General features: G+C 64.4%; 54 protein-coding genes (2 of these 54 cut by a window edge). 23 read left to right on the top strand and 31 right to left on the bottom strand.

The features are described from left to right. The 26 genes from CK226_RS18700 to CK226_RS18825 form a co-directional block, all read right to left on the bottom strand. Window positions 1–310: the start of a flagellar hook-associated family protein gene (locus tag CK226_RS18700; RefSeq protein WP_095792690.1), read on the bottom strand. The gene continues 734 nt to the left of window position 1, outside the view; 310 of the gene's 1,044 nt are visible here — the first part of the coding sequence; the start codon lies at window positions 308–310; its stop codon lies off the left edge, out of view. 3 nt (window positions 311–313) lie between these two features. Then, on the bottom strand, window positions 314–1,768 hold the full coding sequence (gene flgK / locus CK226_RS18705; protein WP_095792691.1) for a flagellar hook-associated protein FlgK: 1,455 nt from the start codon (window positions 1,766–1,768) through the stop codon (window positions 314–316). A gap of 27 nt (window positions 1,769–1,795) precedes the next feature. After that, entirely contained in the window at window positions 1,796–3,052 is a 1,257-nt protein-coding gene (locus CK226_RS18710) for a flagellar hook protein FlgE (RefSeq protein WP_095772657.1), read from the bottom strand. Between the two features lie 79 nt (window positions 3,053–3,131). Then, entirely contained in the window at window positions 3,132–3,800 is a 669-nt protein-coding gene (locus CK226_RS18715) for a response regulator transcription factor (RefSeq protein ID WP_010911291.1), read from the bottom strand. Window positions 3,801–4,023: 223 nt separating this feature from the next. Continuing rightward, entirely contained in the window at window positions 4,024–4,611 is a 588-nt protein-coding gene (locus tag CK226_RS18720; RefSeq protein WP_179301078.1) for a transglycosylase SLT domain-containing protein, read from the bottom strand. Further along, the gene (locus tag CK226_RS18725) at window positions 4,541–5,920 is read right to left on the bottom strand and encodes a flagellar hook-length control protein FliK (RefSeq protein WP_095792692.1); all 1,380 of its coding nucleotides are present in this window, start codon (window positions 5,918–5,920) and stop codon (window positions 4,541–4,543) included. Before CK226_RS18725 ends, CK226_RS18720 begins: the two co-directional genes overlap by 71 nt. Further along, on the bottom strand, window positions 5,917–7,296 hold the full coding sequence (locus CK226_RS18730) for a chemotaxis protein MotC (protein ID WP_095772659.1): 1,380 nt from the start codon (window positions 7,294–7,296) through the stop codon (window positions 5,917–5,919). Before CK226_RS18730 ends, CK226_RS18725 begins: the two co-directional genes overlap by 4 nt. Next, window positions 7,293–8,687: a MotB family protein gene (locus CK226_RS18735; protein ID WP_095772660.1), complete on the bottom strand. Its 1,395-nt coding sequence runs from the start codon at window positions 8,685–8,687 to the stop codon at window positions 7,293–7,295. Before CK226_RS18735 ends, CK226_RS18730 begins: the two co-directional genes overlap by 4 nt. Further along, entirely contained in the window at window positions 8,684–9,304 is a 621-nt protein-coding gene (locus tag CK226_RS18740) for a hypothetical protein (RefSeq protein WP_095792693.1), read from the bottom strand. Before CK226_RS18740 ends, CK226_RS18735 begins: the two co-directional genes overlap by 4 nt. A gap of 3 nt (window positions 9,305–9,307) precedes the next feature. Next, on the bottom strand, window positions 9,308–10,957 hold the full coding sequence (gene fliF / locus CK226_RS18745) for a flagellar basal-body MS-ring/collar protein FliF (RefSeq protein WP_095772662.1): 1,650 nt from the start codon (window positions 10,955–10,957) through the stop codon (window positions 9,308–9,310). A 131-nt stretch (window positions 10,958–11,088) separates the two neighbouring features. Then, window positions 11,089–12,159 carry a flagellin gene (locus CK226_RS18750; protein ID WP_095772663.1) on the bottom strand — a complete coding sequence of 357 codons (1,071 nt, stop codon included), beginning with the start codon at window positions 12,157–12,159 and terminating at the stop codon, window positions 11,089–11,091. A gap of 276 nt (window positions 12,160–12,435) precedes the next feature. Beyond that, window positions 12,436–13,422 carry a flagellin gene (locus CK226_RS18755; protein WP_032931520.1) on the bottom strand — a complete coding sequence of 329 codons (987 nt, stop codon included), beginning with the start codon at window positions 13,420–13,422 and terminating at the stop codon, window positions 12,436–12,438. A 244-nt stretch (window positions 13,423–13,666) separates the two neighbouring features. After that, a complete protein-coding gene (fliP, locus tag CK226_RS18760; protein WP_019860957.1) occupies window positions 13,667–14,398 on the bottom strand; it encodes a flagellar type III secretion system pore protein FliP in 732 nt (243 codons plus the stop codon). Further along, window positions 14,395–14,889: a flagellar basal body-associated FliL family protein gene (locus CK226_RS18765; protein ID WP_095792694.1), complete on the bottom strand. Its 495-nt coding sequence runs from the start codon at window positions 14,887–14,889 to the stop codon at window positions 14,395–14,397. The genes fliP and CK226_RS18765 overlap by 4 nt, the downstream gene beginning before the upstream one ends. Before the next feature lie 20 nt (window positions 14,890–14,909). Then, on the bottom strand, window positions 14,910–15,617 hold the full coding sequence (gene flgH / locus CK226_RS18770; RefSeq protein WP_095786944.1) for a flagellar basal body L-ring protein FlgH: 708 nt from the start codon (window positions 15,615–15,617) through the stop codon (window positions 14,910–14,912). Continuing rightward, on the bottom strand, window positions 15,614–16,201 hold the full coding sequence (locus CK226_RS18775) for a MotE family protein (RefSeq protein ID WP_179296415.1): 588 nt from the start codon (window positions 16,199–16,201) through the stop codon (window positions 15,614–15,616). The genes flgH and CK226_RS18775 overlap by 4 nt, the downstream gene beginning before the upstream one ends. A gap of 3 nt (window positions 16,202–16,204) precedes the next feature. Continuing rightward, on the bottom strand, window positions 16,205–17,293 hold the full coding sequence (locus CK226_RS18780; protein WP_245318115.1) for a flagellar basal body P-ring protein FlgI: 1,089 nt from the start codon (window positions 17,291–17,293) through the stop codon (window positions 16,205–16,207). A 149-nt stretch (window positions 17,294–17,442) separates the two neighbouring features. Next, window positions 17,443–17,979, bottom strand: coding sequence for a flagellar basal body P-ring formation chaperone FlgA (gene flgA / locus CK226_RS18785; protein ID WP_179295800.1), 537 nt, complete (start codon window positions 17,977–17,979; stop codon window positions 17,443–17,445). A gap of 6 nt (window positions 17,980–17,985) precedes the next feature. Continuing rightward, entirely contained in the window at window positions 17,986–18,774 is a 789-nt protein-coding gene (flgG, locus tag CK226_RS18790; protein WP_019860950.1) for a flagellar basal-body rod protein FlgG, read from the bottom strand. A gap of 10 nt (window positions 18,775–18,784) precedes the next feature. Then, on the bottom strand, window positions 18,785–19,108 hold the full coding sequence (locus CK226_RS18795) for a flagellar hook-basal body complex protein FliE (protein WP_019860949.1): 324 nt from the start codon (window positions 19,106–19,108) through the stop codon (window positions 18,785–18,787). After that, the gene (flgC, locus tag CK226_RS18800) at window positions 19,105–19,521 is read right to left on the bottom strand and encodes a flagellar basal body rod protein FlgC (RefSeq protein WP_095772668.1); all 417 of its coding nucleotides are present in this window, start codon (window positions 19,519–19,521) and stop codon (window positions 19,105–19,107) included. Before flgC ends, CK226_RS18795 begins: the two co-directional genes overlap by 4 nt. A 1-nt stretch (window position 19,522) precedes the next feature. After that, window positions 19,523–19,903: a flagellar basal body rod protein FlgB gene (gene flgB / locus CK226_RS18805; protein ID WP_019860948.1), complete on the bottom strand. Its 381-nt coding sequence runs from the start codon at window positions 19,901–19,903 to the stop codon at window positions 19,523–19,525. Between the two features lie 65 nt (window positions 19,904–19,968). Next, window positions 19,969–20,793, bottom strand: a complete 825-nt coding sequence (locus tag CK226_RS18810) for a hypothetical protein (RefSeq protein WP_095792695.1) — start codon at window positions 20,791–20,793, stop codon at window positions 19,969–19,971. Continuing rightward, complete coding sequence (gene fliI / locus CK226_RS18815; RefSeq protein WP_095772670.1) at window positions 20,774–22,174, bottom strand: flagellar protein export ATPase FliI; 1,401 nt, start codon at window positions 22,172–22,174, stop codon at window positions 20,774–20,776. Before fliI ends, CK226_RS18810 begins: the two co-directional genes overlap by 20 nt. Window position 22,175: 1 nt before the next feature. Beyond that, window positions 22,176–22,901 carry a flagellar basal-body rod protein FlgF gene (gene flgF / locus CK226_RS18820; protein WP_019860945.1) on the bottom strand — a complete coding sequence of 242 codons (726 nt, stop codon included), beginning with the start codon at window positions 22,899–22,901 and terminating at the stop codon, window positions 22,176–22,178. A 2-nt stretch (window positions 22,902–22,903) separates the two neighbouring features. Next, on the bottom strand, window positions 22,904–24,025 hold the full coding sequence (locus CK226_RS18825; RefSeq protein WP_095772744.1) for a DUF1217 domain-containing protein: 1,122 nt from the start codon (window positions 24,023–24,025) through the stop codon (window positions 22,904–22,906). A gap of 162 nt (window positions 24,026–24,187) precedes the next feature. On the opposite strand from CK226_RS18825, the gene motA reads away from it, so the two are divergent. Genes motA through CK226_RS18855 form a run of 6 tightly spaced genes read left to right on the top strand, consistent with a single transcriptional unit; the run spans window position 24,188 to window position 29,021 of the window. After that, entirely contained in the window at window positions 24,188–25,063 is an 876-nt protein-coding gene (motA, locus tag CK226_RS18830) for a flagellar motor stator protein MotA (RefSeq protein WP_095772671.1), read from the top strand. A gap of 32 nt (window positions 25,064–25,095) precedes the next feature. Then, complete coding sequence (locus tag CK226_RS18835) at window positions 25,096–26,043, top strand: FliM/FliN family flagellar motor switch protein (protein ID WP_095787124.1); 948 nt, start codon at window positions 25,096–25,098, stop codon at window positions 26,041–26,043. A 17-nt stretch (window positions 26,044–26,060) separates the two neighbouring features. Next, on the top strand, window positions 26,061–26,447 hold the full coding sequence (gene fliN / locus CK226_RS18840) for a flagellar motor switch protein FliN (RefSeq protein ID WP_019860938.1): 387 nt from the start codon (window positions 26,061–26,063) through the stop codon (window positions 26,445–26,447). Between the two features lie 46 nt (window positions 26,448–26,493). Then, on the top strand, window positions 26,494–27,504 hold the full coding sequence (locus CK226_RS18845; protein ID WP_095772672.1) for a flagellar motor switch protein FliG: 1,011 nt from the start codon (window positions 26,494–26,496) through the stop codon (window positions 27,502–27,504). A gap of 3 nt (window positions 27,505–27,507) precedes the next feature. Next, window positions 27,508–28,590, top strand: coding sequence for a flagellar biosynthesis protein FlhB (gene flhB / locus CK226_RS18850; protein ID WP_095792696.1), 1,083 nt, complete (start codon window positions 27,508–27,510; stop codon window positions 28,588–28,590). Then, the gene (locus CK226_RS18855) at window positions 28,587–29,021 is read left to right on the top strand and encodes a hypothetical protein (RefSeq protein WP_095772673.1); all 435 of its coding nucleotides are present in this window, start codon (window positions 28,587–28,589) and stop codon (window positions 29,019–29,021) included. Before flhB ends, CK226_RS18855 begins: the two co-directional genes overlap by 4 nt. Before the next feature lie 159 nt (window positions 29,022–29,180). On the opposite strand, the gene CK226_RS18860 is transcribed toward CK226_RS18855, so the two are convergent. Beyond that, window positions 29,181–29,951, bottom strand: coding sequence for a helix-turn-helix transcriptional regulator (locus tag CK226_RS18860; RefSeq protein WP_095792697.1), 771 nt, complete (start codon window positions 29,949–29,951; stop codon window positions 29,181–29,183). Continuing rightward, complete coding sequence (locus CK226_RS18865; protein WP_095772675.1) at window positions 29,948–30,658, bottom strand: helix-turn-helix transcriptional regulator; 711 nt, start codon at window positions 30,656–30,658, stop codon at window positions 29,948–29,950. Before CK226_RS18865 ends, CK226_RS18860 begins: the two co-directional genes overlap by 4 nt. Window positions 30,659–31,162: 504 nt before the next feature. Here CK226_RS18865 and CK226_RS18870 point away from each other — a divergent pair. After that, window positions 31,163–32,356, top strand: a complete 1,194-nt coding sequence (locus tag CK226_RS18870; RefSeq protein ID WP_179301079.1) for a TMEM43 family protein — start codon at window positions 31,163–31,165, stop codon at window positions 32,354–32,356. A 72-nt stretch (window positions 32,357–32,428) separates the two neighbouring features. Here CK226_RS18870 and CK226_RS18875 read toward each other — a convergent pair whose 3' ends face one another. Both CK226_RS18875 and CK226_RS18880 read right to left on the bottom strand, forming a co-directional pair. Further along, the gene (locus tag CK226_RS18875) at window positions 32,429–33,460 is read right to left on the bottom strand and encodes a histone deacetylase family protein (RefSeq protein ID WP_095792699.1); all 1,032 of its coding nucleotides are present in this window, start codon (window positions 33,458–33,460) and stop codon (window positions 32,429–32,431) included. Window positions 33,461–33,483: 23 nt separating this feature from the next. Next, window positions 33,484–34,137, bottom strand: a complete 654-nt coding sequence (locus tag CK226_RS18880) for a TetR/AcrR family transcriptional regulator (protein ID WP_095772678.1) — start codon at window positions 34,135–34,137, stop codon at window positions 33,484–33,486. A 260-nt stretch (window positions 34,138–34,397) separates the two neighbouring features. Between CK226_RS18880 and CK226_RS18885 the strand changes: the two genes are divergently transcribed. The 8 genes from CK226_RS18885 (at window position 34,398) to CK226_RS18920 (ending at window position 45,010) form a co-directional block, all read left to right on the top strand. Continuing rightward, window positions 34,398–36,077, top strand: coding sequence for an amidohydrolase (locus tag CK226_RS18885; protein ID WP_095792700.1), 1,680 nt, complete (start codon window positions 34,398–34,400; stop codon window positions 36,075–36,077). A 139-nt stretch (window positions 36,078–36,216) separates the two neighbouring features. Then, window positions 36,217–37,311 carry an ABC transporter ATP-binding protein gene (locus CK226_RS18890; protein ID WP_095792701.1) on the top strand — a complete coding sequence of 365 codons (1,095 nt, stop codon included), beginning with the start codon at window positions 36,217–36,219 and terminating at the stop codon, window positions 37,309–37,311. Beyond that, the gene (locus CK226_RS18895; protein WP_095772681.1) at window positions 37,311–38,231 is read left to right on the top strand and encodes an ABC transporter permease; all 921 of its coding nucleotides are present in this window, start codon (window positions 37,311–37,313) and stop codon (window positions 38,229–38,231) included. Before CK226_RS18890 ends, CK226_RS18895 begins: the two co-directional genes overlap by 1 nt. Next, window positions 38,224–39,024: an ABC transporter permease gene (locus tag CK226_RS18900; RefSeq protein ID WP_095772682.1), complete on the top strand. Its 801-nt coding sequence runs from the start codon at window positions 38,224–38,226 to the stop codon at window positions 39,022–39,024. The genes CK226_RS18895 and CK226_RS18900 overlap by 8 nt, the downstream gene beginning before the upstream one ends. 23 nt (window positions 39,025–39,047) lie before the next feature. After that, window positions 39,048–40,082 carry an extracellular solute-binding protein gene (locus tag CK226_RS18905; protein WP_095772683.1) on the top strand — a complete coding sequence of 345 codons (1,035 nt, stop codon included), beginning with the start codon at window positions 39,048–39,050 and terminating at the stop codon, window positions 40,080–40,082. 63 nt (window positions 40,083–40,145) lie between these two features. Continuing rightward, complete coding sequence (locus CK226_RS18910; RefSeq protein ID WP_095792739.1) at window positions 40,146–41,342, top strand: serine hydrolase; 1,197 nt, start codon at window positions 40,146–40,148, stop codon at window positions 41,340–41,342. Window positions 41,343–41,375: 33 nt separating this feature from the next. Beyond that, on the top strand, window positions 41,376–42,557 hold the full coding sequence (locus CK226_RS18915) for a serine hydrolase (protein WP_095792702.1): 1,182 nt from the start codon (window positions 41,376–41,378) through the stop codon (window positions 42,555–42,557). A gap of 128 nt (window positions 42,558–42,685) precedes the next feature. Next, on the top strand, window positions 42,686–45,010 hold the full coding sequence (locus tag CK226_RS18920) for a Tex family protein (RefSeq protein WP_095792740.1): 2,325 nt from the start codon (window positions 42,686–42,688) through the stop codon (window positions 45,008–45,010). Here CK226_RS18920 and CK226_RS18925 read toward each other — a convergent pair whose 3' ends face one another. Then, a complete protein-coding gene (locus CK226_RS18925; RefSeq protein WP_095792703.1) occupies window positions 45,011–45,922 on the bottom strand; it encodes a LysR family transcriptional regulator in 912 nt (303 codons plus the stop codon). 102 nt (window positions 45,923–46,024) lie between these two features. On the opposite strand from CK226_RS18925, the gene CK226_RS18930 reads away from it, so the two are divergent. From CK226_RS18930 to CK226_RS18965, 8 genes are all read left to right on the top strand, one after another. Continuing rightward, window positions 46,025–47,221, top strand: a complete 1,197-nt coding sequence (locus CK226_RS18930) for an acyl-CoA dehydrogenase (protein ID WP_095786933.1) — start codon at window positions 46,025–46,027, stop codon at window positions 47,219–47,221. 123 nt (window positions 47,222–47,344) lie between these two features. Continuing rightward, window positions 47,345–50,704, top strand: coding sequence for a transglutaminase family protein (locus CK226_RS18935; RefSeq protein WP_095792704.1), 3,360 nt, complete (start codon window positions 47,345–47,347; stop codon window positions 50,702–50,704). A gap of 6 nt (window positions 50,705–50,710) precedes the next feature. Next, on the top strand, window positions 50,711–53,122 hold the full coding sequence (locus CK226_RS18940; RefSeq protein WP_095772688.1) for a circularly permuted type 2 ATP-grasp protein: 2,412 nt from the start codon (window positions 50,711–50,713) through the stop codon (window positions 53,120–53,122). Between the two features lie 3 nt (window positions 53,123–53,125). Continuing rightward, window positions 53,126–54,010: a transglutaminase family protein gene (locus tag CK226_RS18945; RefSeq protein ID WP_095772689.1), complete on the top strand. Its 885-nt coding sequence runs from the start codon at window positions 53,126–53,128 to the stop codon at window positions 54,008–54,010. 149 nt (window positions 54,011–54,159) lie between these two features. Continuing rightward, window positions 54,160–55,098, top strand: coding sequence for a glycosyltransferase family A protein (locus tag CK226_RS18950; RefSeq protein ID WP_095786931.1), 939 nt, complete (start codon window positions 54,160–54,162; stop codon window positions 55,096–55,098). A 100-nt stretch (window positions 55,099–55,198) separates the two neighbouring features. Continuing rightward, window positions 55,199–56,290 (top strand): DNA topoisomerase IB, encoded by a 1,092-nt coding sequence (locus CK226_RS18955; RefSeq protein ID WP_095786930.1) that lies wholly within the window; start codon window positions 55,199–55,201, stop codon window positions 56,288–56,290. 98 nt (window positions 56,291–56,388) lie between these two features. After that, window positions 56,389–56,763 carry a YciI family protein gene (locus CK226_RS18960; RefSeq protein ID WP_095772692.1) on the top strand — a complete coding sequence of 125 codons (375 nt, stop codon included), beginning with the start codon at window positions 56,389–56,391 and terminating at the stop codon, window positions 56,761–56,763. Continuing rightward, window positions 56,760–57,119, top strand: the beginning of a protein-coding gene (locus CK226_RS18965; protein WP_095772693.1) for an RNA polymerase sigma factor. Its footprint extends 915 nt past the window's final position; 360 of the gene's 1,275 nt are visible here — the first part of the coding sequence; the start codon lies at window positions 56,760–56,762; the stop codon falls past the right edge of the window. The genes CK226_RS18960 and CK226_RS18965 overlap by 4 nt, the downstream gene beginning before the upstream one ends.

The raw sequence follows: 57,119 nt of genomic DNA on the forward strand, positions 1-57,119 counted from the left end.
AGTTGTCGCCGGACGACGCGGTGGTCAGGGCGGACAGGAAGGTCTGCGCCACGCCGGAGAGCTGGGCGAGGGACGTCTGCGTCGACGCAAGCCTTGCGGTGACCAGCCCGTTGGAATCGACGATCACGTTCAGCCGGTCGAGGTCGCGCGAGAAAGTGACGGACTGGGCGGTGCGTCCGCCCAGTGCCAGGCCGACATCGGCGACCCTGCCGGTCGACGATTCTTTCGTGGCTTTGACGAGGTCGGCCTGCATGCGCATCTGTTGATAGCGCATGGCGTTGGTGAGGGCGGCCGAAGAGACTGAGGTCATGGATTATCCCACCGCGTTCAACAGGGCCGTCATCATGTCGTCGACGGTCTTCATCATCCGCGCCGATGCCTGATAGGTATGTTCGAGGTCGAGCATCAGCGACATTTCCTGGTCGACATTGACGCCGGTCGCATTGGATAGCGCCTCGGAGCTGCGCTGTGCCAGCGCTTCCTTCGCATCGGCTGCGGTCGAAGCCTGCTGGCGCATGCCCTGCAGCCAGCCGATCGAATTGGCAGCGTAGTCGGAAACGCTTGATGTTGCCGAAATGCCAGCGGCGGGGTCGAACGTCATCGGCTTGTCGAGCCGGTCGCCATAGGCAATCAGGAGACTGGAATAGGAAGGGCCGCCGGTGGTGTTGGCGACGTAGGCCGCGCCGTTGGCGCCGCCGTCGCGCAGCAATGTCGGATTGCCGCCGGCGCCCGGATCCATCGCCGCATTGATGCTGATCGTGCCGGCCAGTCCGTTGACCAGCGTGCCCGCAGCCGGCACCGCCGGCGCGCCGGACCAGGTGAACAGACCGGCGGCGTTGGGCATCGAGGGCGCGGTTTCGGCAAAGGCCGTGATCAGGCCGCGCGCGGTCTCGTCGAGCTGGCTCTGCATGGTCGAGGCGACGCCGTCGCGCAACTGCAGCAGGCCGGCGAGCTTGCCGCTGGCGGTGGTGTTGCCGCCGCTTCCCGCCGAGACCGGCACATTGTCGATATAGATGGTGTTGCCGGGGACGCCGGCGGCATAGCCGGCCGCCGGCGTGAAGCTTACCGTGCGCGGTATCGTCTCGAACAGCGTGGTGCCGTCACCCGTGGTGATGACCATGTCGTTGTCGCCGCGCGTGAAGGTCGATATCGGAACATAGTCCGCGATCTTCTTCAGCAGCGCGTCGCGCTGGTCGAGCGCATCGGAAACATCGGTGCCCGAACGGGTTCCGGAAATGACCGCCTGGTTGGCGTCCTGGAACTGGCCGAGCAGCGCGTTCAGGTCCTTGACCGCCGTGTCGATCTGGCCGTCGGTCTGGGTGCGGAAATCCTGAATGGCCTTGGAGCCTTCATTCAGGGAGCGCACGACCTGCTTGGCCGCGTCGATGACGCTCGAGCCGAGATTCTGGTTGGACGGCGAGGTGGCGTAGAGCTGCAGCGCCTGCTGCAGATTGGCGATTGCCGTCGAGGGCGAGGAGGCATTGTCGACGCCATTGACCGAAACGTCCAGCTGATCCATGCCGCTGTAGAGCGCGTTCTGGCCGCTATAGGCCGACAAGGCACCGAGATTCTGCCGGAAGAGCAGGTCGTTGGCGACGCGCTGGATATCAACCGAACGCGCGCCGGGCGCCGTGCTGGTGACGACGGCGATGCGGCGCGCATAGTCCGGATTGGAGGCGTCCGAGACGTTGCGCGTGACAACGCTGGTCTGACGCGCGGTACTCATAAGCGCAGATTGGGCGATGCTCAATGCGGAAGATAACGACATGCTGGTCTTTCACGGGCCGCGCCCGGTTTATCTCTTCAGGTTGACAAGGACGTCCATCAGGTCGGAACCGGTCTGGAAGACTTTCGAATTGGCGGTGTAGCTGCGCTGCGCCGCGATCATGTCGGTCAATTCCTCGGCGATATCGACGTTGGAATTCTCGAGCGCGCCGGAGATGATCGAACCGGCCTTGCCCTCATTGGCAAAGCCGACACGGATCGCGCCGGAGTCGGTGCCTTGCGCATAGACGTTGCCGGGCAGGGCCTTGAGTTGGTCCGGGCTTTGCACGTCGGCCAGTGGAATTTTATAGAGCGGCTTGGTGGAACCATCCTTGTACTGGGCGTAGATGGTGCCGTCCTTGCTGATCTGGACCTTGTCGATGGTGCTGGGTGCGTTGCCGTTGACCTGGGCGTCAGAAACCGTGAAGCCGGTGCCGAGCTGCGTCAGCTTCGACAGATCGAGATTGAGGCTCGCGCCGCCCGGCACGGTGAATGAAACGCTGGTGGTCGCGCCAGTGAGCTTGCCGGTCGTGGTGTCGAAGGTCAGGTTGGCCGTGCCGAGCGCGCCGCCGGTGTAGGGGAATGATGTTCCCGGCGTCGCCTTCGACTGATCGAAAACCGCGACCTGCCAGGTGCCGGTACCGGTGTTGGTGAAATAGACGTCGAGCAGCTTCTTGTTGCCGAGGTTGTCATAGGCGACCATCGACGATTTCGAGGTGTACTGCGCGGTGGCGGCGTTGGCACCTGGCAGGTTGGCGGCGACGACCGGCGTGGCACCTGCCGGCAGATTGCCGCTGTAAGTACCCAGGGTGCTCGGCGTCGCGGTTAGGCCCTGGTCGGAGATGACGACCGGCTGCAGACCCTCGAAGCCGTTCACCGTCGCCGCCGGCGTGCCATTGGCGTAGCTGTAGGCCATCAGCTGGAAACCGGCCGCGTTGACCAGCCTGCCCTGTGCGTCGGGAACGAAGGCGCCGGCGCGGGTCAGGAAAGGCGTGCCGCTCGGATCCTGGACGACGAAGAAACCATCGCCGCTGACGGCAAGGTCGGAGACAGAGGTCGTGTACTGCAGCACGCCCGGATCGCTCACTGCCTGCCGGATCGTCGTGGTGACGCCGCCGGAATTATAGGCGCCGCCCGTCGACGGCATGATCAGGGTCGAGAATTCGGCCGAGGACCGCTTGTAGCCGGTGGTATCGGAATTCGCGATGTTGTCGGCGGTTGTCGACAGGCGGTTGGCCTGGGCGTTCATGCCGGAAACGCCGGTCCGCATCATTCCGTAGAGGCTCATCGAGATGTCTCCGCAATATCCATGCCACTGGCGGCGAGGCTACGCGTCCTGTCTTGCGCGAGGCTGGCGCGGCGCGGCATCAGAAGACGAGCCGGTAGCCGAGGAAGCGTTTGGAATCGATCGGGTCGGTGCCCAGCTTCTCGCGCAGTTTCTTGCGCAGTTTGCTGATGTGGCTCTCCACCACGTTCTCCTCGACCTCTTCGTCGAAGATGCCATAGATGGCGTTGAAGACCTGGGTCTTGGTTACGCGCCGGCCGCGGTTGCTCGCCAGATATTCGAGGATGCGGCGTTCGCGGCGCGGCAGGGGCAGCGGCTGGCCGTCAATCTCGGGGTCGCGGCCGTCCATGAAGATGCGCATGGCGCCGATCTCGGTGTAGGCGACATCCTCATGGGCGCGCCGGCGGATGGCGGTGATGCGGGCCAGGATCTCTCTGATGTGGACGGGCTTGCGGATGACGTCGTCGACGCCGCTCTCGAACAACCGCAGCGTGTTTTCCAGGGAATGCTGCTCGCTGAGCGCAATGACAGGAGCGCCGGTGCGGTCGCGGATCTGGCGCGGAGAGATGGCGCCGTCGCGGCAGTCGCCGATCAGGAAGGCCCGCACCGATCGCAGGTCGGTGTCGGCGGCCGAGTTGACCCACTCGCCGAATTCGCCGGGCGCGAAGCCCGCGCAGGCGACGCCCTCGCGATCAAAAAGTGAATTGTATCCCTCAGTTACGAGCTCTCGCTCGTCAACGATCACGATCATCGGCCCCGCCTCCGAATCAACACATTTGCCCCGTGGGGAAAGGCCTAACCGTTGGCGGGAATCCTGAACAACCGTCATTTCTTGTAACTAGTTTCTTGGGAGTCTGGAATCGTGCCGGTTGCATTAGCGTGCAGCCAGATATGCTTACGGGGGGAAGTTCTGGGTAAGTCAAAACGGCAAGCCCTGAGCAGTGCCACGGGCGTATTAGGAGCAGAAGATACGCTTACGGGTTGCAGAAGGCGCGGGCGTTGGTTGTCCATTTGCCAAAACCGGCGGCAACCATATTGGCGATCACCCTGCAGACATAGACCTTCTGCGCCGGGTCGTTGTCGGGGCCGGCATGGTAGCGGGCAACGGCCATCGACCAGGTCTCGTGGCGGGCGTGGAGACTGGCCAGGAAACGCGCCGCATAATCGACGTTCTGGCGCGGGTCGAGCATGTCCTCGACGCTGCGGAAGTGCGAGGAATGATAGTGGTGGTTGATCTGCATGCAGCCGAGATCGATCAGCGTCTTGCCTTCGCGCCGGGCATTGGCGAAGGTGGCAAGCGCTTCGGCCCGGCTCCTTGGAAAGATCGCTTTTCCTTCTATATTCAAGGCGTTAGGCTGAAGGCTGCCCTTCTTGCCCGTCTCGGTCAGGCCGACGGCATAGAGGATGCCGGCGGGCACGCCATAGCGATCGGCGGCGCGCAGGATCTCGGGCTCGCAGGGATTGGTGGCGGCGAGGGCGCTGGTTGCGAGGCTAGATAAACATATCGCCGCCAGCGTGCTCGCGAGATGGCGAAGCGGCGCGGCCGCGGGCTTGCGCGTCATCATGATTACCCCTTGCGGACTGCTGGCCCGGTTGCTGGCCGCCGGCTCCACCGTTGCCGCCACTGGAGTTTCCGGGCTGAAAGGCGGATTGGTCGCGGCCAGGCGCGGCGGTAAGCGAGGCGGTCGCATCCGTCCGGGTTGCAACTGGAACTGCTACCGAAGGTTGCATGATGGTGACCTTATCAACCTCGAAACCCAGCCCGCGCAGCGACTTGACGATTGCCTCGCTGTCGCTGGAAAGCCGGCGGTAGGCGTCGTGTGTTTCGGGCTTCAATTCAATCGAGAGTTGTTCTCCCGAGAGGCGAAGATGGGCGGTGACCATGCCCAGCTCGGCCGGGTGAAGTTCGATCTTCAACACATGTGTCGGAACGGCAACAGAGCCGGCCATGTGGGTGGTCGCGGCGGCTGTCGAAAACGCCTGCTGCGGGCCAACATCGGCCGCTACGGCGTTGATTACGTTGAGTGCTGCCTGGCTCATCGGCGCCTGCGGCGGGGCGGGGAAGCTGCGCTCGGAAACCACGTCGACGCGCGCCTGGGCCGAGGGCTGTTTTCCTGGCTCCGACCGCAACGAGGACTGGACGTCGGCGATGGACTTCAGCTGTGGCGCCGCCTGCTTCTGTTCGACGCCCGGCACATCGGCGGTTGTCGTCTCGGGCAGCGGGCCGGCGGCGGTTGCATTGTCACGCCGTGGCGCGCCAGTGCCGGCGCTCGCGTCGCGGCCGGATTGGCCGTCGAGCTTCTTCAACGGCCCGTCGACGAGTGCGACCCGCTCGGGCTTCGGCATAGGTTCGAGGTCGTCTTGCCCAGCGACGGACGCCGCGCGATAGGCTTTCGACAGGAGCTGCCCGTCGAGCGCCGGTTCCTGTCCGGCCTCGCTTGCATCGGCTGACTTGGCCGATGTCGAGAAATGGCGCAGGTCATGAAACGCCATCAGCAAAGGCAGATGATCGTCGAGCGGCGTTGCACCGGCGTCGGTCGCCGGCTTTTCGGTATCGACGTCCTTGTCCGCCTCAACGCCCTTGTCGTCCTTCGTGGATTTCGCTGCCGTCGATCCGGTGGGCGTGGTCCTCGCCTTGCCGGTCGGCATCGGCTCGTCCTCGCCTGCCTGTGCCGCCAGGCCGGCGGCGAGCTTGCTCCAGCGCGGATCGCGCCCGCCTGCCTCGGTGGTTGGCTGCTTTTCCGCCTGGCCTGCGCGGCCATGCACCATCTTGCCGAAACCAGCATCATCCTTCTTGCCGGGGGCGGTCGGCTGCTCCGCCGTGCGCGCGGCGGTAAATCCTGGCAAGGCCGGGCCGAGGCTGGGGGTCATTTCGGGGCGGCTCCAAGCATCTGGTCGATCAGGTCGAGCTGTCGACGGGTTTTCATCATGGCGGCGTCGGTCGGATCGGTCGTGTCGGGACCGGCAGAAGTTGCCGGCGCCGATGCCGGCAGGACCGTCGCCGAATCGGCTGAAGGCGGCGGCGCGCTCGTCGCGGCCGCCGTCCTGTCGGATGGCTGGGATGGCGAGGCGGCGGGCTGTTCGGAGACTGCACCCTCGACGGGCGGCAATCCGGCCGCGTCGGCGGCCTGCGTGGCGGCGACCTCGGATTTGGGCTGCGGCGCTAGGGGTGCAGACGCCGGAGTTGTGGCCGGAAGGGAAGCAGGCGGCGCCACCACCTCACCGGCGATCGCCTGAGCGGCGTCGAGCAGGGCACGGTCACCGTCCGACAGTTTGCTGCGGTCGATCTTGCCGAGCTTGGTGCGCACATCCTCGATCGTACCGGAGGTCACCGTGGACAGGCTCGAGTAAAGCTCTGCGCGCGGATCGCCTTGGTTGGTGTTGCCGTCGCGGCCCTGCTCGGCCCGCGCGGAGGCAAAGGCCGACAATTCGCTGAGGCCGTCGATCGCGGCGCGGCGGGCGATGCGCAGATAGATCACCTTCTCGCGCTCGGGATCCATCATCGAGGTGATGTCGGCGAGCTTGTCCTGGCTGATCGACATATGCAGGGTGATGACGCCGGAGACGAAGGAATCGGCGAACTGACTGGCATAGGGCGAATAGAGGTAACGCTCGACATATTGGGTGGAGGCACGCGCGAACCGTGCCGCATCGCCTCGGCTCACGGCGATGCCGACCGAACGCCGCAGGGCCGCTTCCTCGACCAGTGTGCCGGGGCTGAGCAGCTTGGCCTCGTCGAGCAGCGTGAGCGCCATCACCGGGTCGTCCGTCGCCATCAGCGATCCTTTGACCAAGGCAAGAAAGGCGCCGAGGTCGCTGGGCAGCGTCATAGGATCGATTGGCCTCAGGACTTCGATCGCACTGGCGGGCCGGCCAACCAGATAGTTTATGACGCCCTTGGCGATTGAGAGGTCTTCGGCATCCACGGACTTGGCACGGGAAACCGCCGCCTCGACGGTCACCGGATTGCCGCCGCTCATGCCGTAGACCAGGAGTGCGCGAAAATTCTTGGGGTCCTTGAAGTCCTCCGCATCCGCTTCGCGCAAGCGGGTATCGATCATCTCGAGCAGCTTGGCCTGCATCGGCATCGCGGCGTGATCGCCGGCGGCGATGCGGTCCTGGACCAGCTGCAGCGAGCGCACCAGCTGGTAGGGCTGCAGCGTGTCCTGGGCGAAGCCGGCCGACGGATATCCGGCTGCCAGCAGCAACAGGCCCATCAGCCGGCTGGTGACGGCCGCCCGCTTCATCCGCCGGTCGCCATCAGGATCTCAATGCGGCGGTTGGCCGCCGACAGCGGATCGGCCGGATCCTTCGGCTGCCGGTCGGCGAAGCCGGCGACCTCGGTGATGCGGCGCTCGTCGACGCCGCCGCGCACGAGCATGTAGTAGGCGGAATGCGCGCGCGCCGTCGACAGCCGCCAATTGTCGTAGCTGGCGCTGCGGAAGGGGCGCGCATCAGTGTGGCCGTTGATGCTGATCGTGCCCTTCTGGCTGTTGACGATGCGGCCGATCTTTTCCATCGCCAGCACCAGTTCGCGGCTCGGCACCGCCGATCCAACTTCGAACATGCCGAAGTCGAGCTGGTCGGTGATCGAGATGACGACACCCTTGTCGGTGGCTTCGACCGAGACGCCGTCATGCAGCTTGTCGCCAGGCTTGAACGCTTCAGCCAGCTGCCGCTTGACGTCGGCCGCGGCCTTCACGGCAGCGGCGGTCGGCTGCTTTTCCCCGGCTTCAGGCGCGGTCGTCTCTTGCACGGCGGCCGCGGTATCCGCCTTGGCGGCAGCCACGGCCTTGCTCTCGCCCGTCTTGGCGTCACCGGCCTTGGCGCCGCTGGCCTTGGTTTCGCCGGCCTTGATTTCGCCGGCCTTGGCCATCGTCGCGGCGGCGTCCTTGCCATCCTCGGCCAGGGGCTCGAGTGGGGCTTCCTTGACGGGCGACGCCGGCGGCACGGCCTTGACCTTGGCGACCTGCGTTTCGGCGGCCTTGTCACCTGGTTTGAGCGGATCGCCCTCGATCTTGGGGCGCTGGGCACTCGCCTCGGCGGCGGGTGTGGCCACCTGCTGCGACCAGAAGTCCGGCTCGAAGGGATCCCTGTAGGACGCGCCGCCCGAGGCGCCCGTCGCCGGCCCGGCGCTTTGCGCGCCGCCGTCGCCCTTCTGGCTGACATTCTGCATGACGCCGGTGTCGGTGGCGATTTCGGAGAGCACGGCGTAGGGGTCGGCGAACAGATGCTCATCCGACTGTTCAGCCTTGTTCGGCTCCTGCTTGTCCTGCTTGCGGTTGGATGAGCCCGCCGCACCGATGCCGTCCTGTCCAGACTTTTTTGTCGCCTCCTGCGGGTCGTCGGTCGTCATCCCGACCGCGCGCGGCCCATTGCCGAGGTCCTCAAGGCCCTTGCGGCTCGACTCACGGTCGACGAGCTTGACCGGGTTGAAGTAGCTGGCGACGGCCGCCTTGGTCTGTTCGTTGGCGGCGTTGATTAGCCACATCACCAGGAAGAAGCACATCATGGCGGTCATGAAATCGGCAAAGGCGATCTTCCAGACGCCACCGTGATGGCCCTCGTCGTGGTCGTCATGACCCCGCCGCACGATGATGATCTCGTGCCTGCCGTGATCGGCCTCGGCGACACTCATGACAAGACCTCGGAAAGGGTGGCCGACCATTCGGCGATGCGTGTCTCGAACACGGCCTCGTCAATGGTCACGGTCAGGTCGAAACCTGGCGCCTCGATGAAGTCGAGATTTGCAATGCTTGGTCCAAGCGATGCCTTCAGCGTTTCGAACAGCGACAGTGGCCCACGGACGGCGATGCGCACCGCTTCGCCATCGCCGACGGCTTCGCGAACCGCTCCGGCGAGCGCTTCGAGCGAGCGCTTCTGCAGATCGTCGCTGACAATGCCGCCGATGATGCGTGCGACCGTGGCGGTGACAAGGTCCGTTACGCGCGCCTCCATGGCGTCGATGCGCAGCGAGACCGCCTTGCCGATGTCGCCGCCGAAGCTTTCGAGGAAAACCCTCGCTTCCTCAACATGCGCCTGGCGCTCCGCTTCCAGCGCAGCGTCGTGGGCGGCGACAAGCCGTTCCGTCAGCGCTGCTTCTGCCTGGGCAACCGCCTCGGCGATCAGCGTGCCGATATCGGCCTGCGGTGCGGATGCTTCCGGCCTGTGCTCGGATGCGGCCTGGGGCTGACTGACACGCTGCGCGCGCGTACCGAAATCAGGGAGAAGATCGAAAAGGGCTGCGGAGGCCATGGTTTACGCCGCGACTTCCTGGGCCGCCCATTTGCGCAGGATCTGCGCTGTGCGCTCCTCGTTGAGGTCTACCATGCGGGCAAGCCGCTCCTGTGGCGCCGGCCTGATCTTCTGGCGAAGATCATCGAGCGGATTGGTGCCCGGCCGCGAGCCGGGCAAGGCGCCGATGGCGGCACCCGCATCGACGGAAGCAGCCGCCTCGGGTGTCGGCAGCGACCGCTGGACTTCATCGAAATTCGGGCCTGGCAAAGCGGGCATCGCTTTTGCCGTCAGTGCGGCCGCCATCGGCCGCAAGCCGAAGAAGGCCACCAGGAACACCACGACGATGAAAGCGCCGGCGTTGATCAGCGTGCCGGCGTGCTGGCCGATGGAATCCAGCATTCCAGCCTGCGGGATCGCTTCGCCGTCGAGCCCGTCGATGAATTCGACCGCCGAGACGTCGATGACGTCGCCACGCTTGTCGTCGAGGCCGGTGGCCGACGTCACCATCTTCTGGATCTCGGCGACGCGCTTGGCGATCTGCTCCGGGGTAGCGTCCTTGCCCAGGATCGCCTTCAGCCGATCCTGGTTGACGACGACGGCGATCGACATCTTGGTGACGGTGTAGCCGTTGGAGACGGTGGCGATCTTCTTGGAGTTGATCTCGTAATTGGTGATCTCTTCCTTGCGGTCGTTCGCCGAGGTCGTTTGCGGACCCTCGGTGCTGGTCGCCTGGGTCTCCGGCAGGTTCTGCTCGACGCTGGCCGGGGTCGAGGCCTGCTTCTGGTTGCTGTTCTCATTGGCGCGCACCGACTGCACCGAGCGCTCGACGCGCGAGTTCGGATCGAAAATGGTTTCTTCCGTCTGGCGGGTGTCGGTGTTGACCTCGGCCTTGACGCTGGCGCGGAAATTGTCAGGGCCGAGGTATGGCGCCAGCGCGCGGCGGATGTTGTCGCCGATCTGCGCCTCGACCGTCTGCTCGACGCCGAGCGTGCGGGCCGCACTGGTGTTGGAGGGATCGTCGCCGGCGGCCAGCAGGTTGCCGTTGGAATCGAGCACCGTCACCTTGTCGGCCGACAGGCCAGGCACGGCGGCGGCGACCAGGTGGCGGATCGACTGGGCGCTCTTCTCTGCGTCGATGCCGGCATAGCGGATGACCACCGATGCCGAGGGCTGCTGTTCGTCGCGGCGGAAATTGGCGCGCTCGGACATGACGATGTGGACGCGAGCCGCCTTGATGCCCGATATGGACTGGATGGTGCGGGCAATCTCGCCTTCCAGCGCCCGCACACGGGTGATCTGCTGCATGAACGAGGTCAGGCCCATCGCCCCGACATTGTCGAACAGCTCGTAGCCGGCATTGGCGCTGGTCGGCAGACCCTTTTCGGCAAGCAGCATGCGCGCCTGTGCCGTGGTGCCGGCCGGCACCAGAACCGAGGTTCCGTCGGCGCCGACATCGAAGCCGATGCCCGCCTCGCCCAGCACCAGGCCGATCTGGTTCACGTCGGAGCGGTCGAGCCCGACATAGAGCGTGTCGTAGGCCGGGCGGTTGAGGTAGACCGAGGCGATGCCGATGACGCCCATCACCAGAACGGCGATGCCCGCCAGCATGGCGAGGCGCTTCACACCAAAACCGCGGAGATTCGAGATGATGCTCTGGATCTGTTCCGGCACGATAGAGCGACTCCCAGCATGATTGTCCGCCGGAACACTAGCCCTCGAAGCTTGTGCGAAAATGAAATCGGGCCGCGCTTGCGGCGCGGCCCGTGAATTGGAGGGAGGGGTATCTGTCGGCTACAGCCGGATTAGCCGTTCTTGAACAGCGACAGGATCGACTGCGAGGAGCTGTTGGCGATCGACAGCGACTGGATGCCGAGCTGCTGCTGGACCTGCAATGCCTGCAGGCGGGTCGATTCCTTGTTCATGTCGGCATCGACGAGCTGACCGACGCCGCGGTCGATGGAGTCCATCAGGCTCTGCGTGAAGGTCTTCTGCAGGTCGATGGAGCTCTTGGCGGCGCCGAGGATGGTGGCCTGGTCGGTCAGCTGGCTCATGACCTTGTCGATCTTGCCGATCATCTGGGTGATGATGTCGTCGGTCACTCCCGCCGCCGTGATGTCGAGATTGAAGGCGGAAACATTGTCAATCCTGGGGACCACCGCGCCCGCGGCCGTCTGGCCAGCGGTGTTGGCGGCGATGTCCGTGCCACCGCCAGCGATCGTAGCCGCATAGGCTGTGTCGTACAGGTTCTGGGCGGCCGCTGTCGCGTATACGGACGTCTGGCGGTCGAGCGTGCCCTGGTTCTTGACGGCGGTGGCAAGACCGTTGTCGAACAGTTTCGTGCTCTCGACATCGATGTCGATCGTTCCGAGCGAGATGGCGCCGGAGGAGGAGCGGTTGAAGGACGCGACGATCTTGGCGTCGGCCTGAACGCCGTCATTGGGGGCAGCGACCTGCGTTGACGTCACCGAAAGGTAGTTCGAGCCCGAGAAGGTGGCGGCATCGGCAAAGGACTTCATCTGCGCCTGAAGCGTGGTGATTTCCGTCTGTGTCTTTGCCTTTGCGGCAGCTGTCTGGCCAATGGTGGAGAGCAGCTTGGTCTTGAGCTGGCCGATCGACGTCAGAACATTGTTCATGCCGGTATAGGCGGTGTCGACTTTCGAGGCGCCGAGGCCGAGCGCGTCCTGCACCGTCGACAAGGCTGCGTTGTCGGAGCGCATCGTCGTGGCGATCGACCAGTAGGCGGCGTTGTCGGAGGCCTCGGAGACCCTGTAGCCCGTCGAGATTCGCGACTGTGTCTGCTCAAGCGATTTGTTGGTGGCGTTGAGGCTTTGAAGTGCGGTCAACGCCGCGGCGTTTGTCATGATGCTCGCCAAGAAACTCGCTCCTTTTTCCCAGGCCGGTCTTTCTCAAAAACCGGCATTGCCCTCGCGAGCCGCTGGCCCGCCCGTCGATTGCCGTCGCCCCGACCGGGCCGATTCGCCAATCCGTTGTAAGCTTTGGTTAACCATGACTAGCGCGTTATGGTTAACGGCCTGTTAAAGGCTCGCTTTCGAGGGTTAAGAAACGAGGGTTGCGCGGGGCTGGAGCAAACGCAAAACGGGCCGCGCTTTTGGCGCGGCCCGTTTTCTTGGTTGGTCGGTGTAGAGCGATCAGCCGCGGAAGAGCGACAGGATCGACTGCGACGAGCCGTTGGCGATCGACAGCGCCTGGACGCCGAGCTGCTGCTGGACCTGCAGCGCCTGGAGGCGGGTCGATTCCTTGTTCATGTCGGCATCGACCAGCTGGCCAACGCCGCGGTCGATGGAGTCCATCAGGCTCTGCGTGAAGGTCTTCTGCAGGTCGATGGAGCTCTTGGCGGCGCCGAGCTTGGTGGCGGCGGTCGTCATGTCCTTGAGCGCGGCGTCGACGACGGTCATCATCTGCGAGATCTGAGCGTCGCTGGCGGCCGTGGTGCCCGAGAAGATTTTCAGCGAGGCGACCGAATAGGTATCGCCGGCAGCGGGAGCGGCACCAAGGGTCGGGTTCTGTGCCGTGGTGGTTGCAGCGCCAGTGGTGCCGAGGCGGGCCGTATCCAGAAGGCCCTTGGCGGTCGGCGCGGCGCCGGAGTCATAGAGCTTGATGCTTTCCACGTTGACATCGATCGTCGAGAGCGAAACCGCGCCGGTCGAGCTGCGGTTGAAGGCCGAGACGATCTTGACGTCGGCGGCCGTGCCCGTGGCGGTGGACACCGACAGCATGTTGGTGCCGGAGAAGGTGGCGGAGTCGGCGTAACCCTTCAGCTGCTGCTGCAGAGCGGCGATTTCGACCTGGGTCTTTTCCTTCGCGGCATCGGTCTGACCGTAGGACGCGGTCAGCTTCTGCTGGATCGCATTGATGGTGGTGATCGCGCTGTTCATGCCGGTGTAGGCGGTGTCGACCTTCGAGGCGCCGAGGCCGAGCGAGTCCGAAACGGTGGACATGGCCTGGTTGTCGGAACGCATCGTGGTGGCGATCGACCAATAGGCGGCGTTGTCCGAAGCCTGGGAGACGCGGTAGCCCGTCGAGATGCGGGCCTGGGTGGTGGAGAGGTTGTTCTGGGTGGCGTTAAGGCTCTGCAGGGCCGTCAATGCGGCGCTGTTGGTCATGATACTGGCCATGGCTACTCGTACCTTGTTTTTACAGGTGTTTTTTTGACATACCGGCTTTTCCGGTATGACGGAGCGGCATCATGCCAATGATCGTCGAGAGATCACCCGCCATCTGCGAGCGACTATGGCGGCGAGTTCCTACCAAAGGGCTAAATCGGACGGTTAATCGAAAATAATTCGAGAAAAAATCGACGATGTCCGGCGCACTGCCCGGTCCTGTCGGGCAGACGCGGCCTCGGGCCGGAGAGCAGGGTCAGGTGAAGGAGCGCACCAGGCTGCCGACGAGCAGGTTCCAGCCGTCGATCAGGACAAAGAACAGGATCTTGAACGGCAGCGAGACAACGGTGGGCGGCAGCATCATCATGCCCATCGCCATGGTGATGGTGGCGACGATCAGGTCGATGACCAGGAAGGGCAGCACGATCAGGAAGCCGATCTCGAAGCCGCGGCGGATCTCGGAGATCATGAAGGCGGGCACCAGGATGCGCAGGTCGACCGTCTCCTTGGCGACGACCTGGCCGCGCTCGCGCGCGAGGTCGGCGAAAAGGTCGAAATCCTTGTCGCGCACATTGTGCAGCATGAAGGTGCGGAACGGATCCGAGATCTTCTCGAAGGCCTCGGTCTGGCTGATCTGGTTGTCCATCAGCGGCTTGACGCCGGTGTTCCAGGCCTGATCGAACGTCGGCGCCATGACGTAGAAGGTCATGAACAGCGACAGCGAAATGAGGATGAGGTTCGCCGGCGTCGACTGCAGGCCGATGCCGGCGCGCAGGATCGAGAAGGCGATGACGAAACGGGTGAAGCTCGTCACCATGATCAGCAGCCCGGGCGCCACCGACAGCACGGTCAGCAGGCCGAACATCTGGATGATGTAGCCGACGGTGGTACCGTCGGCCTTTCCGATGCCGCCCAGGTCCAGCTGCTGCGCCGCCGCGACGGAGGTGGCGGCGCCGATCAGCGCCGCGGCGAGAAGGAACTTCTTCATTCGAGCAGCAATGTCCTGATGAGAACCTGTTTGGCGTGCCCCTGGCTGCGGATCGAGGCGCGTTCCTCGATATCGGCTTTCAGGTGCTGGTAACCGCTGGCGCCCTCGACCTGATGCATCTTCAGCGTACGCACGAAGGCCAGAAGGTCCTGATGGATGTCCTCCGTCATCGCCGGCGGCTGCGGCGCGTCGTAGACCACGGATGCTTCCATCCGGATCCAGGTGTCGGCGGGTGAGGCGATATTCGTGGTGATCGGCGGCAGCGCGACAAGCGTCGGCCCCGTGCCAGGCTGTTGCGCAGCAGAGGGTTCGGCAACCTTGCCCGCATTTTCAGGAGCAGCCGGCACCGATGGCGGTGCGCCGGCGCCCTTGAGATAACCTCCGGACATCCAGCCCATGCCGATGGCGGCGACCGTCACCACCAGCAGCATGGCGCCCTGAACCACAAGGGATGGACCCTTGCGAGGCTGGAGTTGTTCGACATTGGCCACGGCGCTCTGTTCTCCAATCCCTAGAACGGAAGAACCTGGTCGAGGATCTGCTGGCCGTAGGCCGGCTGCTGGATCTCGGTGATGCGGCCGCGCCCGCCATAGGAAATGCGCGCCTCGGCGATCCGTTCGTAGGGGATCGTGTTCTCGGCGCCGATATCGGCCGGCCGCACGATGCCGGCGATGGTCAGCACCCTCAGTTCGGCGTTGACGCGCACTTCCTGCGACCCCGTGATCATCAGATTGCCGTTCGGCAAGACATCGGTGACGATCGCCGCGACATTGAGTTCAAGCGTTTCCGATCGTTTGATCTCGCCATCGGCCGTCGTGTCCGTTGCGGAGTTGAGCGTGCCGGCGCCCTTGCCGGCGGTGCTCCACTTGTCCCATTGCGCGCTGAGGTCGAAGCCGAGCTTGCGGTTGGCGGTGCGGCTCCTGTCGTTCTGGTTCTTGAAATTGGCGCGGTCGTTGACCTTGATCGTGACGGTCAGGATGTCGCCCTGCGAGAGCGCCCGGGGATCGGTGAAGAGGCGGCTCTGGCGATCGTCCCACAGCGAGAACTTTTTCACCGGTGCCCGAGGCGGCTCGGGGTATCTGTACAGGGAAGACGTGTTGCCGCCGTCAATGCCCGAGCCGACCGGCGACAGCGACGGTTCCTTGCCGACTTCCCTGAGGTTGGTGCCGCAGCCGGACAGGGCTGCCACCGCGCACAGGATGAGCGTTCTGCGGATCATGACGGATCTACCCTTCGGGCTGCGCTGGCCATGATGCCGGTGAGAGTCGCCGCCGCCTTCTGGTCCATTTCGTTGAGAATGACGCCGGCCTTGCGTGAATCGAGCTTCATCAGGATGGCCGCGGCCAGGTCGGCGTTGACGATCGCCAGGCGTTCGGCCGCCGCATCGGGCTTCATGCCGGCATAGATCTTGACGACGCCGTCCTCGGCCCGGGCCAGGAACACTTCACGCCGCTTCAGCCAGGTCTCGTATTCGGCCTTCTTCGCGTCCAGCGCTTTCATGCGCTCGTCGATGCCGGCCTGCAGCTGCTTCAGTTCCTCGGCCTGCAAGGCGTAGCGGCGGTCGCGGGCGGCGTCGGCGATGTTGGAGCAGAAGCGCTCGATCTCGCTCTGGTCGGGCGCCTTCTCCCGCGCCAATTGCTGCGGCGCCACCGCGGGCTGCGCTCCGGGCAGAACCTGGCGAACGACATCCTCGCCATGTGCGCCGCCACTGGCAACGGCCATGGCCGCGAGAGCCGCGGCCGCGAACAGGATTGCGCGGCAGGAGCGTCTTTCGTGGGATAGAAGGGAGGGGATCATCGGCATCGCCTATTGGAGGACCAGATCGGCTTGCAGGGCGCCGGCCGACTTGATGCCTTGCAGGATGGCAATGATACCGTCCGGCTTGACGCCGAGGCGGTTGAGGCCGGAAACGAGGGTTTGCAGGTCGGGTCCGTCGAGCACCGCGACGCGGGCATCGGGCCGGCTGGCGTCGATGGCGGTGAACGGCTCGACAGCGGTTTCGCCCTTGGAGAAAGGTTCCGGCTGCACGATGCGCGGCGCTTCGGTGATGCGCACCGTGAGCGTGCCGTGGCTGATGGCGACGCGCGAGATCTTGACGTCGTTGCCGATTACGATGGTGCCGGTGCGCTCGTCGATGACGACGCGGGCCGGCGTATCGGATTCGACCACCAGGTTTTCGATCTCGGCATAGAAGCGCGCGGCCGAAACGCCCTTTGGCCTTCTGATCTGCACGGTGCGAGAATCGCGCTCACCCGCGACGCGCATGCCGAAGCGCTGGCTGGTATAGTCGTTGATCGCGTCGGCGATGCGGATGGCGGTCGAGAAATCGGGATTGCGCAATTGCAGCGTCAGCGTCGACTGGTCGTCGAACTCGGCCTTCACCGAACGCTCGACGATGGCGCCGTTCGGCACCCGGCCGGCGGTCGGCACGCCTTGCGTCAATTGTTCGGCCTGGCCCTTGGCGGTGAAGCCGGAAACGATGACCGCGCCCTGACCGACAGCATAGATCTCGCCGTCCGCCGCCTTCAGCGGCGTCATGATCAGCGTGCCGCCGGCAAGCGAGGTGGCGTCGCCCATAGAGGAGACGTCGATGTCGATGCGGGCGCCCGATTGCACATAGGGGGGCATGTTGGCGGTGACGATGACGGCGGCGACGTTCTTGGCGCGCGCGCGGCCGCCTTCGGTGGCGATGCCGAGATTTTCGAGCATGGCGCGGATCGACTGCTCGGTGAACGGCGAATTGCGCAGACTGTCACCCGAGCCGGCGAGGCCGATGACCAGGCCGTAGCCGACCAGCTGGTTGTCGCGCGAACTCTGCAGCTGGGCGATGTCCTTGATGCGCGAGGCGACCTGGCCAGGCGGCAGCGAGCTCGGTCCGGGCGAAACGCGGAACATGCGGGTGGTGGTCGCCGGATCATATTCCGGATCGTCGTAGACGCCGCCGTTCTTGGCGGCGAGTTCGCGCTTGGCCTTGGGTGTCAGGCCGTCGGCCAGCGCTGGCTGCAGGCCCAGCGTGGCAGCAAGCAGAAGGGCAAGCGGGCGCATCATGAAGCGCTGACCTGGATGGTTCCGTCGGCCATCACCGTGCCGGAGAGGATCTTGCCGCTATCGCTGTTGCGAACCTTGATGAGGTCGCCAGCTGAACCTGGCTGCAAGGTTACCGCGGTGGCCGATATCGTCAGTCCGCCGGCGATGAAGAAGACCTGCACGGCTGCACCCTGTTCGACCAGCCAGGCCTCGCGGATGGCGGCGGCCGGGATGTAGCGACCGGGCAGCAGCGTGCGCTTGGCGATCTTGCCCTGAAGCTCTTCGGCGCGGGTCGCCATCGCATCGGGCTTGTGTTTGCCCGCGATGAGGGTCACCTGTTTCAGGGCGGCGAGTTCGATGGTCTCGCCGGGGTAGATGACGCGACTGGGGATCAGCACGACTTCGCCGGCAGGCTGATTGCCGGCGATCTGCGTTGCCGACTGATTTGTCGATTGATTTGCCGATTCCTGGGCGAAAGCCGGCAAGCCACCGACTACCAGCGCAAGGATCAGCGCGGTGCGGCGGAATGCGGAGCAGGAGATCGGCATGGCCATCATCCCTTACCTGATGTTCTTGGAGACGACCGAGGCCATGTCGTCGGCGGCCTGGATCACCTTGGAATTCATCTCATAGGCGCGCTGCGCCGAGATCAGCTCGGTGATTTCCTTGACCGGGTCGACGTTGGAGGCCTCGAGATAGCCCTGCTGGATGGTGGCGAAGCCGGGATCGCCGGGCACGCCGGCATTGGCCGGGCCGGAGGCGGTCGTTTCCTGGAACAGATTGTCGCCGAGCGGCGCGAGGCCCGCCTCGTTGGCGAAGTTGACGATCTGGAGCTGGCCGAGATTCTGCAGGTCGGTCTGGCCGTCGATGCGGGCAAACACCTGACCGGTCTTATTGACGATCACCTCGACCGCGTCGGTCGGCACGGTGATCGCCGGAATGACATTGGCGCCATCCACCGTCACCAGCTGGCCGGTGGCGTTGGTGTTGAAGGCGCCGGCGCGGGTGTAGAGCGTGCCGCCATCGGCGCCCTCGATCTGGAACCAGCCCCTGCCGGTCAGCGCCATGTCGAAACTGTTGCCGGTGCTGGTCAGTTCGCCCTGGGTGTGCACGTTGCGCACGGCCGTCGTCTTGACGCCGAGACCGATCGAAACGCCTTCCGGCACCAGCGAGGCGTTGGATCGGTTGGGTACGCCTTGCGTGCGGTCAACCTGGTAGAGCAGGTCGGAGAATTCGGCGCGCGCCCGCTTGTAGCCGGTGGTGTTGATGTTGGCGATGTTGTTGGCGATGACTTCCAGATTTGTCTGCTGGGCATTCATGCCGGTGGCGGCGATGGAAAGTGCTTTCATGACCTATTCCTCAGATACCCATGCGACTGACTTCGAGGTAGGCCGAAACGACCTTGTCGCGGATGGCGACGGCGGTCTGAAGCGCCTGCTGCGCGCTCATCACGGCATCGACGACCTGGCGTGTGTCGGCATCGCCCTTGAGCGCCTGGAGCGACACCTGTTCGGCATTCTGCAGCGTGTTGACGGTCTTGGAGGCTGCCTGGCTCACCGCTTCGGCAAAGGAGGTGCCAAGGTTGCCTGATGTCGCCGGCGCGACACCGCCCTGAAGCAGGTCGGTCGCCGTATCGCCCAGCCCGGGCTTCAGGTTGAGCGCGCCGATGCCGTTCACGATCATTGGTTCCTCATCAGGTCGATGGTCATTGAAATGAGGTCGCGCGCCTGCTTCACGACTTGCAGGTTGGCCTCGTAGGAGCGGTTGGCCTCGGTCATGTCGGCCATTTCGATCAGCGCGTTGACATTGGGCATCTTGACGTAGCCCTTCTCGTCGGCGGCCTCGTTGCCAGGCTGGAATTCGACGGGGAAGACACTTGGATCGCGGTCGATCGAGTTCACTTCAACCGTTGAGGCGCCGGACGCCCGGTCAAGCTCGGAGACGAAGCTGATGGTCTTGCGGCGATAGGGGTCAGCGCCGGGCGTCGTGCCGGTCGACTGGGCATTGGCGAGGTTTTCAGAGACCACGCGCAGGCGCTCGGACTGGGCGCCGAGGCCGGATGCTGCGACTTTCAGGGCTGCGGTCAGTGCGTCCATGTCAGCTCTTCACCGCCATCATCATCATCGAGTGGAAAGCCTTGACGATAGCCGTGTTGAGCTCGAAGGAACGGCGCACCTCGCCAGCCTTGAGAAGCTGGTCCTCAAGCACGACGGTGTTCTTGGACGGCATGACCACGCCGTCATCTTCCTGCGGCTTGATGGTGAAGCCGGCATTGGTCGCCGCGCTGCCGAGATGGCCGGCCTCGGTGGTCTGCAACGACACAGCCGTGCGGTCGAGCACCTTCTCGAAGGGCTCGACATCGTTTGCCGTGTAGCCCGGCGTGTTGGCGTTGGCGATGTTGCCGGCGATCGCCGACTGGCGCACGGAAAGCCACTGCGCTTGCTTGGCGGCGAGATCGAAAAGGGAAACGGGCTCCATGGGAATCTCCGGGCATGTGCCCAAAGACTAGGCCGCCAGTCTTGCGCGGACCTTGCGGGCAGCCGCTACCTGGAAAGCTGGATCAGCTGGTTGGTGCTGGTCAGCATGACCCATTTGCCGTTGCGCTGCTCGATCGACGACACGGTGCTAGAGTCCGGCAGTATCGAGCCGCGCTGGACGATCCACAGGCCGGTGTCGTCCTCGATCATGGCACGGCCGTTGGCGACATGGACCATGCGGAATTTCGCGACATCGGCCGGGAAGGGCTGGTCGCCGGGCGGCTGCGCCGGGGTGGCGTCATCCTGCACCGTCCCGGTGGCGAGCAGGTCGATGCTGGTGTTGGGAAGGTCCTTGGCCGTCAGCGGCGCGCTGCGCGAGGTCACCACGCCGCCACCCTCGCGTCCCGAATTGGTGCCGGTGCCGCCAAACTTGATCGCCTGAACGCCGAACTGCTCCTGGTTGAAGAAGATATACCAGGGAAACAGGGCGCAGATCAGGCCGAGCGTGACGCCGAGCGCGGCGATGACGAAGTCGCTGCGCCGGTCCGCCTTCTTGCTTAATTTTGGAAATTGCGCCTTTGGCGGTTGCGGCCATTCGGTGACGGGAAACAGGCCATCGATCAGCGATTCGCGGCTTGCCTGCGTGATCTCGGCGGCCTCGACGCGGGGAACCACGGGCGCGGCAGCCCGAGCGACAGGTTCGGATCGGGGCAGGACCGGCTTGACGGCTCTGGCCAGAACAGCCGCGGTCTTGGCTGCGATGGCGCTGGCGGCCTTTGCCTTGGCCCTCCTCTCCTCCTCGGCTTGAGCCTCCTCGGCGGCGTTCGCCGCGGCGATCATCTCATTCAGGATGCGCTCGGTGTATTGGCGTTCAGTCTCCTGATTCGGCATTCAGCTTTCCCTTGAGATGGCGGGCGAGATCGGAGAACGGATCGGCTGACGGGCGGTCCCTGGGCGATTGCGTCAGCGCCTCGTAGATCAGCGGCACCTGGCGCACGGCGATGTCGAGCTCGGCGTCGGCGCCACCCTGATAGGCGCCGAGCAGGCGGATGTCGCGCGTGTCCTCGAAGCGTGCGATCATCGACTTCAGCCGCGTCACCAAAGCGCGCTGTTCGACGCTCCAGGCCTTGCCGGCCAGGCGCGATATGGATGACAGGGGATTGACCGGCGGATAGCGACCCTGTTCGGCGATCGCGCGGTCGAGCACGACATGGCCGTCGAGGATGCCGCGCACGGAATCGGCGACCGGATCATTGTGGTCGTCGCCGTCGACCAGCACGGAAATGATGGCGGTAATCGACCCCTTGCCTTCGGCCCCCGGTCCGGCGCGCTCGAGCAATTTGGGAAGTTCGGTGAATACCGAGGCGGGATAACCGCGGGCGACCGGCGGCTCGCCGGTTCCCGTCGCCACCTCACGCAAGGCATGGGCGAAGCGGGTGATCGAATCCAGCACCAACAGCACGCGGTGGCCCTGGTCGCGAAAGTGCTCGGCGACCCTCATGGCGGTGTCGGGCGCGCGCCGGCGCATCATGGCGCTCTCGTCGCTGGTGGCGACGACGGCCACGGTCTTGGCCATGCTGTCGCCGATTGTGTCCTCGAGGAATTCGCGGACCTCGCGGCCGCGTTCGCCGATCAGCGCAACGACGACGGTGTCGAACGCGTCGGCGCCGGCGAGCATGGCGAGCAGCGTCGACTTGCCGACGCCCGAACCCGCAAAGACGCCCATGCGCTGACCGAAGCACAGCGGCGTGAAGATGTCGATGACCTTGACGCCGGTCATGAAGGCGGTACCGACGCGCTGCCGCGCCATGGCGCCTGGCGTCGTGGCGCCGCCCGACAGGTCTTCGCCCCTGATCAGCGGCGCACCGCCATCGATCGCCCGGGTGAGCGCGTCGATGGTGCGGCCGCGCCATGAATCATGCGGCGCCACCGCGAGTGGACCCCTGCGGAACACCGCATCGCCGATACCGGCATCGGCGCTGCGTTCGAAGGGGGCGACGACGACTTCGTCGCGGCTGATCTTGACGATCTCGCCGCGGCGCGCGCCGGACTGGCCGCGCTGCTCGACGATGTCGCCCAGCCTGGCGAAATCGGAAAGGCCGCGCACCTTGTAGTGCGTGGACGTGACTTCGGTGACGAGACCGCCACGCTTGACCAGCCCGTCGGTGTTGCTGAAACGCCGAATTACCCGTTCCAGTGCGGCGAGCCGATCTTCGGGCGCCGGTGGGAGCTGCCTTTCGGGTGCACGGATGGAGGACCGGTCGAGCGACATGCTACGACTTCGAGCCGAGCGTCTTGATCGCCTCGTCGGTGGAAGAATCCGTTTGACGCATCAGCGCGGCGGTGTTCTCGAAGGCGCGCTGGACCATGATCAGGCGGGTCATCTCCAGCACCGGATTGACGTTGGATTCTTCGACGAAACCCTGCGCGATACCGACATCGGAGCGGTCGGTGACCGGCTCGGGGGTGCGCGCCGGCACGATGCCGGAATTGCCGTAGCGCACGAAATTCTCGCCCGGGTCGAAATTGTAAAGGCCGATCGAGCCGACAAGCTGGTCGTTCTGGCGCAGCGAGCCGTCGGCGCCGGCCTTGGGCGGACCGTTTCGGGGGTCGAGCTGGATCGGCGCGCCGCCGGCGTCGAGCACCGGATGGCCTTCGATCGACATGAGTTCGCCATTCTCGTTCATCGAGAAGCGGCCGTCGCGCGTCATGACGGTGCCGGCCGGTGTGTCGATGGCGAACCAGGCGTCACCCTGGATGGCGAAATCGAACGGATTGCCGGTCTCGGTCAGCGAACCGTGGGCGCCCGAAAGATAGGTCTTGCCCGACGAGGCGAAGGACACCGATTTCTGCCCGGTGCCCGACACCATGTCCTCGAATTTCACGCCGGTGGCGCGAAAGCCGACAGTGTTGGCGTTGGCGACATTGTCGGCGATGGTGTCGAGCCGGCGTTCGAGCGCCATCTGCGCGGATAGGGCGACGTAGAGACTGTCCTGCATGATCAGAACTTCAACTTCTGCATGGCCATCATCAGGTCGGTGGAGATGCCCGCCGTGACCGGCTGGGCAAAGAGCACGCTGACTGACGTCACGGCCGTCGAGGTCGGATTGTTGATCTCGTACATGCTGGTGAAGCGGGTCAGGAACTTGCCGAGTTTCACGGGGTCGGTGAAATCCGAGATGTCGAGCTTCTGTTCGAAGAGCTGCGCCTGCTTGTCGATGTCGGCGGTGGCGAAGGAATCGGGGAGCCCGAGCGCGGTGCGCACGACACTGGCAAGGGCCGTATCGGCCAGCACGTCGTACCAGCTGGTGATGTCGGGCGCCTTGCGCTGGAAGTAAAGCGCCAGCCGCACGCCCTCATTGGTCTTGCCGGCATCCTCCTCCAGCGTCTGGCGCATATACTTGTCGACAGTCGGCTGCTGCGCCGGATTGATGGTGGTTGCGGCTTCGCCGTACTGCTCGAAGTTGAAGGCCGAGGCCAATGCCGCGTAGGCCGGGTTCGTCTGCTTGTTGGCGACGCTGTTGGGGTCGCGCACGCCACCCTGCAGAACCTGTTTGATGAGGTCCTTATTCTCCGTCGCCGAATCGAGACCGAACGCGGCCAGCGCGTAGGTGTAGAGCCGGCTGTTCGACATCAGGTCGTCGACCGATTTCACCTTGGTGATGTTGGCGAGGTAGTAGGTCGTCTCGCCCTTCACATAGTCCGAATTCGGATCAAGGCCGGCGATCGTCGCCTGCGTGGCGTAATTCTTCGTCACCAGCTGCTGCGCCTTGTTGTAGATGGTGGCGTTGGCGCCATTGGCGGCGAAGTTGAAGGCGCTGACGAACTGGGCGTAGCGCTTGTCGGTCAACTTGTTGGCGAAACTGTTAGGGTCGGTGACGCCTTCCTTGAGCGCCTTGACCATGAAGGCCTTGGCGTAGTCCATGTCCTCCAGCCCGTAGGCCTTCATGGCATATTTGAACAGCCGGTCATTTTTGACGAAATCGTCGATCGATTTCACCTTGGTTATGTTGGCCAGGTAATATTTGGTATCGCGATCGACAGTCGGCTGCTGCTCGATGCGGTCGATCGACTTGTTGATGTCCCTGGTGATCAACTGGTAGCTGGTAAAGGTATTGAGCAACGTCATGCCTCCGGCCGAAGCTTAGTGTCGCGACAGTAACCTCACTTCCTTGCGCGAAACTGAATCGCCCAACATTCGGTTCCGTGGCGGCCCGGATTCAAGCCTCACACAAGGCACGGGGACTATCCCTTGGATCTGTCGTGAAATGCGGAAGGACCTGTCGTGGGCATTCTGATTGGACTTGTGGTGACGCTCGGCTGCGTCCTTGGCGGCTTCATGGCCATGGGCGGGCATCTGCACGTGCTGGTCCAGCCATGGGAAGCCGTGGTCATCTGTGGCGCAGCACTGGGCACTTTCCTGGTCGCCAACCCGATGAAGACGGTCAAGGATACCGGCAGGGGTATTATCGAGGCCTTCAAGCAGGCGGTGCCGAAGGAACAGGATTACCTGGAAACGCTCGGCGTGCTGCACAGCCTGATGCGCGAATTGCGCTCGAAGTCGCGCAGCGAGGTCGAGGCGCATATCGACAATCCGGAAGAATCAGCCATCTTCCAGGCCTTTCCGACGGTGCTCAAGAATCACGATCTGATGAATTTCATCTGCGACTACTGCCGCATCATCATCATCGGCAATGCCCGCTCGCACGAGATCGAGGCGCTGATGGACGAGGAGATCCAGACCATCAAGTCCGACAAGATGAAGGCCTATCACGCGATGGTCGCGGTCGGCGACGGCCTGCCGGCGCTGGGCATCGTCGCCGCCGTGCTTGGCGTGGTCAAGGCGATGGGCGCACTCGACCAGTCGCCGGAAATCCTCGGCGGCCTGATCGGCGCGGCGCTTGTCGGCACCTTCCTCGGCATCTTCCTGTCCTACGCCGTGGTCGGGCCTGTCGCCACCAAGATCAAGACGGTGCGCGAGAAGAAGAACCGCCTCTACATCATCGTCAAGCAGACGCTGCTCGCCTACATGAACGGCGCGCTGCCGCAGGTGGCGATCGAATTCGGCCGCAAGACCATTTCGTCCTATGAGCGGCCGACCATCGACGCCGTCGAGCAGAGCACGATGAACACCGGCAGCGCCGAGAAGAAGGCCGCTTGAGCGATGCACGACAGATCGGTGCCGACACGGTCATGACCAGCCCAGGCAGCCCTGCGCAAGCGCGCTCGCTGATCATCGAGCGCCTGGTCGGCGACAGCGGCGAGGCCGATCAGGTCATCGATGCCGGCCGCGCCATGGCCGAACGCGCCGTGCCGCTGCTGCAGAAGGGCCTTTCGGGCGAACTCGGCGTTCCCGTCATCGTCGACCTCAAGGCCGTCGAGGTCAGCCGCGTCCCCGAGGCGCGTTCGCGCGCCGGCGACAATTTCGCCATGACAGTCGTTGGTTCGCCTGCATCCTCGGATGCGATGACGCTCGTCATCGACGCTGCCGCGATCGCGATCATGGTCTCGACGCTGTTTGGCGGCGATCCGGATATGCCGGCGTCGCCGATCGAGCGCGACCTGTCGCCGATCGAGGCTGATGTCTCGACCATGGTGTTCCAGGAGGTGGCGCAGGCGCTGAACGGATCCGGGCGGCGCTCGCTCGACCTACGGCTGCCCGTGCCGCGGGCGATGTCGGGTACCGAGGCGAAACGGCATGTGCTGCGCGACGGTGCCGCCATCCGCATCGTCCTTGGCATCTCGACGCCGGTCGACAGCGGCTCCATCACGGTGACGATGCCGCAGCGTGTCGTCCTTGCCGGCCGCGACGGCACCACCGGCATCGGCGAGGACGATCATGGCACCAGTTGGCGCGCACGCTTTTCGGAAGAGGTGATGCGCTCGACGGTGGCGCTCGAAGCCACCATGCCGCTGACGCGGCTGACGCTTGGCGACCTTGCCAATCTCCAAGTGGGCCAGGTCATCGACTTCGACGAAACGGCGCAGTCACGGGCTCGCCTCAGCGCGCGCGGCCAGACGCTGTTCGTATGCGAGTTCGGCAAACTGGGGCAGAATTACACCGTCCGAATCAAGCATCCCTTCGATGCCGGGCAGGATTTCATCGATGGGCTCATGCCGGCTGGTGCCGGGCGCGCCTGAGCTTTTGGAGACGATTCATGGCCAAGACCAAAGTGGAAGCAGAACTCGACCAGCCGGACGAGCAGCTCGACCGCGCCATCGAAGAATTGCGTGGGGTCCTGCATGAAGAGGAGCAACGCCCAGATGCGGCTTTCAGGGCCGCCGCAGGCGCCAATTCGAACGTCATCATGAACATCCCCGTCGATGTCCAGATCATCCTGGGAAGCACCGAGATGGCGGTGGCCGACCTGATGGCGCTGCAGAAGGGCTCCACGGTTGCACTCAACCGCCGCATTGGCGAGCCGGTCGACGTCGTGGTCAATGGCCGCAAGATCGCCCGCGGCGAGATCACGGTGCTCGAAAGCGATCCCTCGCGCTTCGGCATCAGGCTGACCGAAATCATCGCCGGCACGAAGGGCGCCTAGACATGGCTGGTGGGGCTTGCCGGTTGCAGCGGAGGCGAGAGGCAGCATGACGCCGCTGACGACCCTGACGCGCGCGCAGAAGGCGGCCGCCATATTGGTGGCGATGGGCAAGCCGTCCGCCAGCCGCCTGTTGAAATTCTTCAAGCAGGAAGAGCTGAAGGCGCTGATCGACGGCGCCCGGCTGCTCAGGACCATTCCGCAGAGCGATCTCGAGCGCATCGTCGCCGAGTTCGAGGCCGAGTTCACCGAGGGTGCCGGCCTGCTCGATTCCGCCGACAGGATGGATACCATCCTCAACGAATCGCTGTCGCCTGAAGAAATGAACGCCATCATGGGCAACAAGAAGCCGGAGGCGGCACCCGAAGGGCCGCCACCGATCTGGCCCGATCTCGAAAAACTCGAACCTTCGCGGCTGGGCACCTTCCTCGCCGGCGAACATCCGCAGACGGCGGCCATGGTGCTGTCGAAGCTTGCGCCGCAGGCGGCGGCGAGCGTGCTTTTGACGCTGACGAAGGAGATGCGTGGCGAAATCATCAAGCGCATGGTGACGATGGCCAATGTTCCGGCCGCGGCCACCAGGATCGTCGAGAACCGGTTGCGCACCAGCGTGCTTTCGGAAACCTCGACCAAGGACACTTCGGCCGGGCAGGCGCGCGTCGCCAGCGTGCTCAACGAGCTGGACAAGCCGCTGCTCGAGGAGGTCATGCAGGACCTGGAAGCCGCCGGCACGCCCGACCTCGACGGTGTGCGGGCTAGGCTTTTTGCCTTCGACGACCTGCCGCTGCTCACCCAGAAGGCACGCGTCCTTCTGTTCGACGGACTGTCGACCGAGCTTGTCACGCTGGCGCTGCGCGGCACATCGGCGGCACTCGCCGAAGCGGTGCTCTCGGCAATCGGCGCGCGGTCGCGGCGCATGATCGAAGCCGAACTTGGACAGGGGTCGGAGGGGGTTCCGGCCGCCGACATACTGGCGGCGCGCAAGACCATCGTGACGACGACGATCCGGCTGTCGCGCGAGGGCGCATTCGAACTTCCCGCGACGCAGAACGCCGCCTAAGGCATGTCCGACGCCGCCGACAAGGACTCAAAAACCGAAGAGGCGACGGAAAAGAAAGTCCGCGACACCATCGAACAGGGCAAGCTGCCCCATTCCAGGGAAACCGCGATCCTCGCCTCCTTCGTCGCCATACTGGTGTTCACCGTCTTCTATGCCAAGGACGCCGTCATCAACCTCGGCATGTTCCTGTCGATGTTCCTCGAGAAGCCCGAGGCCTGGCCGATGAACACCGAGACCGATGTCATCGATCTCTACAAGATCGTCATGCTGGAAGTTGGCCGCGCGGTCGTCAGCCTGCTGGTGCTTTTGACCGTCGCCGGCATCGGCGCCTCGGTGCTCCAGAACATGCCGCAATTCGTCGGCGAGCGGATCAGGCCGCAGCTGTCGCGCATTTCGATCACCAAGGGCTGGAACCGGATGTTCGGTGCCCAGGGCTGGGTCGAGTTCCTGAAATCCCTGGCAAAGGTCGGCTTCGCCATTGCCGTGCTCACCTTCACGCTGTCGGAGGATCATCGCAAGCTGCTTGCCGGCATGATCACCAATCCGGTTGCTTTCGGCCTCGTCATCCGCGGCATCGCGGTCGACATATTGGTGGCGATCGTCTTCGTCATGGGGCTGATCGCGGCGATCGACATCGTCTGGTCTCGCTTCCATTGGAAGCAGGACCTGCGCATGACCAAGCAGGAGGTGAAGGACGAGTTCAAGCAGTCCGAAGGCGACCCGATCGTCAAGTCGCGGCTGCGCTCGCTGGCACGCGACCGCGCGCGCAAGCGGATGATGACGGCGGTGCCGCGCGCGACGCTGATCATCGCCAACCCGACCCACTTCTCGATCGCGTTGAAATATGTGCGCGACGAGGATTCGGCGCCGCTCGTGGTGGCCAAGGGGCAGGATCTGGTGGCGTTGAAAATCCGCGAGATCGCGAAGGAGCACAACATTCCGATCTTCGAGGACGTGACGCTCGCCCGCTCCATGTACAAGCAAGTTTCGGTCGATAATGTGATCCCGTCGCAATTCTACCAGGCCGTCGCCGAACTGGTGCGGATCGTGTACTCGAAAAAGGCTGAGCGCAGACAGACTTCATGAACCGCCAACCACACGCAAAATCCCGCGAGATCATCGTCGCCAGCGCCATCGAGCAGGTGGTCGGCGAACTGAGATTGATCGATGTCGCCGACTACATCGCCTTCATCCGGCTGGAGCATTTCGCCTGCCTTTCGGATCTGGTCGATTCAGCGGTGGAGCTGTTCTTCATGCCGGGCACGCTCAAACTCGGTCATGGCGGCGAGGCGCATGTCGACTGGAGCGGCAGTCCGCGCATCGTGCTCGACCTGGAGCTCAGGCCACCCGGTGTGACCGTCTATTTCCAGCTGACGCTGAGCGAGGCCGGCAATTCGGTCGTGGTCAATTATGTGTCGTTCGAAAAGCCCGGCGAGGACCCCGAGCACAATACGGCGCTGCTGGAGGCGGTGATCGAACAGGCCCGGATCCGCAAGGTCGAGCCTATGGCGTTCTGAGGTCCGTTGATATTCAGGTGAGGCCGGCCTGCAAATGGCTGACACCTGCGCTTCCGGTGCTCACGTACGAAAAGTGCGCTCCGCTCCGGTTCTCGGTATCAACCATTTTCGACTCGGCCTGACCTGAATCTCAACAAACCTAAGCGGCTCATCGTTTGGTTACTCGATCAGGCCCAACCGCAGCGCCTTGGCGACCGCCTGGTTGCGGTTGACGGCGTTGAGCTTCTGCGTCGACTGGGTCAGGTACTGGTTGGCGGTATGCACCGACAGCTTCAGGAGCCGCGCGATCTCCTCGCTGGTGTTGCCGTTGGCGGTCAGCTTCAGGCATTCGAGTTCGCGCTTGGAGATGGCTCGCATCCTGCCGGCATCGCTCGGACGGATGCGCGCGACAGCGGCGAACAGGGAAAAGCAGCGGGCGTGGATTTCGTAGAGCATATCCTGCGGCAGCGCGATCTCCGATCCCAGGAAGACGACAAGGCCACACTGACCGCGATCGGCGTGGACGGGAAAGGCAATGCCGCTGGTGCCGGGCGCCAGGGGGGATATCTGCGCGGTCCAGGCAAGCTTGCCGAACATTTCGGCCATGGCCTCGACGCCGTCATCCGTCCACCAGCGTGGCTCCGTCGAGTTGTGGGTGTGGCGCACGATCTCCTCGCCATTGGCGCCCGAGATGAACTTCGTCGCCAGGGCAATGCCGGGATAGTCGGAATCGAAGCACGGCACCAGCCGCGCCCGTTCCGGGGACGGGCTGACGAAGTATAGGCCGAAGGCCGAGGCGTTGATGTCGACCGATACCCAGCGACAGCGGCGCACGGCATCGGGAATGGTGACGGCGTGATGTGTCTCGGAACTGAGCGAGAAGGCGCCGAAGGGGCTGCGCTGCTCGTTGAAAAGGGCCTCCGCGGCGTCCTTGATGTCGGCGTGTTTCAAATGATGCCGCTCCTGATCGCCGTGGCGATGGCCATCGCGCGGTTGCTGGCCGCGAATTTCTGGATGGCGTGGGTGATGTAGCTGTTGACGGTGTTGGAGGAGACGCCAAGGATGACCGCCACCTCATCGGTGGTCTTGCCTTCCGAGACCCAGAACAGGCATTCGCGTTCGCGATCGGACAGCGGATCCTGCATGGCGGCGGCGGCGATCAGCTGCGGGATATGCGAGAGAGCGTAGCAGCATTTCAACTGCGCCTTCATCAGCGCCGGCTGGTCGATATGGCCTGCTGTCGCCGCCGAGAACAGGGCGAACAGACGCTGGCGGCCGACATTCAGCCGCAGCGAATAGATCTCGGCATGGCCGAGCACGTCGAGCAGGCGGGCCTCTTCGCCGGAGACCAGCCCGTCGGCATCGGGCGCCTGCGCGGCCACCAGTGGTCTAGGCCGGATGCCGGGCGCGACCGTGAGGGCCCCTTGGGCAAGGCTGGCGATCAGCCGCTTGCCGATCAGTTCGATGGCGTCGAAGATCCAGTTCGAGGAGACAATGCGCGCGTCATTGCGGTCCTGGTCGTGGACGATGGCGACCAGCATGTAGCTGTCGGCGCCGATCTCGGCGGTCAGCTCCATGAAGAAGCTGGTCAGATCGCCGCGCGACGTCAGGCGCGAGCCCAATGTGTCGGATTGAAGAAGCGCGGCGGAACTGCTCATTTGCTGCTTTTGGCCGGAATCGTTTCTGCCGTCCGGATGCTGGAGGCCAGCCGCCGAACCCGAAAACGCGTTACTTTTACGAGACACACACGAGGCGCGGGGTCGCGCCCAACCAGACGGAATCCATCAGGGAACGCGAAAACATCCGCGTCTGGCGCCGGAAAATTCCGGAACGTGAGACTTTGGGTGGTCGCCGCGCCCCCCGAGGACCGGCTGATTCGGGTCTAATCTACCCGCAGATGAATCCGACATCAAACGCGATTTGACAAAATCGAATCCGACGGACTCGCGTGCGACTCAGAGGTCGATTTTCGCCGCCTTCGAGCGTGCGAAAATGCCGGGACTGCGCAAGCGGGCCATATCCGCGCTCGGCCCGATGCGATAGATTCGCAAGTGTCGAAGGGGTGGGCACCTTCGACAAGGGAGTTCGTAGCTGCATTACGGCCGCGGTCGTTCGCGGCAGTGCCATGCGGGCTCCTGGCATCTTTTGTTTCGGGGGAAACGATGAGCGATTCATTTCGGGAAGTTACTTCCGTCTCGTGGTTCGGGCGGATCAAGCGCGCGGTCGGCGGGGTCATCTTCGGCCTGCTCTTGATCGTGCTGATGGTGATCGGGCTGTTCTGGAACGAGGGCCGCGCGGTGCAGACGGCGCGCTCACTGGCCGAAGGCGCCGGCGCCGTGGCGTCGATCAACGCCGACAGCGTCGACGCCGGCAATGACGGCAGGCTGGTGCATGTCAGCGGGCCGGTGACGGCCGATAGCGGCCTGTCGGATCCGGATTTCGGCATCGCCGCGCAAGGACTGCGGCTGTCGCGCAGCGTCGAGATGTACCAGTGGAAGGAAGAGTCCAGATCCGAAACCACCAAGAAGCTTGGCGGCGGCGAGGAGACAGAGACCACCTACAGCTATTCGAAAGTGTGGGACGACGGCCAGATCGATTCGTTGGACTTCAGGAAGCCGGACGGCCATCAGAATCCACCGATGGCGATCCACAGTCGCGCCTTCCAGATCCCTGAAGGCAAGCTCGTCGCCTTCGATCTTGACACGCCGGTGCTGGATCGCATTGACGGCGACAAGGCGTATTCACTGTCGGCCAATCAGTCGGGCGCGATAAAGGCCGCCTATACCGGCACGAAGCCGCTCAGCATCGTCGATGGCAAGATCTATCTCGGCAGCGACAACACGACGCCCGCATTGGGCGATTACCGCATCGGCTACGAACTTGCGCCTCTCGGCGTGGTCAGCATTGTGGCGCGGCAGGCCGGCAGCCGCTTGGAACCGCACCAGACGCAAGCGGGCGACGCGCTGCTGATGGTCGATACCGGCAATGTGCCGGCCGACAAGATGTTCGCCGAGGCGGTGAGCGCCAACACGCTGATCACCTGGCTGCTGCGCGCCGCCGGCCTTCTGCTGCTGACCATCGGCTTTGCCCTGTTCCTCGGCCCGATCGGCGTGATCCTTGACGTCATCCCGTTCCTCGGCAGCATGGCGCGGATGGGAACCGGCATCATCGCCTTCTTCCTGGCGATCCTGGCCGGCACGACGACGATCGCGATTGCGTGGTTCTGGTATCGGCCGGTTCTGGCGGCAGGCATACTGGCAGCCGGCGCCATCGCGGCGGCGGCCGTCTATTATCTGGGCCGCTCACGCAAGGCAGCCGCACCGATGGCCGCGCCGAGCGCCGGCGCCGCAACGTAGCTTGCAAAAAAGGCTGATATGCCGCCCTTTTTCTTCCTACCTGCGTTGTCCGCTCCGGGTTTGTGGGCGGGCTTAGCGGTCCTCGAAACCGGTCAGCACGCCGACGGCGTTGATGCCGATCTCCTCGACGGCATAGCCGCCTTCCATGGCGAACAGGGTCGGCAGGCCGAGCCTGGCGATGCGGCGACCGATCTTGGGATAGTCGGGGCTTGTCAGCTTGAACTGGCTGATCGGATCCTTCTCGAAAGTGTCGACGCCGAGCGAGACGATGACGATGTCGGGCGCGTAGGCGGTGAGCCTGGCGCAGGCATCCTCAAGCGAGGCGTTCCAGGCGTCCCAGCCGGTGCCGAACGGCATGGGGTAGTTGACGTTGAAGCCTTCGCCGGCGCCGGCGCCGCGTTCATCGGCATGGCCGAGGAAGAAAGGATACTCGACCATCGGATCGCCATGCAGGTTGAGGACCTGCACGTCGGCGCGGTCATAGAAGATTTCCTGCGTGCCGTTGCCATGGTGGTAGTCGACATCGAGGATGGAGATGCGTTTGGCGCCCTGGTCGAGGAACCACTGCGCGGCGACGGCGGCGTTGTTGATGTAGCAATAGCCGCCCATGAAGCCGGCGCCGGCATGGTGGCCTGGCGGACGGCAGAGCGCGAAGGCCGACCTCTCGCCGCCCTTGACCAGGCCGGCCGCGGTCAGCGCCACGTCATAGGACGATTTGATCGCGGCCCAGGTGCCTTCGACGAAGGTGGCGCCGGCATCGAAGGAATAGTAGCCGAGCAGCGCATCGACACGCTTTGGCGGCACGTCGCCGCGCAGGCCGCGTGTCGGCCAGGTGAAGGGCATGGCCGTGCCCTCATGACCGGAAGCCACCCATTGCGGCCAGACCGTCGGCAGGAAGTCGATATAGTCCGATTTGTGGATGCGCTTGGCGGCGGCAAGATCGTGCTCGAGCGGCAGGACGATCGGACCGAGCTTCTCGCTTTCGACCCTCGCCTTGATGAATTCGGCCCGCGAGGGTTTTTCAAAACCCGGCACGATGGCCGAGGTGACCAGTTCCATCTGGCCGGCATGGCCAGCATGAAGCGGCGAATAGACAGTCTTCATGAAATTCCTCTCGAAATGCGCGATCAGTCAAGGTTGAGATAGGGGCTCACCAGAGCCAGCCACATGGCTTCGACATCGTCCTCGATGAGGTTGTATGTCCTGCGATCTCTCTTCAGTCCGACCAGCCGGCAGGCGTGCCCGACCTCCATCATCACAAGCCCGAGCCGTTTGGCGATCTTGTCTTCGAGAGCAGGATTCACATGGCGCAGCCAGGCGGCGTAAAGCGCGATGATCTGCTCGTCATATTCGTCCTGGATGGGCCTGAGATCGGCGTTGCCTGAAATGGCCTCGATCACCGGCATCAGGGTGGCGTTTTCGAGATAGATACTGGACGTGTCGATGAAGAGCTTGCGCACTTCGCGCCGGAATTCGTCGCGGTTGGCGGGCCGGGGTGCCTTGATGCGCTTCTCGATCACGTCGGGAAAGGAGGACAGCCAGCGCCGGGCGAGGTCCAAAAGAATGGCTTCCTTGTTGGGAAAGTATTGATAGACCGAACCGACCGACAGGCCCGCGCGCTGCGCGATGGCGAGCGTCGTCGGCGTCCTGGTTCCTTGCTCCCGCGTCAGGATCAGCGCCGCGTCGAGAATGCGGTCGACCACCTTGCTCGATCGTTGCTGCCGAGGCTGCTTGCGCGGCTCGAGCGCTATCCTGATTTTGCGGTCGAGACTACGCTTCACTGCTCTATGCCCTCGTTCCCCGCTTGGTCTGAAGCCAGGCGCAGGGTGCTGTCCACAATACATTCTAAATTCCGCATGTTGACAAACGCGAATAATCAGTCGCATTCTTTATCCACGCTGTCCCTAGGGATAACAAGGGGAATTTCGAAGGCAGCGGACTGGCATCGTTTTTTGTTCCGTGGCGCCGCTCCGGTGGAGTTGGCAGGTCGTTGAGCGCAGGGCTGTCGGTCTCAGTCGGTCATCAAAAGCGCGGAGTCGCGATGTCTGTTACGGGTGCGGGTCACAATGCGGATCTGGTCGTCATCAATGGTCGTGTGCTGACCATGGACGGTGGCAATCCCGCAGCCGAGGCCGTAGCCGTCAAGGACGGCGCCATCATCGCCGTTGGCAGCCGCGCCGCCATCGAAGAACTCAAGGGAACGGGCACACAGGTGATCGACGCCAAGGGCGGTTCGGTCCTGCCCGGTTTCATCGAAGCCCATATGCATCTGTTCTCGGGAGGGGCCGAGCTCGCGCATCTTCAGCTTGGCGGGGTCCATGGCTTCGAGGCGCTGAAAAAGGCGATCGGCGACTACGCGTCGACCAAGCCCGACGCGAAAATGCTGGTCGGGCAGGGCGTCGACTACACCGTGCTCGGCGACGAGCGGGTGACGCGCCACCATCTCGATCAGATCCTGCCCGATCGCCCGTTCTGCATGGCCGCGCCCGATCACCACACGATGTGGGCCAACACCAAGGCGCTGGAGATGGCCGGCATCCTGCATGGCCGCGCGCTTGGTCCAGGCAATGAAATCGTCATGGGCGAGGATGGCCTGGCAGCCGGCGAATTGCGCGAGGGCGAGGCCTTCGGCCCGGTGCTCGATCTTGCCGGCGAGGGCCGGGTGCGGCTGGGGCTGGCGACCGGCGGCGAGCCGGATCCGATGCCGTCCGCCGCCGAACGCGCCGCCGACCGCGACATCATGCGGCGCGGCCTCGCCTGGTGCGCGCGTCACGGTATCACCTCCATCCAGAACATGGATGGCAATCTCTACCAGCTCGAACTGCTGGCCGAGATCGACGCCGAGGAAGGCTTGCCCTGCCGTGTGCAGATACCCTTCCACTACAAGAATTTCATGACGCTCGACATGCTCGACAAGGCATCCGTCATGGCCGAGCGCTACAACAGCGAGTGGCTGTCATCGGGCATGGTCAAGGTGTTCTATGACGGCGTGCTCGATTCCTGGACGGCTGTGATGATCGAGCCCTATGCCGACCGTCCGGACTGGGTGGGCGAGCCGCTGTTCACACCGCAGCAGTTCATCGATCTCGCCGTTGCCGTCGACAGGCGCGGACTGCAGATCGCGGTGCACTCGATCGGTGATGGCGCGGTGCGTGCGGTGCTCGACGGCTACGAGGCGGCGCAAAAGGCCAATGGCAAGCGCGACAGCCGTCACCGCGTCGAACACATCGAGGTCACCACCGCATCGGACGTGCCGCGCTTCGCCGAACTCGGCGCCATCGCCTCGATGCAGCCGCCGCATCCGCCCGGCGCCATGGATTTCCCGCTCGAACCGACCGTGTCGCGCATCGGGCCGGCCCGCTGGCCGCTGAGCTATGCCTGGCGGACCCTGAAGAATGCGGGCGCGCACGTCGTCTTCGCCTCGGATTGGCCGGTGTCGCCGATCGACCCGATCCTGGGCATTCAGGCGGCAGTGATGCGCAAACCATGGGCAGACAGCGACCCGGACCAGAGTTTCTCGCTGCAGGAATCGATCGCCGCCTACACGGTCGAGGGCGCCTATGCCGAATTCGCCGAACACCGCAAAGGCACGCTGAAATCAGGCTATATGGCCGACCTGGTGGTTCTGTCAGCGGATATCGAGAAGACGGCGCCGGCCGATCTGCACAAGCTGCGCCCGGTGACGACAATTTGCGGCGGCAAGATCACCTATCAGGCCTGACAATGGCATGAGGCTTGCTGGCTAAAGACGGACTGAACTGTGATTCAATGCCGGGCTTGCCAACCTACCGGGCGTGTGGTCACATCGAACAGGGGAACAGCTCCGCCAGCAAGAGCGGGGTCAACAGTGAGGCGTAATCGTGCCGGACAAACCGGATCGAAATGCGATTGAAGTAGTAAACGTCAGTAAAATTTTCGGATCGGGTGAGGGGCAGGTCGCTGCCCTCGACAAGGTGTCGGTATCCATTCGCGAGAACGAGTTCTTCACGCTGCTGGGACCATCCGGCTGCGGCAAGACCACCCTTTTGCGGCTGATCGCAGGCTTCGACTTTCCAACCGCCGGAGAAATCCTGCTCTACGGCCAGGACATCGCGCCGCTGCCGCCCTTCAAGCGGCCGGTCAACACCGTCTTCCAGTCCTACGCGCTGTTCCCGCACATGACGGTTGCCGACAATATCGGCTTCGGCCTGGAGATGCTCGGCAAGCCCAAGGGCGAGATCAAGGCGCGCGTCGCCGAAATGCTCAAACTGGTCAAGATGGAGGCGCTTGCCGGTCGCCGCACGGCCCAGATTTCCGGTGGCCAGCAGCAGCGCGTGGCGCTGGCCAGGGCGCTGGCGCCCCAGCCGAAAGTGCTGTTGCTCGACGAACCGCTCTCGGCACTCGACTACAAGCTGCGCAAGGAGATGCAGATCGAGTTGAAGCGGCTGCAGCACGAGACCGGCATCACCTTCATCTTCGTCACCCACGACCAGGAAGAAGCGTTGACCATGTCGGACCGCATCGCGGTGATGTCGTCGGGCAAGATCCTCCAGGTCGGCTCGCCCTGGGATATCTACGACAAGCCGGCGGAACGCTTCGTCGCCGACTTCATCGGCGAGACCAACTTCCTCACCGCCGCCATATCGGGCACCGGCAACGGCAAGGCCCGCGCGACGCTCAAATCCGGCACGACCATCGAGGCGACCGTCGCCGAAGGGTTCCAGCCGAAGGACAATGCCACCGTGGTGGTGCGGCCCGAGCATGCCAAGCTGACCAAGGACAAGGGAGACCTGTCGGGCACGGTCGAAAACATCGTCTATTTCGGCACCGACACGCATATCCACGTCCAGCTCGACGGCGGCGAGGCCTTCACCGTGCGCCAGCAGAACACGCGCAGCGCAGGCTGCGGTTTCGAGCGCGGCGACAAGGTCGGCATCCTGATCGGCAACGACGCCGCGCAAGTGCTGAGGGACTGATGGCCGCCGCGGAAGAAGTCGCCAAGGCAGCGGAACGGCGTGATGTCCGTGACCGCTGGCTTTTGTCAGCGCCGGCGCTGCTGGTCATCCTGCTCGCCGCGACCGGCCCGCTGCTGATCGTGCTCGTCTACTCGTTCCTGACGCCCGGCGCCTATGGCGACGTGAAATGGCAGTTTTCGCCCGACGCCTGGATATCGGTGTTCATGGAACGTGACATTTTCGACGACACGCTTTCGCTCGCGGCGGCGCATGTCACCATCTTCTGGCGCTCGATCAAGCTTGCGGTGGTGACGACGCTGGCCACTTTGGCGCTCGGTTTCCCGACCGCCTATTTCATGGCGACGCGCAGCGAGAAGACCAGGGATCTCTGGCTGTTCCTGATCACCATCCCGTTCTGGACCAACCTCCTGATCCGCACCTTCGCGGTGCTGCAGATCATCCGCAACGAAGGCATCATCAACACGATCCTGCTCAAGCTCGGCATCATCTCGGCGCCGATCCAGATCCTCTATACCGACACCGCGATCCTGATCGGCATGGCCTATGTTTACCTGCCGCTGATGGTGCTGCCGATCTACGCCAGCATGGAGAAGCTCGATTTCCGCCTGGTCGAGGCCGGCTATGATCTCTACGCGACGCGCTTCAAGGTGCTGCGGAAGATCATTTTCCCGCTCGTCAAACCCGGCGTCATTGCCGGCTCGATCCTGGTCTTCATTCCGGCACTCGGCGCCTATGTGACGCCGGTCGTGCTGGGCGGCGGCAAGAACATGATGCTGTCCAACCTGATCGAATTGCAGTTCGGACAAGGCCGCAACTGGCCGCTTGGCTCGGCGCTGTCGATCACGGTGATGGTCATCGTCATGCTGGCGTTGCTTGCCTATGTGCGCAACGCCGGCAAGTCAGGGGTGCGTCATGGCTAGCAACTTCTCCATCAAGCACCAGCCGGGCTTCACGACGATCGCGGCGACCTGTTTCGTCGTGCTCTATTTGCCGATCATCGTGCTGGTCCTCTACGCCTTCAACGCGGCGAGCTCGACATCCGAATGGGGTGGCTTTTCGCTGCGATGGTTCCAGTCGGCGTACCAGAACACGCAGGTCATCGACGCAACGCTGCGCTCGTTCCAGATCGGTGCCATCGCGGCGGTGCTGTCGACCATCTTCGCCACGATGGCGGCACTCGCCACCACGCGCACCGCCCCCTATCCCGGACTCACCTTCAAATATGCGGCAATCAACCAGCCGCTGATGGTGCCCGAGATCGTCACCGGCGTGGCGCTGCTGATCTTCTTCTCGCGCATCAAGATCTTCACCGGCTATTCCGGCCTCGGCTACCTGATCGCCGCGCATACGGCATTCTGCATTCCGTTCGCCTATCTGCCGATCCGGGCGCGGCTGGAGAATATGGATCTGACCCTCGAGCGCGCCGCGGCCGATCTCTACGCGACCCCGTGGAAGACCTTCCGCCGCATCACGCTGCCGCTTTTGTGGCCCGGTATCCTGGCCGGCCTGATGCTGGCCTTCGTCATCTCACTCGATGACGTCGTCATCACCGAGTTTGTCAAATCGGGAGGCCAGGACACGCTGCCCACTTACATGCTCGGCCAGATCCGCCGTGGCGTCACACCCGAGATCAACGCGATATCGACCGCTTTCCTGCTGCTTTCGGTCGCGATCGTCACGTTGTTTTTCTTCGTCAGCAGGAAACGAGACTGAACCTGAAAATGGGAGTTAGAACGATGAACTGGAAGACAACGGCGACCGCCATGGGGTTGGCGCTGCTCGCTTCGACGGGCCTGGCCCGCGCCGAGGGCGTGCTCAACATCTACAATTGGGGCAATTACACCAGCCCCGACGTGATCAAGAAGTTCGAAGACAAATACAAGATCAAGGTGACCATCACCGACTACGATTCCAACGACACCGCGCTCGCCAAGGTCCGGCAGGGCGGCACCGGTTTCGACATCGCCGTGCCGTCGCAGACCTACGTGCCGATCTGGATCAAGGAAGGGCTCCTGCTCGAGACCGATCCGGGCAAGATGGAGAATTTCAAGAACGTCGCCCCGGAATGGGCCAATCCCGAATTCGATCCGGGCCGCAAATATTCCGTGCCGTGGGCCTGGGGCACGATTGGGGTCGTCGTCAACACCGATGCCTACAAGGGTCCGGCCGATACGTGGGGCATCGTCTTCAACACGCCCGACGAGCTGAAGGGTAAGGTCAACGTCGTTCCCGAGATGGGCGACGTCATCTTCGCGGCGATCAAATATGTCGGCGGCCAGCAATGCACCGACGACAAGGCGGTGCTGAAGAAGGTGCGCGACCTGCTGGTAGCGGCCAAGCCGAACTGGATCGCGATGGAGTACAACACCATCGAGAAGATGGGTGCCGGCGACTTCAAGGCAACCAGCGACTGGAACGGCTCGGCGCTGCGCCAGCGTCTGGCCAATGCGGCCATCCATTACAACTATCCGAAGGAAGGCTTTGGCCTGTGGAGCGACAATGTCGTCGTCCTGAAGGAAGCCAAGAACGTCGAGAACGCCAAGCTGTTCCAGAACTTCATCATGGATCCGGAAAACGCGGCCGGCCTCTCGGCCTTCCACCGTTACGCCAACGCCATCACCGGCTCGGACAAATACATGCCGGCCGACATGAAGGACGCGCCGGAAGTCGTCATTCCGGCCGACGCCAAGCCGAAAGGCGAATTCCAGAAGATGTGCGCGCCGGAAACGCAGGAACTCTACACCAAGATCTGGACCGAACTGCAGAAGTAATCGCTGCATGCCAGACCCGGCGGCACACACCGCCGGGTCTTTTCTTTTCCGGGAATGCCTTTCATGGACTCCTATCGCAACAGCGATCCGCGGCCGCCGATCATGCGGGGCTCGCCGCCCGCCATGGTGCCGCCGAAGCTCGACTGGGACCGGCCGCCATGGAACCGCTGGGCGTTCCAGCACATCCGGGAAATCCTGCCGACCGCCGAAGTCTGGCGCGGCAACGGCCACCGCCATCGTCTCGAACGCGCCGAGGTCGATCTCGACGGACTTGCGGTCGAGGACAGCCAGGGCAGGCCCTCGACGCTCGCCGGGTTGCTCGACGAGACCTATACGGACGGCTTCCTGGTGCTCAAGCACGGCAGGCTCGCCTATGAGCGTTATTTTAACGGCATGGACGTGCGCACGCTGCATCTGTCGCAGTCGATGGCCAAGTCCATCACCGGCTCGGTGTTCGGCATATTGGCCGGGCGCGGCCTGATCGATCCGGCCAGGCCGGTCACGGATTACCTGCCTGAACTCAGCGCGACCGGCTGGGCCGGCGCCAGCGTTCAGCATGTGCTCGACATGACGACGGGCGTGCGTTTTTCCGAAGAGTATACCGACCGCTATTCCGATATCGGCCAGGTCGATGTCGCCACCGGCTGGAAGCCGGTGCCGCCGGGCAGCGATCCGGACTTCCGCTGGCCCTCGCATATGTTCGAGCTGATCCTGGGCTTGAAGGACACGGTCCGGCCGCACGGTCCGGCGTTCGAATACCGCTCGATCGAGACCGACGTGCTTGCCTTCATCATGGAGCGGGTGACGGGCAAGCGGCTGCCGCAGCTGGTGTCGGAGGAACTCTGGCAAAAGCTCGGCGCCGACGAAAGCGCCTGCTTCACCGTCGACGGCGCCGGCTATGCGCTGGCCGACGGCGGCTTCAACGCGACACTGCGCGACTATGGCCGCTTCGGCCAGATGATCCTCGACAATGGCGGCGGCATCGTGCCGGCCGCCTGGATCGAGGCGACACGCAATGGCAGGCATGGCCCTGATTTCTCCCCCAGTCTGCCGCAGGGCAGCTACCGCAACCAGTTCTGGATCGAGAACCCCAGTTCGCGCGCGCTGATGTGCCGGGGCGTGTTCGGGCAGATGATCCATATCGACTGGAATACAGGAACGGTCGTGGTGAAGCTTTCGACCTGGCCGGATTTCAGCAATCTCGCCTACTCCACAGCGACGCTGAAGGCCGTGCACACCATCGCCGCCGCACTGCTCTAGGCTCCCACAAGAAACGACCTGGAAGGAAACGCCATGACCGGCAAGACCGCGTTCGAGATTCGCCACGGCTTCCGCCGCAACGAGGTGCTGCTTTCCAACTGGCGCGAAAGCCCGTTCAACCGATGGTCGTTCCAGAACCTTGGCGAACTGGTGCCCACGGCGCGCGTGGCCGCGGCATCGGCTGGTGCCGAGGCACCCGCCAAGGATTTCGGTGGTTTGCTCGGCGAAAAGGTGTCGGTGGCCAGCGCGCCGGAGACGGTCGCCGAATTCCTCATACGCTCCAGCACCGATGCGCTGACGGTGATGAAAGGGGGCAAGGTGATCGGCGACTGGTTCGCGCCGCACATGGAATTCGGCGCCCGCCACATTGTCTTCTCGATCAGCAAGTCGGTGACCGCGATCATAGCCGGCATATTGGAAGGCGAGGGGGTGTTCGATCCGGAAGCGCCGGTCACCACCTACATTCCGGAAGCCGCCGGCTCGGCCTATGGCGATGCGAGCACGCGGCATGTGCTCGACATGAGCGTCAGCCTCGATTTCGAAGAGGCCTATCTCGATCCGGAGAGTGCCTTTGCCCGCTATCGCCGCGCCACGCTGTGGAATCCGGGTGGCGGCACGGAAAGCCTGCGCGAATTCATCCTGACCCTGCAGCGGCTTGCCGAGCCGCATGGCCAGGTTTTTCGCTACCGTTCACCCAATTCCGACCTGCTCGGCCTGCTGCTGGAGCGCGCGTCCGGCCAGCGCTTCAGCGACCTGATGCGCGAAAAATTGTGGCTCCCGCTTGGCGCCGTCAGCGAAGCCTCGATCGGCGTCGACATGGAAGGCACGGCCCGCACCGCCGGCGGCATTTCGGTGACGCCGCGCGACCTGGCGCGCATTGGCGAGATGATGCGGCAAGGCGGCACCGCCAATGGCCGCCGCATCGCGCCGGAGGCCTGGGTGCGTGACACCGTCAGCACCGGCGGTAGTGCAGAAGCCTGGCAGCGTGGCACCATGCTGCCGCTGTTCCCGCAAGGCCGCTACCGCAACAAATGGTACCAGTCAGGCAAGCCAAACGGCGCCTATTGCGGCATCGGCATTCATGGCCAATGGCTCTATGTCGACCCGAAGGCGGAAGTGGTCATCGCCAAGATGTCGTCGCAGCCGGAGCCGGTCGACGATCCGCTTGACCTCGAAATCGTCGCCTTCTTCGAGGCGCTGACCCAACTGGTCTGACCGTCCGTCGCGGCCTCGTTGCCGCGTGGTTTCCTGTGGACCGCCCGCGACCGTTGAAAACGTCGCGGTTGGCGAGGCAGGTGTCTGCGCCTATGGTCGCCGCTCTTTTCGATGAGAGCAGGAACGACATGGCATCCGACATCAAGCGCATCGCAGCCATCATCGCGGCCGAGATCAAGGCGCGGCCCGAACAGGCGGCGGCGGCCATCGAATTGCTCGACGAGGGTGCGACCGTGCCGTTCGTGGCACGGTATCGCAAGGAGGTGACCGGCGGGCTGGACGACACGCAGCTGCGCGACCTTGCCGAGCGGCTCGCCTATCTGCGCGAGCTCGACGCCCGCCGCGACACCATCCTCGGTTCGATCCGCGAGCAGGGCAAGCTGACCGAGGAGCTGGAAACCAAGATCGCGGCGGCGGCCACAAAGGCAGAACTCGAAGACATCTATCTGCCCTACAAGCCGAAGCGCCGGACCAAGGCCGAGATCGCCCGCGAGCGTGGGCTGGGACCGCTGGCCGAGGCCATCCTTGCCAACCGTTCGCTCGTGCCCGCCGAACTGGCGCTCGCCTATGTCAACGAGGAAGTGGCCGACGCCAAGGCAGCCCTTGAAGGCGCGCGCGACATCCTGTCGGAACAGTTCGCCGAGAATGCCGACCTGGTCGGCAAACTGCGCACCTACATGAAGGACCGTGCCTTCATGCGCGCCCGGGTGGTCGACGGCAAGCAGGAGGCCGGCGCCAAGTTCTCCGACTATTTCGACCATGTCGAGCGCTGGGCAACCGTGCCGAGCCATCGCGCGCTGGCCATGCTGCGCGGCCGCAACGAAGAGGTGCTGTCGCTCGACATCGAGGTCGATGCCGACGATGCGTCGCCGGTGAAACCGGTCGAACGGATGATCGCCAACGCCTATGCGATCGGCGCCAGCCTGCCCGGCGACCGCTGGCTGATGGAGGTCGCCGGCTGGACCTGGCGCATCAAGCTTTCGCTGCACCTGACGCTCGATCTGATGCGCGATCTGCGCGAGCGGGCCGAGGAAGAGGCGATCCATGTCTTCGCCCGCAACCTGAAGGATCTGCTGCTGGCCGCGCCGGCCGGATCTCGGCCGACGATGGGGCTCGATCCCGGCATCCGCACCGGCGTCAAGGTGGCCGTGGTCGACGGCACCGGCAAGCTGGTGGCGACGACGACGGTCTATCCCTTTCCGCCCAAGAACGATGTGCGCGGGACGCAGGCCGAACTCGCCAAGCTCATCCGCCTGCACAAGGTCGAGCTGATTTCGATCGGCAACGGCACCGGCAGCCGCGAGACGGAAAAGCTGGTGGCGGACATGCTGTCCGACATGCCTTCAGACGGCGGGCCGAAGCCGCTCAAGGTGATCGTCAGCGAAGCGGGCGCTTCGGTCTATTCGGCGTCGGCGACGGCGGCGGCCGAATTTCCCGGCCTTGACGTGTCGTTGCGCGGCGCGGTGTCGATCGCGCGGCGCCTGCAGGATCCGCTGGCCGAACTGGTCAAGATCGAACCCAAGTCGATCGGCGTCGGCCAATACCAGCACGATGTCGACCAGTACCGGCTCGGCCGCTCGCTGGAGGCGGTGGTCGAGGACGCGGTCAACGCCGTCGGCGTCGATCTCAACACCGCCTCGGCGCCATTGCTGGCGCGGGTTTCGGGCCTCGGCGCATCGCTCGCCGACGCCATCGTCGCGCATCGCGATGCGACCGGCCCCTTCGCCAGCCGGAAAGATCTCCTCAAGGTACCACGGCTTGGACCTCGCGCGTTCGAACAATCCGCCGGCTTCCTGCGCATCGCCAATGGCAGCGAGCCGCTCGACGCCTCGTCGGTGCATCCGGAAGCCTATGGCGTGGCCAAGAAGATCGTCGCCGCCTGCGGCCGCGACGTCCGCTCGCTGATGGGCGACAGTGCCGCGCTCAAGGCGCTCGATCCACGCGTCTTCGTCGACGAGCGTTTCGGCCTGCCGACGGTGCGCGACATCCTGGCGGAGCTGGAAAAGCCCGGCCGCGACCCGCGCCCCGGCTTCAAGACGGCGACCTTCGCCGACGGCGTCGATGACATCAAGGACCTCAAACCCGGCATGCTGCTGGAAGGCACCGTGACCAATGTCGCGGCCTTCGGCGCCTTCGTCGATATCGGTGTCCATCAGGACGGGCTGGTGCACGTCTCGCAACTGGCCGACCGCTTCATCAAGGACGCGCATGAAGTGGTCAAGGCCGGCGATGTGGTGAAGGTGCGCGTCGTCGACGTCGATATCAAGCGCAAGCGCATTGCGCTCTCCATGCGCAAGGATGGCGGCGAGGGTGGTGCGCCGCGTGGTGGCCCGCGCGACAATGGCGGCGGCAGGCCGGCGCCGCGATCGCCGGCGCCGCAACGCCAGCCGGAACGGCCGGCCCAGCAAGGGGCCTTCGGTGCGGCACTGGCGGATGCGCTGAAGCGGAAGTAGCTACCAGGCCAGAACAGCCGGCTCCTTCTCAACCTGCTCCAGCAGCCAGTCGCGAAAGCTGGCGACGGGGGGATGGTCGCGCTTGTCGTGCGGGACGACGAGGTAATAGGCGCTGCGGCTTTGCATGGGCTGGCCGGGCGCCGGCACCAACTGGCCGCGCTGCAATTCGCCTGCGATAAGGAGCAGCGGCAACAGCGCGACGCCAAGTCCGGCCATGCACGCCTGGGCGGCCGTGCCGAACTGCTCGAACTGCATGCCGGGTCCGGCCGGCGCGCTCAGGCCCTGATGCTCGAACCATTCGGTCCAGGCGCCGGGGCGCGTCGCCATGTGCAGCAGCGGCAGGCGGCCGATATCGGCCGGCGTGGCGATGGCGCGACCGGCGAGGAATTCCGGCGACGCCACCGGCGCCACGGTTTCGCGCACCAGCAGCGTCGAATCGGCCTCCGGCCAATCCGGCAGGCCGTAATGGATGGCGGCGTCCAGCCTCTCCCTGGCGAAGTCGAAGCGGCCGACGCGGGTGACGAAGTTGATGGTGATGTCGGGATTGTTCGCGACGAAATCGGGGATCATCGGCATCAGCCAGCGCGTGCCGAAGGTCGGCAAAATGGCGAGGTTCAGGATGCCGCTATGCCGATTGCTCATCAGTCCAAGGGCTGCGTCGCGCAACTGGCCGAGGGCTGAACGCACCGCTTCGGCGTAGATTTCCCCTGCCGTCGACAGCCGGACATTGCGGCTGTCGCGCTCGAACAAGCGGCGCCCGAACTGGTCTTCGAGCAGCCTGATCTGCCGGCTGACCGCCCCCTGGGTCAGGTCCAGCTCCTGGGCAGCGGCGGTAAAAGACCCAAGCCGGGCCACTGCCTCGAAGGCGGCGAGGGCGCTGATGTTGGGCAGAAGGCGGCGCTGGACACTCATGATCCATTCCTAACGCTCATTGATCTGTGAGGCAATTTCGTTTGATTTTTTAAGACCACGGGCCGATAAGCCGGGCTTCACCTGTTTGAGGATCGACAAGCCATGGCCGCCGACAAGAATGCATTCGTCTGGGAAGACCCGTTCCTGATCGAGGACCAGCTTTCGGAAGAAGAGCGCATGGTGCGCGACGGCGCGGCGGCCTTCGCCGCCGACAAGCTCGCGCCGCGCATCGAGGATGCCTATCTCAATGAAAAGACGGATGCCGGCATCTTTCGCGAGATGGGCGAGGCCGGGCTGCTCGGCATTACCATCCCGGAAGAGTATGGCGGCCTCGGCGCCAATTATGTGACCTACGGGCTGGTCGCGCGGGAGGTCGAACGCGTCGATTCCGGCTACCGCTCGATGATGTCGGTGCAGTCGTCGCTGGTGATGTATCCGATCCACGCCTATGGCTCGGAAGGGCAGCGCAAGAAGTACTTGCCCAAGCTTGCCAGCGGTGAGTGGATCGGCTGCTTCGGCCTGACCGAGCCGGATGCCGGCTCGGACCCGGGCGGCATGAAGACGCGCGCCGAGAAGACCGCGAACGGCTACAAGCTCTCCGGTTCCAAAATGTGGATCTCCAATGCACCGATCGCAGACGTCTTCGTCGTCTGGGCCAAGCTGAAGGGCGAGACCGGCAAGGACGAGATCCGCGGCTTCGTGCTGGAAAAGGGCATGAAGGGGCTGTCGGCGCCTAAGATCGGTGGCAAGCTGTCGCTGCGCGCGTCGATCACCGGTGAAGTGGTGATGGAAGGCGTCGAGGTCGGCGAGGACGCGCTGCTGCCCAACGCCAAGGGCCTTGGCGGCCCGTTCGGCTGTCTCAATCGGGCTCGCTACGGCATCTCCTGGGGCTCGATGGGAGCGGCGGAAGATTGCTGGCACCGCGCACGCCAGTACGGTCTCGACCGCAAGCAGTTCGGCAAGCCGCTGGCCGGCACGCAGCTTTACCAGAAGAAGCTCGCCGACATGCAGACCGAGATCGCGCTTGGGCTGCAGGCATCCTTGCGCGTCGGGCGGCTGCTCGATGCAGGCAAGATGGCGCCGGAGATGATCTCGATCGTCAAGCGCAACAACTGCGGCAAGGCGCTCGACATCGCCCGCCAGGCCCGCGACATGCATGGCGGCAACGGCATCCAGATCGGCTACCACGTCATGCGCCACGCGCAGAATTTGGAGACGGTCAACACCTATGAGGGCACGCATGACGTGCACGCGCTGATCCTGGGACGGGCGCAGACCGGGATCCAGGCTTTCTTCTAAGCCGTGCCTTAAGCCGACTTCGCTGCTTAAATTAGGTGCACCGCAACATCTGTGCTTGGAGAATGGCCAGCAGATGTGTCAGGGTTCGGCGAATTCGTTTGAAACGCCGATCTCCGGGGCCCCATGGCAATTCTGGCAGCCGTCTACCATCTGACCCATTACAAATACGACCGGCCGGTGGTTCTCGGGCCTCAGATCGTCAGGCTGCAGCCGGCGCCGCATTCCCGGACAAAGGTGTTGAGCCATTCGCTCAAGGTCGAGCCGGCGAACCATTTCGTCAATTTGCAGCAGGATCCCTACGGCAACTTCCTTGCCCGCTTCGTCTTTCCCGAGCCGGTGACGGAACTGAAGATCGAGGTCGACCTCGTCGCCGACATGACGGTCTACAATCCGTTCGATTTCTTCGTCGAGCCGTCGGCCGAGACATTCCCGTTCGAATATCCAGAAGAGATCAGGGACGATCTCGCCATCTACCGGACACCTGAGCCGGCCGGACCGCTGCTGTCGGCCTTCCTGAGAACCATCGACACCAGCGCGAAAAACACCGTCAATTTCCTCGTCGACCTGAATGCGCGGCTGCAGCGCGAGATCGCCTATATCGTGCGCATGGAGACCGGCGTGTTCTCGCCGGAGGAGACGCTGGCCGCCGGCAAGGGCTCGTGCCGGGATTCGAGCTGGCTCTTGGTGCAGATCCTGCGCAATCTCGGCATCGCCGCGCGTTTCGTCTCGGGCTATCTGATCCAGCTGAAGCCTGATCTCGTCGCGCTGGACGGGCCGGCCGGCACATCGGTCGATTTCACCGATCTGCATGCCTGGTGCGAGGTCTATCTTCCCGGCGCCGGCTGGATCGGCTTCGACCCGACCTCGGGTCTCCTCACCGGCGAGAGCCATGTGCCGCTTGCCGCCACGCCGCATTTCCGCAATGCCGCGCCGATTTCCGGCATGGCGAGCTTTGCCAATGTCGAGTTCGGCTTCGACATGCGGGTCGACCGCATCGCCGAGCATCCGCGCATCACCAAGCCGTTCTCCGACGAAAGCTGGCAGGCGCTCGATGTGCTCGGCAACAAGGTCGATGCGACACTTGCGGCCGGCGACGTGCGGCTGACGATGGGCGGCGAGCCGACCTTCGTGTCGATCGACGATTTCGAGTCCGCCGAATGGAACACCGCCGCCGTCGGTCCGACCAAGCGCGAAAAGGCCGATGCGCTGATCCGCAGGCTGCGCGAGCGCTTCGCACCGGGCGGCTTCCTCCACTACGGCCAGGGCAAATGGTATCCGGGCGAGAGCCTGCCGCGCTGGACCTTCTCGCTCTACTGGCGTGCCGACGGCCAGCCGGTGTGGAGCGATCCGTCGCTGATCGCGCGGGAGAAAAGCGAAGCCAAGGTTGGCCCGCAGCAGGCCGAAAGCCTGCTGACGGCGATCGCCGGCGAGCTCGGCATCGACAAGGCCATGGTCAGCGAAGCCTATGAGGATCCGGCCGAATGGCTGCTCAAGGAAGGCAAGCTGCCGGAAAATGTCGATCCGTCCAATTCGAAGCTCGAGGATCCGGAAGAGCGCAGCCGCATGGCAAGAGTGTTCGAGCGCGGGCTGACCAAACCGTCGGGCTATGTGTTGCCCGTGCAGCGCTGGAACAGCCAGGCTTCGGGACCGCGCTGGCGTTCGGAAAAATGGAAGACACGGCGCGGCCGGCTGTTCCTGGTGCCGGGCGACTCGCCGGTCGGCTACCGCTTGCCCTTGGGAACGCTGCCCTACGTGCCGCCGGCACAATTCCCCTACATCGTGCCGGTCGATCCGTCGCTGCCGCGCGGCCCGCTGCCGGCCCGCGAAGCGATCCTGCCCACCGCGGCGCCGGCCGAGCTTGAAGGCGCCGACGAGATGGCGCGCCGCCAGCAGGCGGCGTCGTTCACCGCAGCGACCGGTCAGCAGGACCGGGTCGAACAGGAGATCACCGAGATCGGCGGCGCGGTGCGCACCGCGCTCTCCGTCGAGCCCCGCGACGGAAGGCTGTGCGTATTCATGCCGCCGGTCGAGGCGCTGGAAGACTATCTCGAACTGGTCGCCGCCGCCGAGAATGCGGCGCGTGCCATCGGTCTTCCCGTGCATATCGAGGGTTACGGGCCGCCGCATGACCCGCGTCTCAACGTCATCCGTGTGGCGCCGGACCCCGGCGTCATCGAGGTCAACATCCATCCGGCTTCCAACTGGCAGGACTGCGTGGCGACGACCACGGCGATCTATGAGGAAGCGCGGCTGACGCGGCTTGGCGCCGACAAGTTCATGATTGACGGCCGCCACACCGGCACAGGCGGCGGCAACCATGTCGTGGTCGGCGGTGCGACGCCCAATGACAGCCCGTTCCTGCGCCGGCCCGATCTGTTGAAGAGCCTGGTGCTGCAATGGCAGCGGCATCCGTCGCTGTCCTATCTGTTCTCCGGCCTGTTCATCGGCCCGACCAGCCAGGCGCCGCGCTTCGACGAGGCGCGTCACGATTCGCTTTACGAACTCGAAATCGCCATGGCGCAGGTACCGCATCCGGACCAGGGCGCGGCACCCTTGCCGTGGCTGGTCGACCGGCTGTTCCGCAATTTGTTGACCGACGTCACCGGCAACACGCACCGCTCTGAAATCTGCATCGACAAGCTGTTCTCGCCGGATGGCCCGACAGGACGGCTGGGACTGGTCGAATTCCGCGGCTTCGAGATGCCGCCCAATGCGCGCATGAGCCTGGCGCAGCAACTGCTTGTCAGGGCGATCATTGCCCGTGCGTGGAAGAACCCGCTCGACGGCCGCTTCGTACGCTGGGGCACTTCCCTGCACGACCGTTTCATGCTGCCGCATCATGTCTGGGCGGATTTCCTCGACGTGCTGGACGACCTCAAGCTCAATGGCTTCGAGTTCCGTCCCGAATGGTTCGATGCGCAGCTCGAATTCCGCTTCCCGTTCTGCGGCGAGGTTCAGCATGCCGGCATCAAGCTGGAGCTGCGGCAGGCGCTGGAGCCATGGCATGTCATGGGCGAACAGGGCGCGATCGGAGGCACTGTGCGCTTCGTCGATTCCTCGGTCGAGCGGTTGCAGGTCAAGACCGAAGGCGTCAATCCGGAACGCCATACCATCGTCTGCAACGGCCGCATCGTGCCGATGAAGGTGACCGATAACCGCGAGGTCGCGGTGGCCGGCGTGCGCTTCAAGGCCTGGCAGCCGGCTTCGGGCCTGCATCCGGCGCTGCCGGTCAACACGCCGCTGGTGTTCGACATCTATGACCGCTGGTCAGGAAGGGCGGTCGGCGGCTGCGTCTACCATGTCGCGCATCCCGGCGGCCGCAATTACGACACCTTCCCGGTCAACGGCAACGAGGCGGAGGCGCGGCGGCTCGCCCGCTTCGAGCCGCGCGGCCATACACCATCGGCCTATGTGCTGCGCGAGGAACAACCGGCGGAAGATTTCCCGATGACCCTTGACCTCAGGCGACCGGCAAGACTCTGATCAGCGATGGCAAAGGGGAATCACAAAAGGATACGCGGCAAGCCGCAGATCCATAGCCTGCTGGAGCACTACCAGCCCATCGACGGCGTCGTCGACGAGATGGTCGACGCCGCAGGCAATCCCCGTCCGGTCTGGAAGCATTTCATCGAGGCGCTCGACGATCTCGGCGCCGAGAAGCTCGGCCAGCGTTTTGCCCGCGCCGACCAGTATCTGCGCGATGCCGGCGTCTACTACCGCGTGTATGACAAGGCCGGCGCCAATGAGCGCGAATGGCCGCTGGCGCATGTGCCGCTGCTCATCGAAGACAGCGAATGGGCCGCGATCAGCGCCGGTCTCGTGCAGCGGGCCGAACTGTTCGAGGAAACCATCGCCGACATCTATGGGCGCAACCGGCTGATCGAAAAAGGCATCCTACCGGCGGGATTGATCGCGGCCAGCCCCGAATATTTGCGGCCTGTCGTGGGTACCACGCCGGCCGGCGGCCATTACCTGCATATCTGTGCCTTCGAGCTTGGCCGTGGGCCTGACGGCCAGTGGTGGGTGCTGGGCGACCGTACGCAGGCGCCGTCGGGCGCAGGCTTCGCCCTGGAGAACCGCGTCGCCACGACGCGCGCGCTGTCCGACATCTATGGCGAGATGCATGTGCATCGGCTCGCCGGCTTCTTTCGTCGTTTCCGCGATGCGCTGATCGGCATGGCCAGGGAAAGCGATGGCCGCGTCGCCATTTTGACGCCGGGGCCACTCAACGAAACCTACTATGAACACGCCTATATCGCCCGCTATCTCGGCATCATGCTGCTCGAAGGCGAGGACCTGACCGTTTCCGGCGGCAGGCTGATGGTGCGCACCGTTTCCGGCCTGATGCCGATCAGCGTGTTGTGGCGGCGTCTCGACGCGGCTTTTGCCGATCCGCTCGAATTGCGGTCGGATTCGCAGATCGGCACGCCGGGGCTGGTCGAGGCGATCCGCCAGGGGGCGGTAGCCACAGTCAATGCGCTGGGTTCAGGCCTGATGGAAACGCGGGCGCTGCTCGCCTTCCTGCCCAAGATCGCGCGCGAATTGCGTGGCGAGGAGCTGCTCTTGCCGAGCGTCGCGACATGGTGGTGCGGGCAGGCGACCGAACGCGCCCATGTGCTTGCAAATATCGACCGCATGGTGGTCGGCCCGGCGCTGTCGACGAGACTTGCCTTCGAGGATGATGGCCAGACCACGCTCGGTTCGGCGCTGTCGGCAGGCGAACGGGCCGAGCTGGTGGCGCGCATCGAACGCGATGGCGGCGCCTTCGTCGGCCAGGAAGCCGTGACGCTGTCGACGACACCGGTCTTTGTCGGCGGCTGGCTGGAGCCGCGGCCGGCGAGCCTGCGCGTCTACCTGGCGCGCACGCCCGATGGCTGGACGGTGATGCCGGGCGGGTTCGCCCGTGTCGGCCTGTCGCTCGACCCGACGGCGATCGCCATGCAGCGCGGCGGCCAGGCGGCCGACGTCTGGGTGGTCAGCGACAGGCCCGTCGAGCGCGAGACGCTGCTGCCGCAGGAGGGTGACAGCTTCACGCGCACCAGGCCGGGCAGCCTGCCGAGCCGCGCTGCGGAAAACCTGACCTGGCTCGGCCGTTATATCGAGCGCTCGGAAGACACGGTGCGCATCCTGCGCGCCTACCATGTGCGGCTGGCCGAGACATCCGATCCGGACATGCCGCTGCTGGCCGACATCAGGGACTATCTCGAACCGTTCGGCATCGACGTCGAGACGGCGATCCCGTCGGGGCTGATCGGCACGCTCGACAGCGCGGTCTACAGCGCGGGCCAGATCCGCGACCGCTTCTCGCCCGACGGCTGGCTGGCGCTCAAGGACCTGTCGAAGACCATCCACCAGTTCGCGACGACGGTGGCGCCGGGCGATGACGCGACGCGGGCCATGACGGTGATCCTGCGCAAGCTCGCCGGTTTTTCCGGCCTGCTGCATGAGAACATGTACCGTTTCGCCGGCTGGCGGTTCCTTGAGATCGGCCGGCGGCTGGAACGCGGCATCCAGATTGCCCGGACGCTGTCCCGGCTGACCGACCCCAAGGCGCCGGACGGCGCGCTCGACATGATGCTGGAGATCGGCGACAGCGTCATGACCCATCGCCGGCAATATCCGGTGCAGGCCGGCCGGCGCACGGTGATCGATCTTCTGGCGCTCGACCCGCTCAATCCTCGCTCGATCCTGTTCCAGTTGGAAAGGCTGAAGGCCGAGATCGGCCTGTTGCCGTCGGTCGGCGGCGAGGGGCACATGTCGACGGCGGCGAAGGAGATCCTGCAGCTCAACACGGCCATAGCCATCAAGGAGCCTTCGGATATGACGGCAAAGGCGCTGGACGAACTCGCCTATGAAATCGGCGGTCTCTACAACAGCCTCGCCAAAGCCTATTTCGGCTAGTTCATGCTCTACGACATCAGGCTTCATCTCCATTACGACTATGCAGCCGCTGCAGGCGGCGGTCGCCATCAGATCCGCGTGCTGCCATCGACGATATCGGGCGTGCAGCGCGTCATTGCCGCATCGCTGTCCTTTGCCCCGGCGCCCAATGAACGATCGGATTTCTCGGATTTCTTCGGCAACAACGTCACTTCGATTGCTTTTCGCGATGCCCATGACGCGCTCGACATCAGGATGAGCGCCCGCGTTTCGGTGTCGCGGCCCGAGCCCGGGCTCGACGTGTCGCCCGATATAGGGCGGCTGCGGCAGGAACTGGCCGCGGTGCGGTCGTTGGCGTCTGACTCGCCGCACCATTTTCTGGCGGGAAGCGCTCACTCCGGTATCGACGCGGCGATCACCTCTTATGCGCAGGACAGCATCGGCACCTCGGCCGCCGGCACGGCAATGGATCTGTGCAACCGCATCCATCGAGATTTCACTTATGACGGCGAGGCGACCACGGTGCGGACCCGGGCCAGCGATGCCTTCAGGCTGAAGCGCGGCGTCTGCCAGGATTTTTCGCACATCATGATCGCGGGCTTGCGCGGGCTCGGCATTCCGGCCGGTTATGTCAGCGGCTTCCTGCGCACCATCCCGCCCAAGGGCAAGCCGCGGCTGGAAGGCGCCGACGCCATGCATGCCTGGGTCAAGGTCTGGTGCGGACGTGACGCCGGCTGGCAGGAGTTCGACCCGACCAACGGCATGCGAGCCAGCAACGATCATATCACCGTCGGCTACGGCCGCGACTATTCCGACGTCGCGCCGATCGTCGGGGTGCTGAAGACCACTGGCGGGCAGGTCGGCGAGCAGGCCGTCGACGTCATTCCGGCTGCGCTCGAGAAGGTATGAGAGCGAGCTGAAAAGCGCGAAGCGTTCCGCCACTGCAATTGTGGGTGGAGGAAGCGACTTCTCAAACATCGAAGGGGTCGCTAATCTCTATTTGTTTCGAGGGACAGCCATTTTTTGCTGCCAATGGGCGCGGGCGCGGGGTCTTTTAATTGAAAGCGGTCAGCGTCGTCATCCCGGCCTACAATGCGGCGGCCACGATCGCGACAACGCTGGCGTCGCTTAGCAGTGAGGCCGACGTCATCGGCGAGGTCCTGCTGGTCGACGATGCATCGACCGACAACACGGCTGATGTCGCAAGGCAGGCAGCGGCGCAATTGGCCTTGCCGCTGCGCGTGCTGCCTGCCGAATGCCGCGACGCCGGCGGCGCCCGCAACGTGGCGCTGGCCCAGGCGCTCCATCCCTGGGTGTATCTGATCGACGCCGACGATTTGCATCTTCAGGGCGGATTGCGCGCGCTGCTGCGGCAGGCGGAGAACCAGCCGAAAGCCGGCATGATCGTCGGCGCCTACCGGCGGCGGGTGAACGGCCAGGATCGGCAGATCAAGATTCCGAACGGCTATCAGGCTGCGTGCCTGGCAAATGCTTCGGCCTACGTAAAAGGCGACATACGCTCCGTCGCCGTGGGCAGCGTTCTGGCGTCCCGGCAACTGATCCGCGATACACGGTTTCCGGTGGGCCTTGCCTATGACGAGGACACGCTGTTCTGGGCGCGGCTGATGAGCAAGGCTTCGCTGGCCATGACGCCGCAACCCGTCATGGTCTATGAGGTTTCGCCGGCCCGTTCCGACGACCGCTTTGCAATCAACCCGGTGCGGCGCTTCCTGGAGTGGCGCCGGGAATTGCGCACGCTCACCGATTGCGGCATCCCGGTCTCGGCGCTCAAGACCAGGGAGGGGCTTGTCGCCCTCAAGATCGCCCGCGTCCACTATGCGCGCGGCGACCTGGACATTGCCGCGCGCTTCCTGGCAGTGGCCGCTGCCGCGCCAAAGCGGCGGTCGGAAGCCTGGCGCTGCCTGCGCTACAGGCTCAAGCTCGCGGTGCGACGGCGGCTGTCGGCGCCGCGGGTGGAACTGCAGGGCGCCTCGTAAGGTTCCGTCATTCGCTTGCCGCGCCAGCCGACTTTCGCGGCAGGGCGTGGAACCAGCTGTCGGCCAGTAGCTTATCTACTCATATTTGCGTGGAGCTTGCATGCTGCAGAGATCCGGATTGCCGCCCTGCCGGTCAACCGACGGCGACGCCGCGCCGAAGAACGGGGCGCAAAGCGCGGCCGGGCACGCCGCACTGACCTATGTCAGCGATGCCGAGCCCGGTATACGCCGGCTAAAGACAGGCAAGGGATTTTCCTACAAGGGGCCGGACGGGAAAGCGGTCTCCCCTGCCGCCAGGGCGCGTATCGAGGCGATCGTCATCCCGCCGGCCTGGACGGATGTCTGGATCTCGCCTGATGCCGACGGGCACATCCAGGCGACTGGCAGGGACCAGCGGGGGCGCAAGCAGTATCGTTATCATCCGCAATGGGCCGAAGAACGCGACGGTGCCAAATATTCGAGCCTCGTTGCCTTCGCCGAGAGCTTGGCCAGCCTGAGGCGCACGATAGACAGCGATTTGCGCCGCCACGGCCTGCCGTTCGAGCGCGTCGTCGCCGCGGTCGTCTGGCTGCTCGACAACACGATGATCCGCGTCGGCAATGCCGCCTATGCGCGAGACAACAAGAGCTTCGGCCTGACGACGTTGCGCGACCGTCATGTCGATATCAAGGGATCGAGGCTGCGCTTCGCCTTCGAGGGCAAGTCCGGCAAGGAATGGAAACTGAAGCTGGTCGATCGCCGTATCGCCGGCATCGTGCGGGGTGCGCAGGACCTGCCGGGCCAGAAACTGTTCCAGTATCTCGACGAGGAAGGCAACAGACGCCCGATCCACTCCGACGACGTCAACCGCTACATCAGGGATGCCGCCGGCGATGCGTTCAGCTCCAAGCATTTTCGCACCTGGGGCGGCACCATCCATGCCGCGTCGCTGTTTGCGCAGACGGAGCTGCCCGAAACCCAGGCCCAGCAAAAGCGGGTGATGAACAGCGTCATCGACAAGGTGGCCGAGCGGCTGGGGAACACGCGCGCCGTCTGCCGCAAATGCTATATTCATCCGCTGGTTTTCGAGGCCTGGTCGCAGGGACGGCTGCTGGCAGAAATGGCGGAAGCCAACAAGCGCAAGCGGCCGATCGAGGGTCTCGATGACGAGGAAGCGATCGTGCTGAGATGGTTGAAGTCGCATCAACGCTGACTGGCGGCGATTGACGGTCGCTCAATCCGTCTTTTTTGTCGACGTCGTGTCGGGATCGGTCATACTGTTTCGTCCTTTGATACAGAAAAGGACCAGCCATGCTCTACGCCATACTCTGCTATGCCTCCGAAGACGTCGTCAGCTCCTGGAGCAAGGCGCAGGACGACGAAGTCATGGCCAATCTCCTCAACGTTCAGGACAAGTACGCCAAGGCTGGCCGACTTGGCCCGGTGGCGCGGCTTTTGCCGACGACGGCGGCGACGACGCTGCGGAAAGTGAAAGGCGAATCGGTCGTCATCGACGGGCCCTTCGCCGAGACCAAGGAGCAGTTCCTAGGTTTCTACACCCTCGACTGCGCCGATCTCGACGAGGCCGTCGAATTCGCCCGTGAGCTCTCCGAGGTCAACCCGAGCGGCGGCTCCTATGAGATCCGGCCGGTCTCGGTGTTCAATCCCACCGGTGTTGCCGTATGACCGAACTTGCCTGGATCAGCTCCGCGATCAGCGCCGCCCGCCCGCAGGCAATGGGCGCGCTGCTGCGCTATTTCCGCGATCTCGATACGGCGGAGGAAGCTTTCCAGGATGCCTGTCTCAGGGCGTTGAAGAACTGGCCGCAGAATGGGCCGCCGCGCGACCCGGCGGCGTGGCTGATCTTCGTCGGCCGCAACAGCGGCATCGACGCGGTGCGCAAGCGCGCCAAGCAGGCGCCGATGCCGGAAGAGGACCAGATCTCCGATCTGGAGGATGCCGAGAGCGACATCGCCGAGCGGCTGGACGGCGCGCACTATCGCGACGACATCTTGCGGCTGCTGTTCATCTGCTGCCATCCG

It is taken from the genome of Mesorhizobium sp. WSM4311 (assembly GCF_002295115.1).
Taxonomy (GTDB): domain Bacteria; phylum Pseudomonadota; class Alphaproteobacteria; order Rhizobiales; family Rhizobiaceae; genus Mesorhizobium.

What these genes read in the sequence shown, in the direction of transcription:
- flgF (WP_019860945.1), bottom strand. Translation starts at nt 22,901, where the DNA reads ATGCAGGACAGTCTCTACGTCGCCCTATCCGCGCAGATGGCGCTCGAA.
- CK226_RS18900 (WP_095772682.1), top strand. Translation starts at nt 38,224, where the DNA reads ATGGCTAGCAACTTCTCCATCAAGCACCAGCCGGGCTTCACGACGATC.
- CK226_RS18895 (WP_095772681.1), top strand. Translation starts at nt 37,311, where the DNA reads ATGGCCGCCGCGGAAGAAGTCGCCAAGGCAGCGGAACGGCGTGATGTC.
- flgG (WP_019860950.1), bottom strand. Translation starts at nt 18,774, where the DNA reads ATGAAAGCACTTTCCATCGCCGCCACCGGCATGAATGCCCAGCAGACA.
- CK226_RS18710 (WP_095772657.1), bottom strand. Translation starts at nt 3,052, where the DNA reads ATGAGCCTCTACGGAATGATGCGGACCGGCGTTTCCGGCATGAACGCC.
- CK226_RS18915 (WP_095792702.1), top strand. Translation starts at nt 41,376, where the DNA reads ATGACCGGCAAGACCGCGTTCGAGATTCGCCACGGCTTCCGCCGCAAC.
- CK226_RS18910 (WP_095792739.1), top strand. Translation starts at nt 40,146, where the DNA reads ATGGACTCCTATCGCAACAGCGATCCGCGGCCGCCGATCATGCGGGGC.
- CK226_RS18715 (WP_010911291.1), bottom strand. Translation starts at nt 3,800, where the DNA reads ATGATCGTGATCGTTGACGAGCGAGAGCTCGTAACTGAGGGATACAAT.
- CK226_RS18945 (WP_095772689.1), top strand. Translation starts at nt 53,126, where the DNA reads ATGCTCTACGACATCAGGCTTCATCTCCATTACGACTATGCAGCCGCT.
- CK226_RS18870 (WP_179301079.1), top strand. Translation starts at nt 31,163, where the DNA reads ATGAGCGATTCATTTCGGGAAGTTACTTCCGTCTCGTGGTTCGGGCGG.
- CK226_RS18955 (WP_095786930.1), top strand. Translation starts at nt 55,199, where the DNA reads ATGCTGCAGAGATCCGGATTGCCGCCCTGCCGGTCAACCGACGGCGAC.
- CK226_RS18810 (WP_095792695.1), bottom strand. Translation starts at nt 20,793, where the DNA reads ATGCCGAATCAGGAGACTGAACGCCAATACACCGAGCGCATCCTGAAT.
- fliP (WP_019860957.1), bottom strand. Translation starts at nt 14,398, where the DNA reads ATGAAGAAGTTCCTTCTCGCCGCGGCGCTGATCGGCGCCGCCACCTCC.
- CK226_RS18885 (WP_095792700.1), top strand. Translation starts at nt 34,398, where the DNA reads ATGTCTGTTACGGGTGCGGGTCACAATGCGGATCTGGTCGTCATCAAT.
- flgB (WP_019860948.1), bottom strand. Translation starts at nt 19,903, where the DNA reads ATGGAGCCCGTTTCCCTTTTCGATCTCGCCGCCAAGCAAGCGCAGTGG.
- CK226_RS18875 (WP_095792699.1), bottom strand. Translation starts at nt 33,460, where the DNA reads ATGAAGACTGTCTATTCGCCGCTTCATGCTGGCCATGCCGGCCAGATG.
- CK226_RS18780 (WP_245318115.1), bottom strand. Translation starts at nt 17,293, where the DNA reads ATGTTCCGCGTTTCGCCCGGACCGAGCTCGCTGCCGCCTGGCCAGGTC.
- CK226_RS18845 (WP_095772672.1), top strand. Translation starts at nt 26,494, where the DNA reads ATGACGCCGCTGACGACCCTGACGCGCGCGCAGAAGGCGGCCGCCATA.
- CK226_RS18835 (WP_095787124.1), top strand. Translation starts at nt 25,096, where the DNA reads ATGACCAGCCCAGGCAGCCCTGCGCAAGCGCGCTCGCTGATCATCGAG.
- flgC (WP_095772668.1), bottom strand. Translation starts at nt 19,521, where the DNA reads ATGGACGCACTGACCGCAGCCCTGAAAGTCGCAGCATCCGGCCTCGGC.
- fliN (WP_019860938.1), top strand. Translation starts at nt 26,061, where the DNA reads ATGGCCAAGACCAAAGTGGAAGCAGAACTCGACCAGCCGGACGAGCAG.
- CK226_RS18935 (WP_095792704.1), top strand. Translation starts at nt 47,345, where the DNA reads ATGGCAATTCTGGCAGCCGTCTACCATCTGACCCATTACAAATACGAC.
- flgH (WP_095786944.1), bottom strand. Translation starts at nt 15,617, where the DNA reads ATGATCCGCAGAACGCTCATCCTGTGCGCGGTGGCAGCCCTGTCCGGC.
- CK226_RS18930 (WP_095786933.1), top strand. Translation starts at nt 46,025, where the DNA reads ATGGCCGCCGACAAGAATGCATTCGTCTGGGAAGACCCGTTCCTGATC.
- CK226_RS18730 (WP_095772659.1), bottom strand. Translation starts at nt 7,296, where the DNA reads ATGAAGCGGGCGGCCGTCACCAGCCGGCTGATGGGCCTGTTGCTGCTG.
- CK226_RS18925 (WP_095792703.1), bottom strand. Translation starts at nt 45,922, where the DNA reads ATGAGTGTCCAGCGCCGCCTTCTGCCCAACATCAGCGCCCTCGCCGCC.
- CK226_RS18735 (WP_095772660.1), bottom strand. Translation starts at nt 8,687, where the DNA reads ATGAGTGTCGCCGAGGCCGATCACGGCAGGCACGAGATCATCATCGTG.
- CK226_RS18920 (WP_095792740.1), top strand. Translation starts at nt 42,686, where the DNA reads ATGGCATCCGACATCAAGCGCATCGCAGCCATCATCGCGGCCGAGATC.
- CK226_RS18960 (WP_095772692.1), top strand. Translation starts at nt 56,389, where the DNA reads ATGCTCTACGCCATACTCTGCTATGCCTCCGAAGACGTCGTCAGCTCC.
- CK226_RS18795 (WP_019860949.1), bottom strand. Translation starts at nt 19,108, where the DNA reads ATGATCGTGAACGGCATCGGCGCGCTCAACCTGAAGCCCGGGCTGGGC.
- CK226_RS18940 (WP_095772688.1), top strand. Translation starts at nt 50,711, where the DNA reads ATGGCAAAGGGGAATCACAAAAGGATACGCGGCAAGCCGCAGATCCAT.
- flhB (WP_095792696.1), top strand. Translation starts at nt 27,508, where the DNA reads ATGTCCGACGCCGCCGACAAGGACTCAAAAACCGAAGAGGCGACGGAA.
- CK226_RS18905 (WP_095772683.1), top strand. Translation starts at nt 39,048, where the DNA reads ATGAACTGGAAGACAACGGCGACCGCCATGGGGTTGGCGCTGCTCGCT.
- flgK (WP_095792691.1), bottom strand. Translation starts at nt 1,768, where the DNA reads ATGTCGTTATCTTCCGCATTGAGCATCGCCCAATCTGCGCTTATGAGT.
- flgA (WP_179295800.1), bottom strand. Translation starts at nt 17,979, where the DNA reads ATGGCCATGCCGATCTCCTGCTCCGCATTCCGCCGCACCGCGCTGATC.
- CK226_RS18755 (WP_032931520.1), bottom strand. Translation starts at nt 13,422, where the DNA reads ATGGCCAGTATCATGACCAACAGCGCCGCATTGACGGCCCTGCAGAGC.
- fliI (WP_095772670.1), bottom strand. Translation starts at nt 22,174, where the DNA reads ATGTCGCTCGACCGGTCCTCCATCCGTGCACCCGAAAGGCAGCTCCCA.
- CK226_RS18855 (WP_095772673.1), top strand. Translation starts at nt 28,587, where the DNA reads ATGAACCGCCAACCACACGCAAAATCCCGCGAGATCATCGTCGCCAGC.
- CK226_RS18720 (WP_179301078.1), bottom strand. Translation starts at nt 4,611, where the DNA reads ATGACGCGCAAGCCCGCGGCCGCGCCGCTTCGCCATCTCGCGAGCACG.
- CK226_RS18740 (WP_095792693.1), bottom strand. Translation starts at nt 9,304, where the DNA reads ATGGCCTCCGCAGCCCTTTTCGATCTTCTCCCTGATTTCGGTACGCGC.
- CK226_RS18865 (WP_095772675.1), bottom strand. Translation starts at nt 30,658, where the DNA reads ATGAGCAGTTCCGCCGCGCTTCTTCAATCCGACACATTGGGCTCGCGC.
- CK226_RS18725 (WP_095792692.1), bottom strand. Translation starts at nt 5,920, where the DNA reads ATGACCCCCAGCCTCGGCCCGGCCTTGCCAGGATTTACCGCCGCGCGC.
- CK226_RS18775 (WP_179296415.1), bottom strand. Translation starts at nt 16,201, where the DNA reads ATGCCGATGATCCCCTCCCTTCTATCCCACGAAAGACGCTCCTGCCGC.